The organism is Pseudomonas triclosanedens (genome assembly GCF_026686735.1).
GTDB lineage: Bacteria > Pseudomonadota > Gammaproteobacteria > Pseudomonadales > Pseudomonadaceae > Pseudomonas > Pseudomonas triclosanedens.
This window is the reverse complement of record NZ_CP113432.1, coordinates 2,401,483-2,456,956: the sequence shown is the minus strand read 5'-3', so window position 1 is coordinate 2,456,956 and position 55,474 is coordinate 2,401,483. Positions and strand designations below refer to the sequence as shown.

The following is a 55,474-nucleotide window of genomic DNA, read 5'->3' as shown; positions in this document are numbered from 1 at the left end:
CGGCCTGAGCCTTGAGCAATGCCTGGAAGGCACCGGGCTGGATATCGGCGTGCTCGCCGACCCCGGCGCGGAAGTCGGCGCGGAGCAGGAGCTGGATCTGGTGCGCAACCTCGCCCGCCATCTCGGCCACATTCCCGGCATCGGCCTGAAGGCCGGCCTGCGCTATCACCTCAACACCTATGGCATCTGGGGCTTCGCCCTGCTCAGCAGCGCCACTTTTCTCGGAGCTGCGCGCCTGGGCCTGCGCTACCTGGACCTGACCTACGCGTTCCACCGCATGACACTGGAGGAACACGAAGGCGAGGCGCACCTGGTGCTGGACGACCAGGCGGTCCCGGAAGACCTGCGGGAGTTTCTCATCGACCGCGACGGCGGTGGCGTGCTGCGCATTCAGCGCGACCTGACCAACCAGTCTCCGCCCATCCGCTACGCCAGCTTCCGCCGCGAGGCGCCAGCCGACCTGCAGCCGTACATCGACGAACTGGGCGTGCGGCCGCAGTTCGGCCAGCCCGAGAACCGCATCGTCTTCGACAGCCGCATCCTCGAATTGCCGCTGCCCGGTGCCAATCCAGAGGTGGCGCTGCGCTGCGAGGAACAGTGCCGTGCCCTGCTCGCCCGCCGCCAGGTACGCACCGGGCTGTCCGGGCGCATCCGCGACCGTCTGCTGAGTACCCCGGGGCAGCTTCCAGACATGGAGCAGGTCGCCCAGGCGATGCACATGACCTCACGCACGCTGCGCCGCCGGCTGGAGGCCGAAGGCAGCAGTTACCGGGCTCTGGTGGACGAGGTGCGCCAGGCCCTGGCCGAGGAGTTGCTGGCCACCGGGGCGATCCGGCTGGAAGAGATTGCCGAGCGGCTCGGCTATGGCGAGGTGTCGAACTTCATTCACGCTTTCCGCCGCTGGAAGGGCGTGGCGCCGGGGCGTTTTCGCCGCGGTTAGCCCAGACTGTCGGGGAAAGACTGGCGGAACGTGATTCAGAAGACCAGCTTGTAGCCGATCATCGCGAGCATCAGCGCCAGGCACGGGCGCAACACCCCGTCTGGGATGCGCCCGGCCAAGTGGCTGCCGACGTAGATACCCGGCAGCGAGCCGAGCAGCAGGTAGCCCAGCAGCCCCCAATCCATGTTGCCCATGCTGGCATGACCGAGACCGGCAACCAGTGTCAGCGGCACGGCATGCGCGATCTCGGTACCGACCAGGCGGCGAGTGGCCAGGAAGGGATAGAGCACGAACAGTGCAACGGTGCCCAGCGCACCGGCGCCAATGGAAGTGAGTGCAACCATCGCACCGAGGATGGCGCCGGTGGCGACGGTCAGGCCGTTGAGCTTCGGACCGCTGAAGTGGAAGCTGTCGCCAGCGTGACGCTGGGCGAAGGCCAGCACCTGCTTCTTGAACAGCACGGCCAGAGCGGTGAGCAGCAGCACGACGCCCAGGGCATTCTTGATGATGCTGTTCATGGCGGCGGTGTCGGCGTGCAGATTGTGCAGGAACAGCAGGGTCAGCCCCGCCGCCGGCACACTGCCCAGGGCGAGCCAGCCGGTGATGCGCCAGTCGATGTTGTCGTTCTTGCGGTGAACCAGGACGCCGCCGGACTTGGTGATGGCGGCATACAGCAGATCGGTGCCTACTGCGGCGGCGGGATTGATGCCGAACCAGAGCAGGATGGGGGTCATCAGCGATCCGCCACCCACCCCGGTCATACCAACGATGAAGCCAACGACAAGACCCGCGACTACGAAACCGATATTGCCAACATCCATCTACGCGTCCTGACTGGCGAAACTGATCACCTCGTGGTGTGCGCGGCAGGATAGCGATTTTTCATATAAGCCACTATATCGTTATGGTCTTACTTTATAACCGGAATAAGCGGAATAAGCGCCCTGCCGCGACAGCCGCGCGGCGACATGCATGCGCCACTTCGAAGGCAATGAAAAAGGGACCCGAAGGTCCCCTTTTCATTTATTGCCGGCCGGTCACTTGTTTTGCGGCTTGCTGTCCACCACGCCAGTGGTGTTGTCCAGCAGGCTCTTGGTAGCGGTCTGGATGAACGACTCCAGGCGGGCCTTCATCTCCGACTGCTCGGGGGTGTTCTCGATGCGAGTCACGCCGAAGTCCTTGCCCAGCTTGTAGTCGTAGACGCGAACATCGCCTTCCTTCTGCTTGATCAGGATGCGATTGCCGTATACCAGCGCCACGTCCTGGCCACTGCCTGAAGGCTTGATCATGCCGAAGCCCTTGTCGCCTTCGGGCAGGTTCAGCAGGTCGCGGCCCCAGCACTGATGGCGCGCAACGCCACCCAGGCGGCCCATGATGGTCGGCACGATGTCGATCTGGGTGCCGACGGTGTCGCGGGTCGCGCCGAACTTGTCCTGGATGCCGGGCGCGATGATCAGCAGCGGTACGTTGAAGCGGAACAGGTCCATCTCGGTCAGTTGCTCCGGCGTACCGAAGCCGTGGTCACCCACGACGACGAAGATGGTGTCCTTGTAGTACGGCGACTTCTTGGCCTTCTCGAAGAACTGGCCGAGCGACCAGTCGGAGTAGCGCATCGCGGTCAGGTGCTCGTCCAGGCTGCCGTAACCGGTTACCGGCTGCACCGGCAGGTCCTTGGGCAGTGCGTACGGCACGTGGTTGGAGAGGGTCTGCAACAGTGCGTAGAACGGCTTGCCGGTCGCGTGCAGCTTGTCCAGCTCCTCGTTGCCACGAGCGAACATGTCCTGGTCGGATACACCCCAGGTCGGGTCGGAGAACACCGGGTTCACGAAGTCGTTGCGGCCGATGAAGGTCGTCATGCCCTGATTGGCGAAGAAGCCGGACTGGTTGTCCCAGGCGAAGTCGCCGTTATAGACGTAGACATCCTCGAACTGGCGCGCGGACAACAGTTGCGGCAGGCCGGAGAACTTGTGGCCGCCTTCCGGCGTCTGCATCAGGTATTCGAAGCCCGGCAGGTTCGGGAAGCACGCCATCGTGGCGAACATGCCCTGGTGGGTGTGGGTGCCGTTGGAGAAGTACTGGGTGAACAGCAGACCTTCCTTCGACAGCTTGTCGAAGTACGGTGTGATGTTGCCCGGAGCACCCAGCGCGCCGACGTAATGGCCGGCGAAGCTTTCCATCAGGATCACCACGACGTTCTTCACCGGCAGGGTGCCATTGGCCGGCGGGGTGTAGTCGCGGCGCACGGCGGCCTCATCGGCATCGACCAGCTTGTCGTCAGGCATCACCAGCATCTGGCGCACGGTGTCGCGGGCCTGCTCGACGGGCAGCGTGGCCTTCCAGATGTTGTCGCGGTCCTCGGAGAAGCGGCTCTCGGCGGCTTTGATCAGGCTGAGGGATCCGTTCAGGCCGAGATGGTTGGCGAACATCGAATCGGTGGTGAAGGCATCGCCCCAGCGCAGCGGCGGGCCCTGGCGCAGAGTGCCACGGGCAGCGAGGACACAGGCGACCACCACCACCAGGAGCACGGCGACGCGGACGTACCAGGCAGCGGCCGTCGGGCCGTTGGCGCTCGGGCGGGTGGCGCGGTCGATACCCTTGAACAGCAGGTACAGCATCCAGGTGGCGACGGCCCAGGCCAACAGGTAGCGAACGACCGGGTAGCCGTACCAGATCATGCTCATGACGGTGCGCGGGTCTTCGGACATGTACTGGAACACCAGACTGTTCAGGCGCTGGTGGAACTCGCGGTAGAAGTCCATTTCCAGCACGCCGAGGAACATCGTCAGGCTGGCGGTGGCGGTCAGCCAGGCGCGCCACACGCCGCGCCAGCTCATGGCGCGCACGCTGACGACGGCGAAGACCAGCGGGGCGATGAGGTAGACCACCATGCGGATGTCGAAACGCATCCCGGTGATGAACGCCTCGACGAAGGTGGCCGCAGGTGTCGAGCCGATCAACTCGCGGTTATAGATGAATAGCGCAAGCCGTAGCAGGGAGAACATCACCATCAGCGCAACGACGCTGAGCAAGGTGAACGCCAGGTGACTGGATACGGTGGGCCGCGAGAGGCTGGCACCGAGCTGGCGACTATTCAGGACTTCTGATTGGCCCATTTCTTGGTTCCGTTGTGAACGTTCGGGTTCGAGGTGCGCCGCCAGGCCAGGCGAGAAACGCTACCTGGGAGGGCACGAAAAGGACTGCGGCATTACACCGCAAAAGCTCCGGCGGCGCATTTTATTTGGCGCCCCTTAATCAGGCATTAAGGTTGGACGGACAATCGTTTCCGGATGCTACGGCCCACCGGCAGGTCTTCCCAGCCGCCAGCGGGCGCATATCGTGCACCATCGACTGTGAAGAAAGCGTCGTGGCTGACAACGCCTCCTTCTCCAGATCGGCATCAGTCGTTGGCCGGCTTGCCGATGGCCTGCAGCACGTACTGCGGCAGGGCGAAGGCGCCCTGGTGGATCGCCGCGTTGTAGTAGCGGGTCTGCACGCCACTGGCGGCGAAACGCTGCTGCAGGGTGGCGACATCGACATGGCGCAGCGCCGGGTTGGTGGAGCCCCAGGCGAAGGTCATGGCGCCGCCGATATAGGTAGGTACCGCAGCCTGATAGAAGTGCCAGTCGGCGAACAGGCCGTTCATCCGTCCGGCGGTATTGCGCACGGTGTCCAACTGCATGAACGGCGTACCGTTCTGGGTGACCAGCACGCCGCCCTCGTTCAGGCAACGGTGGCAAGCCTGGTAGAAATTCTCCGAGAAAAGCACCTCGCCCGGACCGATCGGGTCGGTGGAGTCAGAGATGATCACATCGAACTTCTCTGCGGTGGTGGCGACGAAGCGCATGCCGTCGTCGATCACCAGGTTCAGGCGCGGATCGTCAAAGGCGCCCTGGGAGTGGTTGGGCAGGAACTCCCTGCACATGTCGACCACCGTGCCATCGATCTCGACCATCGTGATGTGCTCGACGCTGGCGTGCTTGGACACCTCGCGCAGCATGCCGCCGTCGCCACCGCCGATGATCAGCACGCGCCTGGCGGCGCCGTGGGCCAGGATCGGCACGTGGGTGAGCATCTCGTGGTAGATGAACTCGTCGGCCTCGGTGGTCTGGATCACACCATCGAGCGCCATCACCCGCCCCATGCGGGCATTCTCGAAGATCACCAGGTGCTGGTGTTCGGTACGCACCTCGTGGAGCATCCTGTCGACGCTGAATCGCTGGCCATAGCCGTCGTAGAGGGTTTCCTGGTAATCGTGCATGGGCGGGCTCCCGTCGGGACAAGACAATAGGAGGGGACGGCCACGCCGCCCCGAAAGAGGCGCGCATTCTACGTGCCCGAGGATGACAGGTCGAACCCCGTCGTCGCCCGGCGAATTAGAAAGTCAGCCCCGGGAGGACAGCGCCCCGCGCAACGGGTATGTTCGCCCCATGAACGACATGACCGCCCCACCCTTCGCTATCCGCCTGCCCTACCGCGCCCCGTGGGATTGGCAGCAGTTCCACGATCACTTCGCGCTGCGCAGCCTTGCGGGCGTCGAGTACCTGTCGCCGCGGCGCTATGCCCGCAGCGTGCGCATGGGCGGCGACACCGGCTGGTTCAGCGTGCAACCGCTGGAAGAGCGCGCCGAACTGGAACTGGAAATCCACCTCGCACCGCAACATGCTCCGGCCCTGGCGGAGCGGGTGCGCAAGATGTTCGACCTGGACAGCGACCCGCGCCTGATCGCCGAACACCTGGGTAACGACCCAACGCTCGGCCCGCTCATCCGGCAAGCGCCGGGGCTGCGCCTGCCTACCGCCTTCGATCCGTTCGAGCAGGCGGTGCGCGCCATCGTCGGCCAGCAAGTGACGGTGAAGGCTGCCGTCACCATCGTTGGTCGGCTGGTGCAACGCCTGGGCGAGGCGCTACCCGGCGCCGGCGAACAACAACCCGGCCGCCTGTTCCCCACGCCCGAGGCACTGGCCGGTGCGGACCTCGCCGGCATCGGCATGCCCGGCAAGCGCGTGGAAACCCTGCAACGCTTCGCGGCGGCCTGCGCCAGCGGCGCGCTGGCCCTGCATATCGATGACGGCGCGCAGGAGCTGGTCAGGCGCCTGTGCGCCCTGCCCGGCATCGGCCCGTGGACGGCGGAGTACGTCGCCCTGCGCGCGTTCGGCGACCCGGACGCCTTCCCCAGCGCAGACCTTGGGCTGCTCAAGTCACCGGTCTGGGGGAGCGAAGGCATCGCCGCCCGTGACCTGCAGCGCCGCGCCGAAGCCTGGCGTCCCTGGCGGGCCTACGCCGCCGTCTATCTCTGGCACGCCTATTCCCAGGGCGGCCGCACCGGAGGATGACCATGCACTACCGCTACCACGACAGCCCCACCGGCCGCCTGCTGCTCGCCGGCGATGAGAGCGGCTTGAGGATGCTCTACATGGACCTGGAACAACGGCACTACCCCGAGCCGGACTGGCATCGGGACCACCCGTTGCTGGATGACGTGGCACGCCAGCTCGACCAGTACTTCGCCGGCCAGCGCAAGCGCTTCGAGGTTCGCCTCAATACCGGCGGCACCGAATTCCAGCGCCAGGTCTGGCAGGCGCTGCTGGAAATCCCCTATGGCCGTACCACCTACTACGCCGAACTGGCGCAACGCATCGGGCGGCCCAAGGCCATCCGCGCGGTTGGTGCGGCCAACGGCGCCAACCCGATCAGCATCATCGTGCCCTGCCACCGGGTGCTCGGCCGCGACGGCAGCCTGACCGGTTACGCCGGCGGCCTGCCGCGCAAGGAGCAGTTGCTGCGCCTGGAGGGTGCCCTGGGGCTGGCTTAGAAATCGAAGGCGGTCTGCGCATCCTGCGGGTTCTGGAAGCCTTCCAGCGCCAGCATGCGCATCTTCGAGGCACTGCCGCCCGGCGCCGAGAAGCCACCGCTCCTGCCGCCACTGGCGAGCACACGATGGCACGGAATGATCAGCGGGATCGGATTGGAGCCCATCGCCTGCCCCACCGCGCGGGACAGACCGACGTCGCCCAGGCGCCGGGCGATATCGCCGTAGGTCGTGGTCTCGCCGCGACCAAGCCCGAGAATGTCGTCGTAGACACGGCGGTAAAACTCGCTGACGCCCGACAGATCCAGCGGCAGGCAGTCAAAGCACACCGGCTCGCCCCGCGCGTACCCCAGAATCAGTCGACGCGCCTCATCGATGAACGGCGGCCAGTGGGCGGTTTCGCAGCCGAATCTGTCGAAGCGCTCGCGCAAGCTGTGCACGGAATCGCCCGGCAGGTAGGCGCGGGTGATGCCGTTCGGGCTCCAGGCGAGCCCGAACCAGCCGAGTTCTGTTTCGATCAGGCAGTAATGCATCGAAAGAGTGTCTGCCGGCGACGGCCATACCGCAAGCTCAGATACGCACGTTCCCGCGCGGTCCGGCGATGGCCCAGATGATCAGCCCCAGCACCGGCAGGATGACGATCACCAGGATCCAGATGATCTTCATCGACATGTCGGCGCCGCTTCTCACCACGTTGATGATCGCCCAGATATCCAGGGCGAAGATGACCAGACTGATCAGACCGCTAAGGGTAGAGCCCATGAGGAGATTCTCTCTGCGCAAAGGAAGGTTTCCCTAGAATAGCCAGCCTGCGCCCAGCCAGACGTCAACATGGAAGAAAGTCAGCCGCACCGCTATCTGAGAACCCTCAGCCACGCGCTGCTGCCCCGGCGCGGGGGGTTGGGGCTTAGCCCTGCCGGCGCCCGATCTGGATCGGCCGGTAGCGCGTCAGACTCGCGCCGGGTCGATCACCGCGAAGCTGGCCACCGTATCGTGACCTTCCAGCACGCCGCCCTCGCGGGCCAGGCCGATGGTCTGCATACCGGCCAATTGTGCGGCATCCAGCTCCTGCACCACGTCGGAGAGGAAGAGGATTTCCTCGGCGGGCAGGCCGATGGCGGCGGCGATGCGGCGGTAAGAATCGGCCTCGCGCTTGGGACCGCTGGTGGTGTCGAAGTAGCCGCTGAACAGGGGGCTCAGGTCGCCGGCCTCCGAGCAACCGAAGATCAGCTTCTGCGCCTGGATCGAGCCGGACGAGTACACATACAGGCGGAAACCCTCGGCATGCCAGTGACGCAAGGCGTCGGCGGCGTCCGGGTAGATGTGCCCGCGGAGCTGGCCGGCGCGATAGCCCTGCTCCCAGACCATGCCCTGCAGAGCCTTGAGCGGCGTGGCCTTGCGGTCTTCGGCGATCCAGCCGAGGAGGATTTCGATGCAGCGCTCGGGATCGGCATCCATTTCACCGCTCTCGCGCTGCACGGCAGCAAGCTGCTCCGCCACACGGGCTTCGTCGATGTGCTCGCGGATGAAGTCCGGCAGGTGCGCGGCGGCATAGGGGAAGAGCACGTCGAACACGAAGCTGACCGCGCTGGTGGTGCCTTCGATGTCGGTGAGGATGGCTTTGATCGGCATGGAAAACTCCGGTGCGGCGATGACATTCATAGGAAGCGGACTGCGTCCGCGCACCCCGGCCACACCGGGGCAGCAGCGATGTTGCCGGTCAGTCTTCCAGCAACGGGAAACGCCTGGCGATCTCGTCGCCGGTGAACTTCGCAACCCAGCCTTCGGGGTTGTTGAACAGTCGGATGGCGACGAAATGCGGGCGCTCGCCCATATCGAACCAGTGACGAGTGCCGGCCGGCACCGAGATCAGATCGTTCTTCTCGCACAGCACGGCATAGACGTGATCCTCGATGTGCAGGGTGAACAGCCCGCGCCCGGCCACGAAGAAGCGCACTTCATCCTCGCCGTGGCGGTGCTCGTCGAGGAATTTGGCGCGCAGCTCATCCTTCTGCGGATGATCGGCGGTCAGGCTGACCACATCGACGGTGACGTATCCCTGCTCGTCCTTCAGTCGCTGGATTTCCGTGGCATAGGCGGCCAGCACCTCGTCCTGACTGGCGCCGGGCGCGATGGGCGCACTGGCCTGCCAGCGCTCGAAACGCACGCCAAGCTCCGCCAGCGTGGCGGCGATGTCCTCGGCGTGCGTCAGCAGCTTAAGCGGCTGCTCGGGGGCGGATTCCTGGTAGACAGTCAGGCTGCTCATGGTCGTTATCCTTGTGGGGTTTCTTCTCAAAGCGGCGTGGATGGGTCAACGCGCACCGCCGCGAAGGGTCATGACTTTCAGTTCGCACTCGAAGAGGAACTCGAATGCCTCCACCTGGCGCAGCGCGTCGCTCATGCGCAGCCCCCAAGTGTACAGACCGTGGCCGCGGATCAGATAACCCGGGCACTCCGGGTGTGCATCGAGCCAGGGCTGCACCCTGGCGGCCAGGCGGGCGATGTCCTGGTCGTTGTCGAAGATCGGCACGCTGACGCGGCCCTCGTGGGTAGTCACCCCGGCGAAGGCTTTCTGCAGCTCGTAGTCTTCCAGCTCCAGGCAATCGCCGGGCGTCAGGCGCGAGAGCACCGTGGCATTGACCGAGTGGGTGTGCAGCACCGCGCCGATCTCCGGGCGCCAGGCATAGAGCTGGGTGTGCAGCAAGGTTTCTGCGGAGGGCTTCTTTCCCGGCTCCAGGCTGTTGCCGGCGAGGTCGGTTTCCAGCACGTCATCGACGCCAAGCTGGCCCTTGTGCTTGCCGGACACGGTGAGCAGCGCCCGACCGGTCGACAGGCGCGCCGAGTAGTTGCTGCTGGTGGCCGGTGACCAGCCGCGGCCATAGAGGAAGCGGCCGGCATCGATGATCTGCCGGGTCAACTGTTCACGGGTGTCGTTCATGCGGGTCCTCGTTCAGACGGGTCCAGATGATGAAGGCAGCGGCCAGCGCAGCCATGCTGGCAATAGTGAAGGTCCAGCCCGGGCCAAGGCTACCCCAGCTGTAGCCGGAGTAAAGAGCACCCAGGGCGCCGCCGGTACCGGCCAGCGCCGCATAGAGCGCCTGGCCCTGCCCCTGCTGGCGCGCCTGGAAACTGCGCTGGACGAAATGAATGGCGGCGGCATGAAAGCTGCCGAAAGTCGCCGCGTGCAGCAATTGGGCGAACAACAGCACCGGAAGCTGCCCGGCCAGCGTGCCCAGCAGCAGCCAGCGCAGCGCTGCCAGCAGGAAGCTCGCCGCCAGCACCTGGCGCAGGGAAAAGCGCTTGAGCAGGCGCGGCATGACCAGAAACAACAGCACCTCGGCCACCACGCCCAGCGCCCAGAGCTGGCCGATCAACCCGCGAGCGTAGCCAAGCGCTTCCAGGTGCAGGGTCAGAAAGGTGTAGTACGGGCCGTGGGACAACTGCATCAGGCAGACGCACAGGTAGAACGCCAGTACGCCGGGACGCAGCAACTGCTGGCGGAAACCGCCGGCGCGAGCCTCGTCGTGGCGCGCTGGCGGCTGGGCATTGGGCACCCACCAACTGGCGCCAACGATGCCGAGCATGATCGCCAGCAGCGCCAGCGGATAGGCATCCAGGCTGGCGGACTCGAACAGCCAGCCCAGGCCGACCACCGTGCAGATGAAGCCGATGGAGCCCCACAGGCGGATGCGGCTGTAACTCTCGGTGCGCCCTTTCAGGTGTGCCAGGGTGATCACTTCGAACTGCGGCAGCACCGCGTGCCAGAAAAACGCGTGCCCGGCCATCACCAGTGCCAGCCAGGCATAACCGTGGCCGAGGAAAATGCCGGCGAAGCACAGCGCCGTGCAAACCGCGCCAAAGCGCACGATGGCCAGCCGCTGGCCGCTGCGGTCGCCCAGCCAGCCCCACAGGTTGGGAGCGACGCAACGCATCAGCATGGGAATGGCAACCAGCTCGCCGATGCGTGCGGCGGAGAACCCCAGGTGGTCGAAGTACAACGCCAGGAACGGAGCCGTTCCACCCAGCAGGCAGAAGTAGAAGAAGTAGAAACTGGACAGCCGCCAGTAGGGAACCTGTGCCATCAGCGGCGCGACTCGGGTGACACTCCCGCAAGCCGGGCGGCTCGCGGGAGGCCGGCGTCACTCAGAGCTGGCCCAGGACCGGCGTACCGACGCGCACGTCGGTGTTCTGCGCGCGATGGCGCAGCAGGTGGTCAAGCAGCACGATGGCCATCATCGCCTCGGCGATGGGCGTGGCGCGGATTCCCACGCACGGGTCGTGACGGCCCTTGGTAATCACATCCACCGGGTTGCCGTCCACGTCGATGGAACGGCCGGGCGTAGTGATGCTGGAAGTCGGCTTGAGCGCCAGGTGGGCGACGATCGGCTGGCCCGAGGAAATGCCGCCGAGGATGCCGCCGGCATTGTTCGACAGGAAGCCTTGTGGGGTCAGCTCGTCGCGGTGCTCGGTGCCGCGCTGGGCGACACTGGCGAAACCGGCGCCGATTTCCACGCCCTTCACCGCGTTGATGCTCATCAGCGCATGGGCGAGTTCGGCGTCCAGGCGGTCGAAGATCGGCTCGCCCAGCCCCGGAGGCACGCCTTCGGCAACCACCGTGATCTTCGCGCCCACCGAATCCTGGTCGCGGCGCAACTGGTCCATGTACGCCTCCAGCTCCGGCACCTTGTCCGGGTCGGGGCTGAAGAATGCGTTGTCTTCGACGCTGTCCCAGGTCCTGAACGGAATCTCGATCGGGCCGAGCTGGCTCATGTAACCGCGCACCGTGATGCCCATGCCCGCCAGGACTTTCTTGGCGATTGCGCCGGCGGCCACGCGCATGGCGGTCTCGCGCGCCGAGGAACGGCCGCCGCCGCGATAGTCGCGGATGCCGTACTTGTGGTGGTAGGTGTAGTCGGCGTGGGCCGGGCGGAACAGGTCCTTGATCGCCGAATAGTCCTTGGACTTCTGGTCAGTGTTGCGGATCAGCAGGCCGATCGGGGTGCCGGTGGTCTTGCCCTCGAACACGCCGGAAAGGATTTCCACCTCGTCGGCTTCCTGGCGCTGAGTGGTGTGGCGGCTGGTGCCGGGCTTGCGGCGGTCCAGGTCGCGCTGCAGGTCTTCCAGGGAAATTTCCAGACCGGGCGGGCAGCCGTCGACGATGGCGACCAGCGCCGGGCCGTGGCTCTCGCCAGCGGTGGTGACGGTGAACAGCTTGCCGTAGGTGTTGCCGGACATGCGAGGCTCCGCGGAAGACAGGAAATCGAAAAGGCCGAGCAGTATACCTGCGTCAATCCGCCCTGCGAACCTTCTGCGGCCGTGAGGATCAAACCGCCATCACCCCACCGCGAAGCCATCGATGCGCCGTCTCGCCCTCCTCTGCCTCTGCCTGTGCGCCGGCCTGCTCGGATCGTTCGCACAGGCCGCCCCCACCAGCATCCTGCAGCGTCCCTACGACCTCGACACCGGCCACGGCGTGCTGCGCGGCACCCTGCTGCTGCCACAGACCGCCACCCCGCCGCCGGTAGCCCTGCTGATCGCCGGTTCCGGCCCCACCGACCGCGACGGCAACAACCCCGAGGGCGGCAACAATGGCTACTTGCGCAAACTGGCCGAGGCGCTGGCCGAGAACGGCATTGCCAGCGTGCGCTATGACAAGCGCGGCGTGGCGCGCAGCCTGCCGGCGGCGCCGCGCGAAGAAGAACTCAGCGTGGACGGCTACGTCGCCGACGTGATCGCCTGGAGCGACAAGCTCTCCCGCGACCCGCGCTTCGGCCGCCAGGTGCTGATCGGCCACAGCGAAGGCGCGCTGATCGCCAGCCTTGCTGCCCCCGCGTCCCATGCCGACGAACTGGTGTCCATTTCCGGCAGCTCGCGCCCCATCGGCGAAGTCCTGCGCGACCAGTTGCAGGGCCGCCTGCCGCCCTCCCTGCTGGCCGAGGCCGAGCGCCTGATCGACGGTCTCAACGCCGGGCATCTGCAACGGCGCGTCCCGGAGCCGCTGCTCGCCCTGTTCCGACCCAGCGTGCAGCCCTACCTGATCTCGCTGTTCCGGCAAGACCCCGCGCAAGCCTTTCACGCCCTGAAGCTGCCAACCCTGATTCTGCAGGGGCGCCATGACATCCAGGTCGGCGAAGAAGACGCGCTGGGACTCAAGCAGGCCAAGCCCGACAGCGAGCTGTACCTGATCGACGGCATGAACCACATCCTGCGCATCGTTCCGGCCAGCGGCCCGCAGCAACTGGCTTCCTACAACAACCCCAACCTGCCGCTGGCGCGCGAGCTGGTGCAGCGCATCGTGGCCTTCGTGAAGAACGCCAGGACCCTCCCCGACGCCACCCTGGCGACATCTGGAGCGAACGTCTCAAGAAACGGCGCGATCCGTCGATAACCCTCGGGACAGCCCTGGCCGCGCCCGCCAGGCCCGAGGAACACCCCATGACCCAAGCCGAACAGACATCCTCCGTGGAAAGCCCTACCCAGCCGCATCCGTGGGCCGAGCTCAGCCCGGAGCACTACCGACTGCTGCGCCTGGCGCCGCTGCCTACCGACCGCACCACCGGCACGCGCCCGCTGCGCTTCGTCCAGTTCGGCCGCGTGGAGCGCCACAGCGGCGAGCAGAGCCTGCTGCGCCTGACCATCCAGTTGCCCGGCCAGGTCCTGCGCAAGGAAGTGAATCTGCTGGAGGTCTGGGCCGACCACCGCAACAAGGAAATCCGCTTCGGCGCCGACTCTGGCTTCTCCACCGAGCCGCTGAACCGCGGCCTGGGGCGCTTCCTGCTGGCCCAGGGGGTCAGTTGGGCAAAGAAGAAGTGGGCGCACTACCGCGTCGAAGGCGGCGCACTGGCGATGAAAGACGTGCCCAGCGAGGAAGCCCGGCAGCGCCGCGACCATTTCCTGCGCGCCCAGGGATTCGACGTGATCTACGAAGACTCGCGGATGCTCAAGGCGCGCTACAGTGTCGGCCGCGTCAGCGAACTGTATGACGACTGGCACAAGGAAAAGGTACAGATCCTGCCGCTGCTGGACGCCTCGGCGATGCTCGAACAGGCCGACCAGAACCTCGCCACCCAGGCCAGCGAGATACGCCGCCTGGAGCAACGCATCGAAACCTTCCGCCGCGACGACACCAGCCTGCGCTTCACCATCGCATGCCTGACGGTGTTCGCGGTGTTCCAGGCCGGCCTGCTGATCTGGATCGCCACGCACTGAGGCGTGGCGATCACCACCCGGTCACAGGCGTCAGCCTTTCACTCGCGACTTGAACAGCGCCTGGTGCTGACGGCACTGCTCGGCGGAGAGCAGGAACACGCCGTGACCACCGTGATCGAACTCCAGCCAGGTGAAATCCACTTCCGGGTATAGCCCCGCCACGTGCACCTGGCTGTTGCCGACCTCGACGACCAGGCTGCCACGCTCGCTCAGGTGATCGGCCGCCTCAGCCAGCATGCGCCGCACCAGGTCCAGCCCATCGTCACCGCAGGCCAGGCCCAGCGCGGGCTCATGGTGATACTCGGGAGGCATGTCGGCGAAATCTTCAGCATCGACATAAGGCGGGTTGGAGACGATCAGGTCGAAACGCTGCCCCGGCAGGCCACCGAAACCATCGCCCTGCACGGTGTAGACCCGCTCGCCCAGCTCGTGCCGCTCGATATTGATGTTGGCCACCTCCAGCGCATCGAACGACAGGTCGCCCAGCACCACCTCGGCCTCGGGGAAGGCATGGGCGCAGGCGATGCCGATGCAGCCCGAACCGGTGCACAGGTCGAGGATGCGTGCGGGATCGGCCGCCAGCCAGGGCTCGAAGCGGCGCTCGATCAGCTCGGCGATGGGCGAGCGCGGCACCAGCACACGCTCGTCTATCACGAACGGCAGGCCGCAGAACCAGGCCTCGCCCAGCAGGTAGGCAGTCGGCACGCGTTCCTCGATGCGGCGGCGCAGCAGGTGCATCAGGTACTCGCGCTCTTCGTCTTCAAGGTGGCAATCTAGGTACGCGTCGGCCATTTCCCAGGGCAGATGCAGCGCCCCAAGCACGAGTTGACGGGCCTCGTCCCAGGCATTGTCGGTACCGTGACCGAAGAACAGCTCTTCGGCGTGGAAACGGCTGACGGCCCAGCGGATGTAATCACGCAGGGTCAGCAAACGGGATTGAGTCACGGCGCAGTCCTCGCAGCTCGGCAAAAGGGGCGCATTCTAACGGAACACTCGCGCGCTGGCGCGCCTCTGGCCAGCTAACGTCATTCTTGCCAATACCACTTTGAGGCGAGTTCGCAAAGATTCACAGGGCGCGCGTAACAGCCCACAATGCAGATACATGGATTATCAGGAGTTGAGACATGTCCCATCCGCTCAGCATGCTGCAGATCAGTGGACGCGGTTATCCGCCGGCCACGCTGCGCCAGAGCACTCTGTTGATCATCGACGCACAGGAGGAGTACCGCAGCGGCGTGCTGGCGCTGCCGGGCCTGGATGCAGCGGTGGCGCAGATCAGCCTGCTGCTGGAGTCGGCCCGGGCCATGAATACGCCGATCGTTCACGTGCATCACCTCGGCGTACGGGGCGGCGTGCTGGATCCCCAGGGCCCGCGTGGCCAGTTCCTGCCTGAACTCGCACCGCTGCCGGGCGAGGTCGTGGTGGACAAGCGCCTGCCCAACGCCTTCGCCGGCACCGACCTGCATGACCGCCTGCAGGCCCACGGTCGTCTCGACCTGATCGTCTGCGGTTTCATGACCCACTCCAGCATCAGCACCACCGTGCGCGCCGCCAAGGACTACGGCTACCGCTGCACCCTGGTGGATGCCGCCTGCGCCACCCGCGACATTCCCACCCCGGAAGGTGGCGTGCTCGCCGCCCGTGACCTGCATCGCGCGGAGATCGCCGCCCTGGGCGACAACTTCGCCGCCGTAGTCGCCCAGGCCCAGGCGCTGGTCTGACGCCCCTCTGTCCCGACGGGCGGCAGCGACAATCGCCGGCAGTTGGGCTCAGCTTAGGCGCAGAGTCGGCGGCCCTGCCCGGAAGGCAGGGCCGCCGGGCCTCCAGACCTCAGGATTGGAACCCCTCCAGTCCTGACCGGTCATAGCCTCGTTCAATAGATGAGGATGCCGGGATGAAGTTGTCCGATAGTTTCGATCCACGCTCCCTGCGTCCCAAGCGCCCGGGACGCTGGCGCTGGCGCTTTGCCGCCGCCCTGGCCGCGGTGATCGCCGCCTTTGGCATTCTTGCCGCGATGGCAGGCGTCGCCGCCCTGCTCCATCGCCAACCGGCAGCGGGCGTCATGCACATCGAACCAGGCGCCGGCGGCATCCTGCTGGCCATCGGCCTGTTCGCCCTCTGGCTGGGCGTCATGTTCTGGCGCGCCGCCCGCCGCCGCGCACGCGGCCGCGATGGTCTGAGCCTGTCGCCAAGGCTGATGAAGAAGCGCGACTGAGCCCTCCGCAACGCGCGAACGATCCGCTAAACTGCGCGGCTCTTCGAGGAAGTGAGGTGCGCATGCAAGACGACGATTTTTCCCAGTTCGCCCGCGAGATGCGCGGCGTCAAGCGCATCTCCGTGGACCAGGCCGACACCGGAAAACCCAAGCCCGACCGCCAGCAGCTCAACGAACGTCGGCAGAACGCCACCGTGCGTAACGAAGCCATCAAGGTCGATGGCCTGTCGGATCAGTTCGTCATCGACGTGGGTGCGGAGGACGAGCTGCACTGGGCCCGCGACGGGGTTCAGGAAGGCCAGATGCGTAAGCTAAAGCTCGGCCAGATCGGCTTCGAAGGCAGCCTCGACCTGCACGGCATGAGCGTCGAGAAAGCCCGCGAAACCCTCTGGGACTTTCTCGCCGAAGCCACCCGTTTCGAGATCCGCTGTGTCCGCGTCACCCACGGCAAGGCCGCACGCATCGACGGCAAGCGTCCGCTGGTCAAGAGCCACGTGAACACCTGGCTGCGCCAGCACCCCCAGGTACTCGGCTTCACCTCCTGCCTGCCCCGCCACGGCGGTGCCGGCGCCGTCTACGTGATGCTGCGGCGCACCATGCTCGAAGGGCGCGACGAGTAATCGGCTGCCCAGGGAAGCGCCGTACGCCCGGCGACAACCCAGCGCCAACAGGCAGCGGGCGCTTGCCAGAGGGGACAGCGCGCCCTACCCTGCGCCACTGTTTTCACTTTTGTCATTGCCACAGGTAGATCCATGTCCCTGGAACAACACTACTCCGCGATCCTCGGCCAACTCGGAGAAGACGTCACCCGAGAAGGTCTGGTCGATACGCCCAAGCGTGCCGCCAAGGCCATGCAGTACCTTTGCCGCGGCTACCAGCAGACGCTTGAGGAGATCGTCAACGGCGCCCTGTTCAGCTCCGACAACAGCGAAATGGTGCTGGTCAAGGACATCGAACTCTACTCGCTGTGCGAACACCACCTGCTGCCCTTCATCGGCAAGGCGCACGTGGCCTACATCCCCAACGGCAAGGTCCTGGGTCTGTCCAAGGTCGCGCGCATCGTCGACATGTATGCCCGCCGCCTGCAGATCCAGGAGAACATGTCCCGGCAGATCGCCGAGGCCGTGCAACAGGTCACCGGCGCGCTGGGCGTGGCCGTGGTGATCGAGGCCAAGCACATGTGCATGATGATGCGCGGCGTCGAGAAGCAGAACTCCTCGATGGTCACCTCGGTGATGCTCGGCGAATTCCGCGAAAACGCCGCCACCCGCAGCGAATTCCTCAGCCTGATCCGCTGAAGCGAACTCCCGCCATGAAAAAACCGGCCCAAGGGCCGGTTTTTTCATGCCTGCCGATCAGCGTGTGTAGTAGCCAACCGCGACCAGGTAGTGCCCGGCCTTGCACAGGTATGCGTGCTTGTTCTCGACGCGCATCGTTACCGGGTTGCGCCACTGGTACTCGAACTCCCCTTCGCCCTGGGTCCGCGCCAGTTCCAGCATCGCGTGGCCGACCGGGTTGCCACCCGGATCCTTCAGCGAGGCGAAGTCGGTGCCGACCATGCGGCTGTTGAAGCCGTGGGCAACGAACCTGGAAGTATCGAGATCGACGACGAACACGTAGAGATCGTCCTCGATAAAACTGCCGTCCAGCGCATTGATCTTGCCGAAGGTGCCGTTCGGGTCGATTTCCACGGCCTTCACCGCCTTGTCCAGCATCGCCACCGCCCGCTCCGGCGTGGCGCGCGGCAGGTAGTAGCCAGTAGCGATGAAACGCTCGCCAACCCGCTGGTAGTACACGTGCTTGCGTTCAACCCGACCGTCGGCCCAGTTCTTCCAGCGGTAGTCGGCCTGCTGCACCTTGCTGCTCGCCGGAGACGCCAGCGCCTTGGTGAACTGTTCGCGCAGGGAAGGATCGAGCGTCGAGGAAACATCGCGGCCGATCAACACTACCGAAGGCCCGCCGCTGGCCAGCATGGTGCCCTTGCTGTCCACCACGAACACATAGAGATCGCCATCGACAAACTCACCCTGGCGGCTGAACGCGGCAAACGCCTTGTCACCCTCCTTCTTGTAGTAGGCAACGGCCTTGGCCAGCAGCGCCTGGGCGCGCTTGGCCTCGGCATTGTCGGCAGCCTGCGCGGCGAACAGCGAAGAAAGGGAAGTAGTCAGAAGGGAAACCAGCAACAGCGATTTCAACAGCGTTTTCATACCGATGAACCCCCAGGGCATGTCTTGTCGTTGTGCACTGAGCATAGATAGCCCTGGAGGATTCGCGTCGCAAAAAGGCCGTTCCCCCCGTCGATTCAGCCGAAGAAGCGTTTCATCGAACGCGACAGCCAGCCGCTATGGCTCTGATCGCGGGTCAGCTCCTGCATGCTGGCCTTCACCGACTCCACATAGTTGGCGTCGTCGTTACGGATGTGGTTGAACAGCCATCGGCCCAGCAGCCCCTTCAGCTCTTCCGCCACGTCCTCGCCGGAATCGAAGCGCATGCGATAGTCGGAAACTCGCTTGATGAAGAGTTCATGCACCTTTTTGTGGGCGCGGGTGAACTGGTAGCCGGAATCCTCCAGCAGGGTCTCTTCGAAGGCGAAATGCGAAATGGTGTAGTCGACGAGCTCTTCGATCACGTTGCCCAGCAAGGCACGGTCGTGCTGCGCCTGGGCGTCGTGCAACTGATTGATCATCTCGACGATGCGCTTGTGCTGTGTATCGATCACCTGAATCCCGGTGTCGAGATCCGCCTGCCAGACCAGATAGGCCATCTTCCCCTCACTTGCCGGGCTGCGACACTGCCTTGAAGTCTCGCCCGGCCACATCGATACGACCGCGTGGCAGTTCGGCAAGGTTAGGGAGAGCGACTAAACGTCGCCATGATGCCGGTCAAGCGTCAGGCTATGAAGAAGATCGAGATAGAGAGCTTTTCAGAAAATTCCGATAGAAAAAAGAGAAAACCCGCCTGGAGGGCGGGTTCTCAAAGAGCAGGTCGCGTCGATCAATCCTGCATCGTCACATGCCGGGGATGTTCGGCAACGCGCGCCAGCCAGGCATTGATCGCCGGGAAGTTCGACAGGTCGAAACCACCCTGGTGCGCCACGTGGGTATAGGCGTACAGAGTGATATCGGCAATGGAGTAGCTATCGCCCACCAGGTACGGCGTCTGTTCCAGTTGCTTTTCCATCACCTTCAGTGCCTTGTAGCCGCGCTTGTGGCAAACGTTGTATTCCTCGCGGCGCTCCTCCGGCAGGCCCTGGTAGAACTCGATGAAGCGCGCCACCGCCACATACGGCTCGTGGCTGTACTGCTCGAAGAACTGCCACTGCAGGACCTGGGTGCGCAGGCGCGGCTCGGCCGGCAACAGGTCGCTGCCGTCAGCCAGGAAATTGAGGATCGCGTTCGACTCCCACAGGCAGGTTCCGTCCTCAAGCTCCAGCACTGGGACCTTGCCATTGGGGTTCTTCGCCAGGAACTCGGGTGTCTGCGTCTCGCCCTTGAGGATATCGATGTCGCGCCACTGGTAAGGCAGGCCGAGCAGGTGCAGGGCCAGCTTGACCTTGTAGCAGTTGCCGGAAAGTTGATCGCCGTAGACGGTATACATAATCGCTCCTCAACAGGCCTGTGCTTCACGAATGACAGCGGCCAGGCGGCGCAAGCCCTCGCCTGCGCGTTCGGGGGCCACGTGGCTGAAGTTCAGCCGCAGATGGCCGGGGTGGGCGTCCGGGTCGGTGAAGAACGGCTCGCCGGGCATGAACGCTACATTCTGCTTCAACGCCGCGTCGAGCAGCGTGCGGGTATCCAGTGGCTGCTTGAGCGTGAGCCAGAAGAACAGTCCGCCCTGGGGCACGTTCCATTCGGCCAGGTCGGCGAAATGCTCTTGCAGTTGCGCCTGCATGGCATCGCGGCGGATGCGGTAGAAATCACGCAGCTCCGCCAGATGGCCGCGATAGGCTTCGCTGCCGAACCACTGCAGCGCCTGCCACTGACCGATGCGGTTGGTGTGCAGGTCGGCGGACTGTTTCAGGCGCAGCAGGTGCGGGAACAGATCGGGCGTGGCGATCAGGAAACCCACGCGCAAGCCCGGCAGCAACGTCTTGGACGCTGTGCCGGTGTAGATCCAGCTCGACTTTTTCAGGCGGCTCACCAATGGCGTGGCAGCGCCCTCGTCGAACACCAGCTCGCGGTACGGTTCGTCCTCGATCAAGGTCACCCCGAACTCGTCGAGCACGGCGGCGACTTCGTCGCGGCGCTGCTCGGTGTAACGCACGCCGGAGGGATTCTGGAACGTTGGAATCAGGTAGGCAAAGGCCGGTTTGTGCTGCTCCAGGCGCTGGCGCAGGACAGCCACGTCCGGCCCCTCGGCGCCCAGCGGAACAGTCACGCAATTCGCGCCGAACAACTGGAATGCCTGCAACGCCGCAAGATAGGTCGGCGCTTCAAGCAGCACCTCGGTACCCGGGTCGACGAACAGCTTGGCAGCCAGGTCCAGCGTCTGCTGCGAGCCACTGACTACCAGTACCTGGCTCGCTTCACAGGGCACGCCCTGACGGCGCGCTTGCTCTGCAATGGCCTCGCGCAGGGCCGGCTCGCCCTCGCTCATGCCGTACTGGCCCATGCTCGCAGGCATGTCTGCCCAATCGACCTTCGGCAGCATCGGCTCCGCCGGCAGGCCGCCGGCGAAGGACATCACCTCCGGACGCTGCGCCGCAGCCAGGATTTCGCGAATCAGGGAGCTTTTCAGACGGGCAATGCGTTCGGAGAAGGCCATGAGGTCACCGGGTAGCGTGCGCACGGAAGAATGAGTCAAACTGCTTGACCGAAGCTACGACGCCCACCACGGATACGTCAATATGCCTGACCTAATAAAAAACAGCCTTCAGCTCCAGGCCATGCAAGCGTTCTTCTACAGCTACCGGGCCTTCACCGCAAAACCCGACGAAATGCTCGCCCGCCGCGGGCTGAGCCGCGTCCATCACCGCATCCTGTTCTTCATCGCGCGCAATCCGGGCCTGAGCGTCAGCCAGTTGCTCGGCGCCCTGGGTGTGACCAAGCAGGCGCTGAACACCCCGTTGCGCCAATTGACGGAAATGCACCTGATCCGCAGCGAAGCCGCCGATAGCGACAAGCGCAAGCGGCTGCTGGAACTCACAGCCGAAGGCAACAGGCTGGAGAAGGCCCTGCGCCGCGAACAGGATCTGCTGCTACAGCGCGCCTTCAACGAAGCCGGCGAAGAGGCGGTAAAGGGCTGGCTGGCGGTGAACCAGGCGATAGCCCATCCGCGGCAGCACGACTAGGCCGTGGCGCTATCCAGCTCCCGCGCCCCGCGCAGGAACATCAGCGCCAGCGGCAGCAGGCTCATCACCGCCAGCAGGGTACCGGGCAGGAACAGCAGGACGCTGAGCAGGCACACGCCCGAAGCCACCTCCAGCCAGCCCATGATCTTCACCGACGGATACGGCAGGCCGATCTTCAGCAGGCGGATGCCGTACCACAGAGTAACGACGCCGCTGGGCACGAACATCCCCATGAAGCCCATCAGCGCGCCGTTGAATTCGCCGCTGAGCTGGGCATCGAAGAGCACCCCGTAGACCTGCATCGCCACCGCCAGGATGATCGACAACACCACCGGCCAGGCCAGGCCGCGCGCGGCGAAGCGGTCTTCCAGGAATACCTTGCTGCGCCACAGCAGGAAGCTGCCCAGCAGCGTGCACAGCGCCCCCAGCCACAACTCGTAGCTCTGCAGGGATGGCGCGCCGTCCAGCGGCGCGGCGAACGAGAGGCCGAACAACACCAGGTCGCACAACAGCAGCGCCACGCTCAGACCGGCGAGCAGGCGCAGGCGACCGGGGTTCCAGCGCCCATTGAGCAAGTCCCCGGGAGCAGGCTGATCCACCAGCTCGACCTTGGGGGCGGCATAAGGATTGTGTTTCATACAAGCCTTTCCATCGTTGTACAGCGTACCTGCACCATAGCGGGGCACTTCCGGTCACGCCATTACAATCCCGACTGTACGGGCGACTCGGCGCCTGTCTGTTACGGGACAGCCCGCCAGCGGCGGATTAGTCTGCGGAAACAACAAGACTCATGTGCCGCCACCATGCCCATCGAACTCCTCGGCGCCTTCGTGCTGTTCGCCTTCGTCACCTCCATCACGCCCGGCCCCAACAACATGATGCTGCTGGCCTCGGGCGTGAACTTCGGGGTCCGCCGCACCATCCCCCACATGCTCGGCATCAGCATCGGCTTCCTGCTGCTGGTCGTCGCCGTCGGCCTTGGCCTGCACCAGTTGTTCGAACGCATCCCTGCCACCTACCAGGCGCTGCGCTATGCCGGTGGGGCATACCTGCTATATCTCGCCTGGAAGATCGCACGCGCCGGAGCCCCCGAAGCGGCGGGCGAAGACAGTGCCCGTCCCATGACCTTCCTGCAAGCCGCCGCGTTCCAATGGGTCAATCCCAAGGCCTGGGTGATGGCAGTGGGTGCCATCGCCACCTACCTGCCGCCCGACAGCGTGATCGGCAACGTCATCCTCATCGCCACCCTGTTCGCCGTGGTCAACCTGCCCAGCGTGGGCGTCTGGACTATCATCGGCAGCCTGCTGCGCCGCTGGCTGGAAGACCCGCTGCGCCTGCGACTGTTCAACCTGGGCATGGCCATCCTGCTGGTCGCCTCGCTCTACCCGCTGCTCACCAGCGCCTGACGGAAATCCGCGCATGACCGAACTCACCCCCACCCCGTCCCCGGATCGCCTGCGCCCGCTCGCCGACTCCTCCCCCGCCGCGGTAGTCGCCGGCTTCGTCGCCATGCTCACCGGCTACACCAGCTCGCTGGTACTAATGTTCCAGGCCGGTCAGGCTGCGGGCCTCTCCAGCGCGCAGATATCCTCATGGATCTGGGCACTGTCCATCGGCATGGCCGTCACCACCATCGGCCTGACCCTGCGCTATCGCACGCCTATCGTCATCGCCTGGTCCACCCCTGGCGCCGCCCTGTTGATCAGCAGCCTGCCCGGCGTGCCCTACGGCGAGGCCATTGGTGCCTTCATCGTCTGTGCCGGCCTGATCACCCTGTGCGGCGTGACCGGCAGCTTCGAGCGCCTGATGCGCCAGGTGCCCGGCTCGCTCGCCGCCGCCCTGCTGGCCGGCGTACTGTTCCGCATCTGCATCGAAATCTGCCGCGCCGCCGAACAGCAAACCCTGCTGGTGGTAGCCATGTTCCTCAGCTACCTGTTCGCCAAGCGCCTGTCGCCACGCTACGCAGTGTTTGCCGCGCTTCTGGTGGGCATCGCCCTGGCTGGCGGCCTTGGCCTGCTCAACTTCAGCCACTTCCAACTGGAAGTCGCGCGCCCGGTATGGACCACCCCCAGCTTCTCCCTGGCCGCCACCATCAGCATCGGAATTCCGCTGTTTATCGTCGCGATGGCCTCGCAGAACATGCCGGGCCTGGCGGTACTGCGCGCCGACGGCTATCAGGTGCAAGCCTCCCCGCTGATCTCCACCACCGGTATCGCCTCGCTGCTGCTGGCCCCGTTCGGCTCCCACGGTATCAACCTCGCCGCGATCAGCGCCGCCATCTGCACCGGCCCGGAAGCCCACGAAAACCCGCACAAGCGCTACACCGCCGCGCTCTGGTGCGGCCTGTTCTATGGCGTGGCCGGCATCTTCGGCGCCACCCTGGCGGCGTTGTTCGCCGCATTGCCCAAGGCCCTCGTGCTATCCATCGCCGCGCTCGCGCTGCTCGGCTCGATCACCAACGGCCTGACCAACGCCATGAGCGATGCCCGCCAGCGCGAAGCGGCGATGGTCACATTCCTCGTGACCGCCTCCGGCTTCACCCTGTTCTCCGTGGGCTCGGCCTTCTGGGGCCTGGTGGCCGGACTGCTGACGCAACTGGTACTGAACTGGCGCCGCGCCCCGTAAGGGGACACTGGCGCCACTTCGGCGAATCGGCGCATTGCTCAGCCGTTCACAGGCCGGCAGCCGTTGCTGGAGGCGAGCGACAAGGCAAATTGGTCGTCCGCTGCCGGAATGTCGGTGGTGAAACCCATGATCGACTCCCCGGCGGCGCGCGCATGAGCGCGCAGATGCTCGCCACGTTGCCTGGGCCGAGCCAAGCAACCGCCAGGCGATACGCCGCGGGCTCCAGGCGGCATGAAACCGTGGAACCGCGGCCCAGCCTCAGGCCGGTGCCCGTTCCGCCGCCGACTTCATCACGCCACGGCTCACCCACCAGCCAAAGATGGCGGCGGTGAAGAACATCAGCACGCCGTAGATGGCCGCCGGAATCGCCATTGTCTTGTTGTTCAGCAGCATGGGGCTCAGCGCCAGGGCGATGGCCAGGGTACCGTTGTGGATACCGATCTCCATGCCGATAGCAATGGCCTGCGGCTTGGGCAGCTTGAGCAGGCGCGGCACCCAGTAACCCACGGCGAGGCTGAGCAGGTTGAAGCTCAGGGCCGCCGCGCCGACGATCGGGGCGTAGGCAACGAAGGTTTGCCAGTCCTTGGTCACGGCAACGCCGATGATCACCGCCAGCAGCAGCGCGGAGAGAATCTTCACCGGCTTGTGCAGCTTTTCCGCCACACCCGGCAGTTGGCGGCGGATGAGCATGCCGATGGCGACCGGGCCCAGAACGATGATGAACACCTGCACGACCTTGGCAAATTGCAACGGGATGGTCTGGCCGTCGCTCATGAAGTACCACAGCGACAGGTTGACGATCAGCGGCATGGTGAGAATGGCGATCACCGAGTTCACTGCAGTGAGGGTGATGTTCAGTGCCACGTCGCCGTGGGCCAGGTGGCTGTACAGGTTGGCGGTGGTGCCGCCGGGGGACGCGGCCAGCAGCATCATGCCAACGGCCAGCGCGGCTTCGAGGGCGAAGCCGATGGTGATCAGGAAGCAGGCCAGCGGCAGCAGGACGATCTGGCACACCAGGCCGATGAGCACGGGCCTGGGATAGCGCACGACGCGGGCGAAATCGGCGATGGTCAGGGACAGGCCCAGACCGAGCATGATGATGCCCAGGGCGATAGGCATGAAGAGTGTCAGCAAGGGATCGTTGGTCATTGTCGTTATTCTCCAACTCGGGAAGGCGGATTCTTTGGGCCGCTCCAGCGCTTGTAACTGTCCCTGCGTGCCAAAACCACTTCTTCCTGTAACAGAATGCAAAACTTTGTTGCAGCCCTTTTCGCCGTGTCTGTCATGGGTCAAGCCGGGTTGGCGGCAGGGTCGCCATCCTGCTTGCATAACGTGGTCCCACACGACAGGAGCCTCCCATGACCCAACGCCGCGCCCCGCGCACCGCCGGACGGGTGCCGCCACCGTGGCACACGCTCTCCACCGAGCAGGTCCGGCAGCAACTGGGCGACGATCCCGGCGGCCTGAGCGACGCCCAGGTACAGCAGCGCCTGACCGAATACGGCGAGAACCGCCTGGCGCCGCCCAAACGGCGCGGCCCCTGGATGCGCCTGCTGTTGCAGTTCCACAACATTCTGCTCTACGTGATGATGGCCGCCGCGCTGGTCACCGCCCTGCTCGGCCACTGGATCGATACGGGCGTGCTGATGGGCGCGGTGGTGATCAACGCGCTGATCGGTTTCGTACAGGAGGGCAAGGCGGAGTCGGCGCTGGATGCCATCCGCGACATGCTGTCGTCCACCGCGATGGTGCTGCGCGACGGCAAGCGCCAGCAGATCGACGCTGCCCAACTGGTGCCCGGAGACCGTGTCCTGCTGGCCTCCGGCGACCGGGTGCCGGCCGATTTGCGCCTGATCAACAGCAAGGAATTGCGCATCGAGGAGGCGGCGCTGACGGGTGAGTCGCTGCCGGTGGAGAAATCCACCGACGCGGTGGCGGCGGACGCGCCGCTGGGCGACCGCCACGGCATGGCCTACTCCGGCACGCTGGTGGTGTACGGCCAGGCGTGCGGCCTGGTGGTAGCCACCGGGGCCGATACCGAGCTGGGCAAGATCAACCAGATGCTCAGCAGCGTAGACAGCATGACCACGCCGCTGCTGCGGCAGATCGACCGCTTCGGCCGGCTGCTGGCCGTCGCCATCCTCGGCCTCGGCGCGCTGGTGTTCCTGCTCGGCACGCTGTGGCGCGGCGAAACGCCGGCAGAGATGTTCATGATGGTGGTGGCGCTGGTGGCCTCGGCGATTCCCGAGGGGCTGCCGGCGATCATGACCGTCACCCTCGCCCTCGGAGTACAGCGCATGGCACGCCAGCAGGCCATCGTCCGCCGACTGCCGGCGGTGGAAACCCTCGGATCGGTGACGGTGATCTGCTCGGACAAGACCGGCACGCTGACCCGCAACGAGATGACGGTGCAGCGAGTTGTCTGCGCCGGCCACGTGTTCGAGGTGGGGGGCGTGGGTTATGCCCCGGTCGGGGACTTTTCCCTGGACGGGCGGATCATCGATCTCACCCACTACCCGGCATTGCAGCAGGCGATCCAGGCCGGCGTGCTGTGCAACGACGCCTCCCTGCATGTGAACGCCGACAGCCAGTGGCACGTCGACGGCGACCCCACCGAAGGCGCGCTGCTGGTGCTGGGCGCCAAGGCTGGCCAGACGCAGGACGCCAGCAATGCCCAATGGCCCCGCCGCGACAGCATTCCCTTCGAGTCCCAGCATCGCTTCATGGCCAGCCACCATGTGGACCCGGCGGGCGAGTCGTGGCTGCTGGTCAAGGGCGCACCGGAGCGTTTGCTGGAAATGTGCTCACGGCAGCGCAGCGCCCACGGCGAGGAGCCGCTGGACCCGGACTACTGGCGGCGCATGGCCACCGATACCGCCGCCCAGGGGCTGCGCCTGCTGGCCCTGGCCGCCAGGCGTGCGGCACCGGCGGGCGAGATGCTGGGCTTCGAGGATGTGGCGGAAGGTTTCACCATGCTGGCGCTGGTGGGAATCATCGATCCGCCGCGCAGCGAGGCCATCGATGCGGTGGCGGAATGCCATGCGGCCGGCATCCGGGTAAAGATGATCACCGGCGACCACGGCGAAACCGCCCGAGCCATCGGTGCGCAGTTGGGCATCGGTGTCGGCAAGCCGGCGGTGACAGGTGCGGAAGTGGCGTTGATGGACGACGCAGCGCTGCGCCGGGTGGCGATGGAAGTGGATGTGTTCGCCCGCGCCAGCCCCGAGCACAAGCTGCGTCTGGTGCAGGCGCTGCAGGACGACGGCCAGGTGGTGTCGATGACTGGCGACGGGGTGAACGATGCTCCGGCACTCAAGCGCGCAGACGTTGGTGTGGCGATGGGCAACAAGGGCACCGAAGCGGCGAAGGAAGCGGCGGACGTAGTGCTGGCCGACGACAACTTCGCCAGCATCGCCAGCGCGGTGCGTGAGGGCCGCGCGGTCTACGACAACCTGAAGAAGTTCATCTTGTTCATGCTGCCCACCAACGGCGGCGAGGCACTGGTGGTGATCGCCGCGCTGATGCTCGGCCTGGGCCTGCCGCTGACGCCGGCACAGGTGCTGTGGATCAACATGGTCACCTCCGGCACCCTGGGCCTGGCGCTGGCCTTCGAACCCGCCGAAGACGGCATCATGCGGCGCCGCCCTCGCCCGCCGGGCAGCGCGCTGCTGTCGGGTTTTTTCATCTGGCGGGTGCTGATGGTCTCGGTGCTGATGATGATCGGCGCGTTCGGGCTGTTCGTCTGGGAGTTGCAGAGCGGTACGGGCATCGAGGCCGCACGGACGATGGCGGTCAACGCGGTGGTGATGGCGGAGATGTTCTACCTGATCAACAGCCGCTCGATCTTCGCGTCGGTGCTCAACCGCGAAGGGCTGCTGGGCAACCGCTATGCGCTGGCGGCCATCGCGGTGTGCATTGCACTGCAACTGGCATTCACCTATGCGCCGTGGATGCAGAACCTGTTCGGCTCGGCTGGCCTGAGCCCGCTGGAATGGTCGAAGGTGCTGGGCGCGGGGCTGCTGGTGTTCCTGGTGGCGGAACTGGAGAAATGGGTGATCCGCCGCACCGGGCTGGCAACGCGGCTGGCGGAACGCGGCTGAGGGGCTGCCGGGCGAATCGGCGGCTGCGCCGGATTCGCCCGGCGCGCGGTCAGATGGCCGTCGCGCCGCCGTCCACCGGCAGTGCTATGCCGGTGGTGAAGCCGGCGTTGTCGCTGCACAGGTAGAGCACGGCGCCAGCGATTTCCTCGACCTTGCCGACTCGGCCGACCGGGTGCATGGCGGCGGCGAACTCGGCCTTCTTCGGGTCGGCTTCGTAGGCGCGGCGGAACATGTCGGTGTCGATCACCGCCGGGCAGACGGCGTTGATGCGGATTTTCTTCTTCGCGTACTCGATGGCTGCGGATTTGGTCAAGCCGATCACAGCATGCTTGGAGGCGGCGTAGATGCTCATTTTCGGTGCGGCGCCGAGACCGGCCACGGAAGCGGTATTGACGATGGCGCCGCCGCCCTGGGCGAGCATCAGCGGAATCTGGTGCTTCATGCACAGCCAGACGCCCTTGACGTTGACGCCCATGATGGCGTCGAACTCACTTTCCTCGCCATCGGCAAGCTTGCCCTTCTCGATCTCGATGCCGGCGTTGTTGAAGGCGTAGTCGAGGCGGCCATAGGCGGCTACGGTACCTTCCACCAGCGCCTTGACCTCGGCGTCGCGGGTGACGTCGCAGCGGATGAAGGTGGCTTCGCCGCCCGCCGCGCGAATCAGCTCGACAGTCGCCTCACCGCCCTTGGCGTCGACATCGGATACCACGACCTTGACGCCTTCGCGGGCGAACGCCTGGGCGGTGGCGCGACCAATGCCGTTACCGGCGCCAGTGACCAGGGCAACCTGGCCGGAAAGCAACTGACTCATGAGCGGACCTCGAAGCAGTGTGGAGAGAACCGTCGCAGTCTAGCCAGCGCTCCGCCGGCGCGAAGCACTATCAGGCGGCGCGTAGGCGGTGCATCCATCCCGATGATGATGCGTACAAGCCGGCATCACTCACAGCGATGGGCGAACATTCCCCTGGCGGACGGAACTTGCCGCCACCGGCGGCGCGGACTATCACCTAGGCTTTCCCCTTGACGAGGCCACTGCCATGCCTGCCCAACTCAACCGCCAGTTCCAGCTCGCCCAGCGCCCTGTCGGCGCAGCCACCCGCGATACCTTCGCCTATGTCGAGACGCCGGTTGGCGAACCGGGGCCGGGGCAAATCCTGGTGCAGAACCAGTACCTGTCGCTGGACCCGGCCATGCGCGGCTGGATGAACGATGCCAAGTCGTATATCGCGCCGGTGGCCATCGGCGAGGTGATGCGCGCCCTGGGCGTAGGCAAGGTGATCGCCTCGCAGCACCCGGACTTCAAGGTCGGCGACGAGGTGAACGGCGCGCTCGGCGTGCAGGACTACTTCCTCGGCGAGCCCAAGGGCTTCTACAAGGTGGACAGCCAGCGCGCGCCACTGCCGCTGTACCTGTCGGCGCTGGGCATGACCGGGATGACGGCCTACTTCGGCTTCCTCGATGTCGGCAAGCCGCAGGCCGGCGATACCGTGGTGGTTTCCGGCGCCGCCGGCGCGGTGGGCAGCGTGGTCGGACAGATCGCGAAGATCAAGGGTTGCCGCGTGGTGGGCATCGCCGGCGGCGCCGACAAATGCCGCTATCTGATAGACGAGCTGGGCTTCGACGGCGCCATCGACTACAAGGCCGAAGACGTCAACGCCGGCCTCAAGCGCGAGTGTCCCAAGGGTGTGAACGTGTTCTTCGACAATGTGGGCGGCGACATCCTCGATGCGGTGCTGGCCCGCCTGGCCCCCAAGGCGCGGGTGGTGATCTGCGGTGCGATCAGCCAGTACAACAACAAGGAGTCGGTGCGCGGCCCGGCCAACTACCTGTCGCTGCTGGTGAACCGTGCGCGCATGGAGGGCATGGTGGTAATGGACTACGCCCAGCGCTTCCCGGAAGGCTTCAAGGACATGGCGGGCTGGATCGCCACGGGCGAGCTGAAATCGAAGGAAGACATCGTCGAGGGACTGGAAACCTTCCCCGAAACGCTGGCGAAGCTGTTCAGCGGCGAGAACTTCGGCAAGCTGGTGCTGAAAGTCTGATCCGCAGCGCGATACCCATACAGGCGGTGCGCCAGGACCTGCCCTCCGCCGCCGGGTATCGCGGCATTCCACACAGGAAGTGAGAGAGCGTAGGCATACGGCACTTCGCTCGCTATCTCGATGATTTCCGACAAGCCGTAGGCAGGCTTTCCATCTAAGATTTCCCTTGGTCGATTCCAAGGAAGATTCCGCATGCCCCTAGCCCGCTGGCTGCCCGGCCTGGACAGTCTGCTGCACTACCGTCGTGACTGGCTGCCTCGCGATATCCAGGCGGGCCTGTCGGTGGCCGCCGTGCAGATTCCTACCGCCATCGCCTATTCGCAGATCATCGGCTTTCCGCCCCAGGTCGGGCTGTATGCCTGCATCCTGCCGATGCTGATCTACGCGCTGGTGGGCAGCTCGCGACAACTGATGGTAGGCCCGGACGCTGCCACCGCGGCGATGGTCGCCGCTGCCATCACGCCACTGGCGGCGGGCGATCCGCAGCGCCTGCTGCAGTTGTCGATGATCGTCGCGGTGCTGGTTGGCGCGCTGTCGATCGCTGCCGGTTTCGCCCGCGCCGGCTTCGTCGCCAGCTTCCTTTCGCGGCCAACCCTGGTGGGCTACCTGAACGGTATCGGCCTGAGCCTGATCGCCGGCCAGCTCGGCAAGCTGCTGGGCTACCACAGCGAAACCAGCGGATTCGTGCGGGGCTTGATCGCATTGCTGCGCAACCTCTCCAACACGCACCTGCCAACGCTGACGCTGGGGGTTTCCACACTGCTGTTGATGGTTGTGCTGCCGCGTTTCTACCCGAAGGTTCCAGGCGCGCTGGTGGGCGTGCTGTTCGCCACGCTGGCGGCGGCGCTGCTGGGGCTGGACCAGTACGGCATCAAGCTGCTGGGTGAAGTGCCGCAGGGGTTGCCGACGCTGATGTTCCCGCACACCACCTACGAGGAGCTGGGCAGCCTGTTCCGCGACGCGATGGGGATCACCATCATCAGCTTCTGCAGCGCGATGCTCACCGCGCGCAGCTTTGCCGCGCGCCACGGCTACAGCGTGGACGCCAACCACGAGTTCATGGCGCTGGGCATGGCCAATATCGGCGCGGGGATTTCCCAGGGTTTCGTGATCAGCGGCGCGGATTCGCGCACCGCCGTGAACGATATGGTCGGCGGCAAGAGCCAGATGGTCGGCATCGTCGCCGCGCTGGTGATCGGACTGGTCCTGCTGCTGTTCAGCAAGCCGTTGGGCTGGGTGCCGATGCCGGCGCTGGGCGCGGTGCTGCTGATGGCCGGCTGGGGGCTGATCGATTTCCGCGCGCTGCGCGGTTTCTGGCGCCTTAGCCGGTTCGAATTCGCGCTGTGCGTGCTGACCACCGTGGGCGTGCTGAGCGTTGGCGTGCTGCCGGGGATCTTCGTGGCGATCATGCTCGCGCTGCTGCGCCTGCTCTATCTCACTTATCGGCCGCACGATGCGGTGATGGGCTGGGTGCATGGCATCGACGGGCAGGTGGAACTGGAGCAGTACCCCAACGCACGCACCCTGCCGGGCCTTGTGATCTACCGCTTCGACGCGCCCCTGCTGTTCTTCAACGCCGACTACTTCAAGCAGCGCCTGCTGGAAGTGGTGGCCAAGGCTCACCAGCCGCGCGCGGTGCTGCTCAACGCCGAAGGTATCCTCAACCTGGACATCAGCGGCCTGACCACCCTGCGCGAGGTGCAGCAGACTCTGGAGGCCAAGGGTGTTCACCTGTCCCTGGCACGGGTGACGGGAGAGACGCTGGCGATGCTCAAGCGTTCCGGCCTGCTCGGTGAAGTGAAGCCGCCGCTGGTATTCAGCTCGGTGCGCGCCGGGGTCAACGCCTATCGCCGCTGGCACCAGCAACGCAAGGCGGAGCACGCCTGGGACCAGCCCTCAGAGTCGAAACTGACCGACCAGCCCCTGTAGTTCGCGGCTCAACTGCGCCAGCTCGACACTCGACGAGGCGGTGGACTCCATCGCCTGTGACGACTCGTCGGCGATGCCACGGATACTGGTGACGCTGCGGCTGATTTCCTCGGCCACCGCGCTCTGCTGTTCGGATGCGGCGGCGATCTGCTGGTTCATCTGGTGAATCACCGCCACCGCCGATGCGATGGTGCCCAGCGCGGCCTCGGTCTGTACGGCATCGCTGACGGTCATTTCCACCAGCGCATGGCTGTGCTGCATACGCTGTACCGAGGTGCTGGCGCCATTCTGCAGGGCGGCGATCAGCCCTTCGATCTCGGCGGTGGATTGCTGGGTACGCCGCGCCAGCGCCCGCACCTCGTCGGCGACCACGGCGAAACCGCGCCCCTGTTCGCCGGCCCGCGCCGCCTCGATGGCGGCATTGAGCGCCAACAGGTTGGTCTGCTCGGCAACATTCTTGATCACGTCCAGCACGCTGCCGATGCTCTGGCTCTCGCGCCCCAGTTGTTCGATGCTCTGGGTGGCTGCGCGCACCGCGTCGGCCAATTGCTCGATGCGGCCGAGCGTCTGGCGCACCACTTCCTGCCCGCTGGCCACCTTGCCGTCAGCCTGTTCGGCGGAGTTGGCGGCCTCCTCGGCATTGCGCGCCACGTCATGGACGGTGGAGGCCATCTGGTTCATCGCCGTGGCCACCTGATCGGTCTCGGCCTTCTGGTTGTTGACACCGAGCTGCGTACGCTCGGTAACGCCGGACAGCGCCTGCGCCGAGGCGGTGATCTGGCCCACGCCGTCACGCAACCGGCTGACGATACTGCGCAGGCTGTCGGCCATGCTCGCCACGGCACTCATCAGTTGCCCCACTTCGTCCTTGCGGCTCACCTCGATACTGGCGCTCAGATCACCCTCGGCGATCCGGCTGGCCAGGGCGATCACCTGGCGCAACGGGCGCACGATCATCCAGGTGATCAGCAGCGAGGCCAGCGCTCCCACCAGCAGCGCCAGCGCGGCGGAACCGAGGATCAGCGCGGCGTTGGTGCGCAGGCCGGCGAGCATGGCCGACTGCTGCGCGGCGTAGGCGTCGTCCACCAGCTGCATGACTTCGGCGGCGCGCTCGCTCATCTGCGCATGTACCTGTTTTTCCTGGTCGAGGGCGGAGGTGTACTCGTCGAGCTTCTCGACGAAGGCGTTGATATTGGTGATCACATCCTTGAGCACCGACACGTAGGTCGGGTCGGTGATGCTCGCCTGGAGCTGGCTGGACAGTTGCAGCGCCTCGCCGGCGGACTTGATGCGGCCATCCGCGGGTTTGTCCGCGCCGCCGCTCTCCACCCGCGAGCGGGCTTCATTCAGGCCCTGCAACACCAGGCGATACAACTGGCTGACCTGCGCCGCCTGTTGCAGCAGCTCCTCGCCCTTCTGTCCCTGGGATTCCTTCAGTTCGTAGGCGCCGTCGTCGGCCAGGCTCGATTGCAGGATGTCGAGGCTGTTGGAGGCGCCGCTGACCGACCAGGTCGCCGCATCCAGCGACAGCCGCCGGCTCTTGCTGGATTTCTCAAAGCTCTCGAAGGCGGCCAGGTAGCCGGCGATGCCCTGCTCCACCCGATCCATGGTCGCTGCCTGCTCCGGCAGGGCCTTGAGCCGCGCGACCCGTTCGCTCAAATCCCCGGCATGCTGCCGCAGCGCCTGGGCCGCAGCGGGATTGGCGTCCAGTACGAAATCCTTTTCGCTCTGGCGCATCTCCAGCACGATGCGGTTGATCGCCGACATGTCGTTGAGCACATCGAAGCGCTGGGAAATCGAGCGCAACGAGGTGACACCGATCACCGCCACCAGCGCCGTCAACAGCAGCACCAAGCCGAATCCGATGGCCAGTTTCCTTGCCGTTCCCATGTCGGCCAGACGTCGTTGCATGAAGGCAACCATGCCATCCTCCCCGCGTGCAGGCGATCCTTCGATGCGAAGGTCTCCTGATCGTTGTCGTCGCTTTTGCGGGGAACATTAGGAGCGCCGTCGGATGCCGAACAAGAGCCGATGGCGGTGATGGCACTCTGATGCTGCGCACGGATATGCAGAGGTCGCATCCAGAACAGTCACAGCGAGTTCCCACCACCAAAGCAGAGCCTTCCGACAGCCAATCCTCGCCTTGTCAGGCACAGTCCGTCGCCCACATCAATCAGGAGGCGACATGCAAGCCCGTTATCGACTGGTCCTTAAACATCCCGCACCAGGCTTCGGCACTCGCCTGGAGTTCCCGGCGCTGTACCGCCAGACCGCACTCATCGAACGCATGTTCGCCGAACGCGGGCTGGCGCCGCTGCGGCAGTTCGTCTGCCCGCCGGGCCCCGCCAGCGACTGGTTCCGCGCCGACGACGGCCGCCGGCTGGCCCATGAGCTGATCTGCTGCGTCCACCGCGACCCGCAGCGCTTCGACAACGCCACGACGCTGCTCGACGAACTGTTCATGTTCAGCGAACAGTTGGAAGTGGCGTACCTGAGCGGCAACCGCTGGCACTTCGAGGAGGCCGCCGGCCCTTGCGCTACTTCGGGCGAATCATGTTGAAGGTGTCACGAGTGTAGCTGTACTGGGTACCGCCCAGGCGCCCCACCAGGTCGAGCTTCGCCGGGTCGACATGGCGTTCGTCGCGCATGACGCCGTCGTCCACGTGCGCCAGCAGCACGCGGGCGAAGATGAGGTAGCTGCTGGGCTTGTCCGCCGGGTACGGGATGATTTCCGCCAGTTGGCACTCGAATGCCACCGGCGCGCCCAGTACCCGTGGCGGCGTGACCCGCTCGCTGGGTACGGTGGCGAGATCGGCGTGCTCGATCTCGCTGACGCCGTGGGGCAGCCAGGCGGCGGTGGCGTTCATGGCGTCGGCCTGGGCCGCGCTGACCAGGTGGATAACCAGCTCGCCGGTTTCGCGCACGTTGCGCAGGGTGTCCTTGACGCTGCCGTCGTCACGCACGCTGGTGTTCACCATGAGGGTCGGCGGCTCGTCGCTGATGACCTGGAAGAAGCTGAACGGCGCCAGGTTGCTCTTGCCGTCGGCGGACAGCGTGCAGACCCAGGCGATCGGGCGTGGAGTGACGGTGGAGGCCAGCCAGCGATAGGCATCGGCTGGCGCGAGTGTGCTGAAATCGAGCTGCATGCGTGTTCCCCTGACTGCCGGACGGATCAAAATGTCCGTCCGGCGATTATGCCCGCGCCAGAGCCTCCGGGCGACGCTCGTATCAGCGCCCGGCCCGCGACTCCTTGATGTAGAAGCGCGCCTTGCTGGCCTGATCCAGGCAGCCGCCGTAGGACTCGACCTGTTGTTCGGTCTTGGCGGCAGTGATCAGGGTCAGGGCCTTGGAATAGCTGACGGTACCGGCGAAACCCTCGGCCTTGGCCAGGTCCAGCTCCTTCCAGGCGGCGTTCAGTTCGTTGGCGCAGCTATCGCGGTTGACCGTGGTGCCGGAGCAGCCGGCCAGCAGCAGGCTGGCCGCCAGTACTGCATAGAGTGCCTTCATATCGATCTCCGTGGTGTTGTGCAGGCGATTTCCAGCTTAGACGGCCTCCGCCGCACATGCCGGCTACACTGGCTGTTCGTCCACTCTACGAGGAGAGCGATCATGCGCTATCAGGGAAGCTGCCATTGTGGCGGCATCGCTTTCGAGGTGCAGGGCGAGGTCGGCGAGGTCATCGAGTGCAACTGTTCGATTTGCAGCCGGCGAGGCTCGCTGCTGTGGTTCGTGCCCAGGGACAAGCTGCAACTGAGCACGCCCGAAAGCGCCATGAGCAGCTACACCTTCAACACCCACCGCATCCAGCACCGCTTCTGCCCCACCTGCGGTTGCGCGCCACTGGCGTTCGCCAGCGCGCCCGACGGCAAGCCGATGGCCGCCATCAACGTGCGCTGCCTGCCGGAAGTCGACATCTCGACGCTGACGGTGCGGCATCACGACGGCAAGAGCCTGTAGCGGGAAGACCGCGAAACAGCGGACCGGTTGGCGCATGGACACTCCCCCAGCGCAGCGATGCCCATCGGGTATCACGCGGCTCCGCTGATGGGGATCGCAAGCTCTCCCAAGCTTCGTTTCTGGCGTTCGATGCCCTGGCGGAACCCTGGGCGCTGGCCGCGGGCCAAAATCCGCCGGCACAAAAAAGCCACCCCGAAGAGTGGCTTTTCATTCTCACCGATGATGGATCACTCCGGCATCTTCATCACGACACGACCACCGCCAGGGCAGGTTTCCATGTAGCAGTTCGCGTCGTGGTACTGGGCGAAGTCGAACACGCGGTCGATGCTCGGTTTGAGCAACTGGTCGGCGGTCATCTGGTTGATCGCGGTCAGCGCCCGCTGCACGGCCTCATCGTTGCGAACCAGGCCGATATCGGGCTGGCCGGTGAAGTCCAGCACGCAGTGACGATAGAACTGCAGGTGCTTCTTGAACGCCGCGCAGGCCGGGAAGGCTGCGTCGTTGCCGCCGTTGATGCCATAGAGGATCAGCTTGCCGCGCGGGGCCGCAACATCACCCAGCAGCTTCATCTGCGGACCGGCGCACTGGTCGAGAACGATCTCGACGCCCTGGCCCTTGGTGAAGCGCTCGACTTCCAGCACCAGGTCCTGTTCCTCGGTATAGATGATCTTGTCCGCCCCCAGGCCCTTGAGGAACTCGCGGGTTTCCTCATGGCTGGTGGTGGCGATCACCTGCGCGCCAAGCGCCTTGGCCAGTTGTACCGCCTGGGGTGCCAGGCAATGGCCGGCCTCGGTGATCAGCACGCGCTGGCCGGGTTTGATCTGCGCCAGCTCGACCAGCGCGAAATAGGAATACAGCAGGCCGGTGTAGTGCACGGCGGCTTCGACCGGGGTGAGTACTTCCGGGTAGCGAGTCAGCGACGTGCGCGGCAGGACGACGTGGTCGCCCCAGGCCGGGTACAGATTCGGCGAATTCGCCGGAAAGCTGGCAACCGCAACGCCGGGCTCGAGGTCATCGACCCCGTCGCCCACGGCTTCGACGATGCCGGACAATTCATAACCGATGCCCGCCGGCAGCTTGGCCTGATCCGGGGCGAGGTTCTGCCGCCAGAGCACGTCGCGCCAACTGACGCCCAGCGCCTGGGTACGGATCAGCACTTCACCCGGCCCCGGTTGCGGGGTCGGCATTTCCTCGATCTTCAGGACCGAGGCATCACCGAACTGGTGGAAACGGATCATGCGGGACATCACATACCTCGCGTTCTATTGCTTCATAGCCACGGACTCTATCCGGGCTTTCGGGGTGACGCCACCGTCCACCATTGATAATTGACATAAATGGCGATGATTCGGCGTCCGCCTCCAACCCTTGCCTGGCGCGGCCCGGGCGCTCTGCGCCGGGTTTGCGCGCGGCATCGCGCAGCAGTCTGGACGCCCGAATCGACCGACTGGGCCGGGGCGTGATTCTCGATAAAAAAGTGGAAATTGATCAAGGACTTATCTGACAGACTTGACTCAAGGCACGGTCGGCCTCACTTTTCCCCCATCGTCAGGGAGTCCCCATGAATCGCAACGACCTACGCAAGGTTGACCTCAACCTGTTGATCGTTTTCGAAACACTCATGCACGAGCGCAGCGTGACCCGCGCAGCCGAGAAGCTGTTCCTCGGCCAGCCGGCGATCAGCGCAGCCCTGGCGCGCCTGCGCGGTCTGTTCGACGACCCGCTGTTCGTTCGTACCGGGCGCAGCATGGAACCCACCGCGCGCGCCCAGGAAATCTTCGGGCACCTGTCCCCTGCACTGGACTCCATCTCCACCGCGCTGAGCCGCGCCGCTGACTTCGACCCGGCCACCAGCAAGGCGGTGTTCCGCATCGGCCTGTCCGATGACGTGGAATTCGGCCTGCTGCCCGCGCTGTTGCGCCGCCTGCGCTCCGAGGCGCCAGGGATCGTCCTGGTGGTGCGCCGCGCCAACTACCTGCTGATGCCACAGCTGCTGGCCTCCGGGGAAATCTCCGTGGGCGTGAGCTACACCGACGAACTGCCGGCCAACGCCAAGCGCAAGACCCTGCGCCGCAGCACCTGGAAAGTCCTGCGCGCCGACTCGATTCCCGGCACGCTGACGCTGGACGACTACTGCGCGCGCCCGCACGCCCTGGTTTCCTATGCCGGTGACCTGGACGGCTTCGTCGACCAGACGCTCGCCGAGATGGACCGCAAACGCCAGGTGGTGCTGGCCGTACCGCAGTTCGTTGGCCTCGCCCAGTTGCTGGCAGGCACCGACATCATTGCCACCGTGCCGGAATACGTGGCGGCGGCGCTCACCGCCGCCGGCGGCCTGCGTGCCGAAGAACCGCCCTTCCCCACCCGCCTGGCCGAGCTGTCGATGGTATGGCGCGGCGCCCAGGACAACGACCCCGCCGAGCGCTGGCTGCGCTCGCGCATCACCATGTTCGTGGGCGACCCGGACAGCCTCTGAGGCACCGCTCCCCTGGCGTGAAGCGCGTCGGCGCTTCGCCCCCCGCAGGCGTCTGTCGCCTGCGGGAGCGCTCTATCCCGGCAATTCCCGTGCCCAGCCTCACTATCTATTCCTGCGCATGGCGCAAAGGCATTTATCACTCCACGTGATAATCAAAATTCGCTCGTTCGATTAGTTACTTGGCGCGCCCGAAAGCAGACTCCGCCCCATCAGAAGTCCCATAACTAATTAGAACGCTGGAGTCTTTCCATGGAGCGAAATCTCAACACCTTGCGTATTCCGCTGGCGTTAGCCGCCGCACTGGTGCTCAGTGCCTGCGGCAAGGCCCAGGATGCGGCGCAGAACATGCCCGCACCCAAGGTCAGCGTGGCGGAAGTCATCGAGCAGCCGATCAACGAGTGGGACGAATTCACAGGCCGCCTGGAAGCCCCGGAGTCCGTCGAACTGCGACCCCGCGTCTCGGGCTACATCGACCGGGTGACCTTCCGCGAAGGCGCGCTGGTGAAGAAAGGCGACCTGCTGTTCCAGATCGACCCGCGCCCGTTCCAGGCCGAAGTGCATCGCCTGGAAGCCCAACTGCAGCAGGCCCGCGCCAACCAGACCCGCACCGCCAACGAAGACGCCCGCGGTGTGCGCCTGCGCGCCACCAACGCCATCTCCGCGGAACTGGCCGACGCCCGCAGCGCAGCCGCCGCCGAAGCCAAGGCGGTGGTCGCGGCGACCCAGGCGGAACTGGACAACGCCCGCCTCAACCTGTCCTTCACCCAGGTCACCGCGCCCATCGACGGCCGCGTTTCCCGCGCCGAAGTTACCGCCGGCAACCTGGTCAACAGCGGCCAGAGTCTGCTCACCACCCTGGTTTCCACCGACAAGGTCTACGCCTACTTCGACGCCGACGAGCGCGTCTACCTCAAGTACGTCGACCTGGCCCGCAAGGGTGGCCCGGACGCTCGCGGCAGCAGCCCGGTGTACCTCGGCCTGACTGGCGAGGACGGCTTCCCCCACGAGGGCCGGCTGGATTTCCTGGACAACCAGGTCAACCCCAAGACCGGCACCATCCGTGGCCGCGCGGTGTTCGACAACGCCGCCAACCAGTTCACCCCCGGCCTGTATGCGCGCATCAAGCTGGTCGGCAGCGGCACTTACCCCGCAGCGCTGATCAAAGACGAAGCGGTCGGCACCGACCTGGGCAAGAAATTCGTGCTGGTGGTCGACAAGGACAGCAAGGTGCAATACCGCGGCATCGAAATCGGTCCGAAGCTGGAAGGCCTGCGCATCGTGCGCAACGGCCTGGCCAGGGGCGACCGCATCGTGGTCAACGGCCTGCAGCGGGTTCGTCCCGGAGCCCAGGTCGATGCCCAGGGTGTCGAGATGGCCAGCCAGTCGACCCTCGCCACCCTCGCCCGGCAACGCCAGGCGCTGGAGCAGAGCGAAGCGCCGAAGGTCGCCGAGAAGACCGCCAAGCCAGGCGCACCGCGTAGCTGATTGATTCATCCGACCTGAAATTATCGAGGCGCAAGCCTCGGCAAGCACAGGCGGACCATCGGCGAGATCACCAAAGGATCGATGTACCAGGCCCTGTCCCACCAGGGCCTTGGGTGAACTTTGTCCCGGGTTTGGCGAACCGCAGCGTTCGCGACAGGAACCAGCCATGAACTTTTCGCAATTTTTCATCCAGCGGCCGATCTTCGCCGCCGTGCTCTCGCTGATCATCCTGATCGGCGGGGCCATCTCGCTGTTCCAGCTACCGATCAGCGAATACCCCGAAGTGGTGCCGCCAACCGTGGTGGTGCGCGCCAACTTCCCCGGCGCCAACCCCAAGGTGATCGGCGAGACCGTTGCCGCACCGCTGGAGCAGGCCATCACCGGCGTCGAGAACATGCTCTACATGTCCTCGCAGTCCACCGCCGACGGCAAGATGACCCTGACCATCACCTTCGCCCTGGGCACCGACCTGGACAACGCGCAGGTGCAGGTGCAGAACCGCGTGACCCGTACCGAGCCCAAGCTGCCGGAAGAAGTCACCCGCATCGGCATCACCGTCGACAAGGCATCGCCGGACCTGACGATGGTGGTTCACCTGACCTCGCCGGACAACCGCTACGACATGCTCTACCTGTCCAACTACGCCATCCTCAACATCAAGGATGAGCTGGCGCGCCTGGAGGGCGTGGGCGACGTCCAACTGTTCGGCATGGGCGACTACTCGCTGCGCGTGTGGCTCGATCCGAACAAGGTGGCCTCGCGCAACCTGACTGCCAGCGACGTGGTGGCGGCGATCCGCGAGCAGAACCGCCAGGTCGCCGCCGGCGCCCTCGGCGCACCGCCCTCGCCGAGCGCCACCAGCTTCCAGCTGTCAATCAACACCCAGGGTCGTCTGGTCAACGAGGAAGAGTTCGAGAACATCATCATCCGCAGCGGTCCGGACGGCGAAATCACTCGCCTGAAGGACATCGCCCGCGTGGAGCTGGGCTCCAACCAGTACGCCCTGCGCTCGCTGCTGGACAACCAGCCTGCCGTGGCCCTGCCGATCTTCCAGCGCCCCGGTTCCAACGCCATCGCCATCTCCAACGAGGTGCGCGAGAAGATGGCCGAGCTGAAGAAGAACTTCCCGCAGGGGGTGGACTATTCCATCGTCTACGACCCGACCATCTTCGTCCGCGGCTCCATCGAGGCGGTGGTGCATACGCTGTTCGAAGCCCTGGTGCTGGTGGTGCTGGTGGTCGTGCTGTTCCTGCAGACCTGGCGCGCCTCGATCATCCCGCTGGCCGCCGTGCCGGTATCGCTGATCGGCACCTTCGCGGTGATGCACTTCTTCGGCTTCTCGCTCAACGCGCTCTCGCTGTTCGGCCTGGTGCTGGCGATCGGCATCGTAGTGGACGACGCCATCGTGGTGGTGGAGAACGTCGAACGGAACATCGGGCTGGGCCTCACACCGATCGAAGCGACCAAGCGTGCCATGCGCGAAGTGACCGGGCCGATCATCGCCACCGCACTGGTGCTGTGCGCGGTGTTCATCCCAACTGCATTCATCTCTGGCCTCACCGGGCAGTTCTACCGGCAGTTCGCGCTGACCATCGCGATTTCCACAGTGATCTCGGCGATCAATTCGCTGACCCTGTCGCCTGCGCTGTCCGCCGTGCTGCTCAAGGGACACCACGAGCCGAAGGACCGCTTCTCGGTGCTGCTGGACAAGCTGCTGGGCGGCTGGCTGTTCCGCCCGTTCAACCGCTTCTTCGACCGCGCCAGCCACGGCTACGTCGGCACCGTTACCCGCGTTCTGCGTGGCAGTTCCATCGCACTTCTGCTGTATGCGGGGCTGATCGGCCTGACCTGGCTGGGCTTCTCCAGCACCCCCACCGGCTTCGTGCCGCAGCAGGACAAGCAGTACCTGGTGGCCTTCGCCCAGTTGCCCGACGCGGCCACGCTGGATCGCAGCGAAGCGGTGATCAAGCGCATGTCGGAGATTGCCGGCAAGCACCCCGGCATCGAGAACACCGTGGCCTTCCCCGGCCTGTCGATCAACGGTTTCACCAACAGCCCCAACAGCGGCATCGTCTTCACCACGCTCAAGGACTTCGACCAGCGCAAGGGGCCGGGCATGTCCGCCGGTGAAATCGCCGCCGAGCTGAACAAGCAGTTCGCCGATATCCAGGACGCCTACATCGCCATCTTCCCGCCGCCGCCGGTACAGGGCCTGGGCACCATCGGCGGCTTCCGCCTGCAGGTGGAAGACCGTGGCAACCTGGGTTACGAGGAGCTGTACAGCCAGACCCAGAACATCCTGGCCAAGGCCCGCGCGCTGCCGGAGCTGGACCCGATGTCGCTGTTCACCAGCTACCAGGTGAACGTGCCGCAGGTCGACGCCGCCATCGACCGCGAAAAGGCCAAGACCCACGGTGTGGCGATCAGCGACATCTTCGACACCCTGCAGGTCTACCTCGGCTCGCTGTACACCAACGACTTCAACCGCTTCGGCCGCACCTACCAGGTGAACGTCCAGGCCGACCAGAGCTTCCGCCTGGAACCTGAGCAGATCGGTCAGTTGAAGGTGCGCAACAACCTCGGCGAGATGGTGCCGCTGGCCACCTTCATCAGGATCAGCGACACCTCCGGCCCCGACCGGGTGATGCACTACAACGGCTTCATCACCGCCGAGATCAACGGTGCCGCCGCGCCGGGCTACAGCTCCGGCCAGGCCGAAGCCGCCATCGAACGCCTGCTCAAGCAGGAGCTGCCCAACGGCATGACCTTCGAGTGGACCGACCTGACCTACCAGCAGATCCTCGCCGGCAACTCGGCGATCTACGTATTCCCGCTCTGCGTGTTGCTCGCCTTCCTGGTGCTGGCCGCGCTGTACGAGAGCTGGGGGCTGCCGCTGGCGGTGATCCTGATCGTGCCGATGACCCTGCTGTCGGCCATCGCGGGCGTGATCCTGTCCGGTGGCGACAACAACATCTTCACCCAGATCGGCCTGATCGTACTGGTGGGCCTGGCGTGCAAGAACGCGATCCTGATCGTCGAGTTCGCCAAGGACAAGCAGGACGAAGGCATGGACCGCATCAGCGCGGTGCTGGAAGCCTGCCGCCTGCGTCTGCGCCCGATCCTGATGACCTCCATCGCCTTCATCATGGGCGTGGTGCCCCTGGTGCTGTCGTCCGGCGCTGGCGCGGAAATGCGCCACGCAATGGGTGTCGCGGTGTTCTCCGGGATGCTCGGCGTGACCTTCTTCGGCCTGCTGCTGACGCCTGTTTTCTATGTGCTGATCCGCCGCTTCATGGAAGCCCGCGAAGCGAAGAAACAACAGCGCCTGAGCCACCAGGCCAACAGCGAGGCCCACACTGCATGAAGTCCGTGAAACTCTTCGCCCCGGCCCTGCTGGCGCTGTCGCTCAGCGCCTGCATGGTCGGCCCCGACTACCAGAAGCCCGACACCGCGCCGGCCCGGGTCGCCACCGACGACCAGGCGCCGGGCTACGACCGCACGCGGTTCGAGGACGCCTGGTGGAAGCAGTTCGATGACCCGGTGCTGAGCCAACTGGTCGACCAGGCGCTGAAGGAAAACCGCGAGCTGCGCGTGGCCTATGCCCGCGTGCTGGCCTCGCGGGCGATCCGCGACGACGTGGCCAACGACCGCTTCCCGACGGTCACCAGCCGTGCCGAGGGCCAGGTCGGCAAGGGCCAGGTGCCCGGCCAGACCGAGGACCGGGTCAACCAGGAACGCTACGACCTGGGCCTGGACATGATCTGGGAAGTCGACCTGTTCGGCCGCGTGCGCCGCCAACTGGAATCCAGCGATGCGTTGAGCGCCGCCACGGTCGCCGATCTCCAGCAACTGCAGGTCAGCCTGGTCGCCGAGCTCGCCGATGCCTACGGGCAACTGCGCGGCGCGCAACTGCGCGAGAGCATTGCCAGGAGCAACCTGGACAATCAGCGTGAATCCCGCGACCTGACCATCCAGCTACGCGACGCCGGTGTCGGCAGCGAGCTGGACGTGCAGCGTGCCGAAGCTCGCCTGGCCGCAACCGAAGCCAGCGTGCCGCAATTGCAGGCCGAGGAAGTACGCCAGCGCAACCGCATCGCCACCCTCCTCGGCCAGCGCCCGGACGCGTTGAGCGTGGATCTCTCGCCGAAGAAGCTGCCGGCCATCGCCAAGGCCCTGCCCATCGGCGACCCGGGTGAGCTGCTGCGGCGCCGCCCGGACGTGGCTTCCGCCGAACGCCGCCTGGCCGCCGCCACCGCCGACGTGGGCGTGGCCACCGCCGATCTGTTCCCGAAAGTCAGCCTCGGCGGCTTCCTCGGCTACACCGCCGGGCGCGGCTCGCAGATCGGCTCGTCCGCCGCCAGCGCCTGGGGCGTCGCGCCAAGCATCACCTGGGCAGCCTTTGACCTGGGCAGCGTGCGGGCCCGCCTGCGCGCGGCCAAGGCCGATGCCGACGGCGCCCTGGCGACCTACGAACAGCAGGTACTGCTGGCTCTGGAAGAGTCTTCCAACGCCTTCAGCGACTACGGCAAGCGCCAGCAGCGCCTGGTTTCCCTGGTGCGCCAGTCCGAAGCCAGCCGCAACGCGGCGCAGCAGGCCGGCCTGCAATACCGCGAGGGCACCGTGGACTTCCTCAACCTGCTGGACGCCGAGCGCGAACAACTGGCCGCCGAAGACGCCCAGGCACTGGCGGAAGTGGATGTCTATCGCGGCATCGTCGCCATCTACAAGGCCCTGGGTGGCGGCTGGCAGCCGTCCGCCTGACCCGTTCCTCCCCCGGTCGAGATGTCGTCGACCTTCTGGCCCTGCGGTCTGCGCTCCTGACCGCGGGGCTTTTTTATGGCCGACGCCAGCATCGATTACGCACCGCCTGGAGCACATGCCCGACACCCCATGATTCGCCGGTTTGCGCGGCCTGCAGGCGGCCAGGGCAGGCAGGCCTGCGGCGCAAGGTGCGCGCCAGAGCCTTGGGCTATGCGCTCCATGCCGCTATGATCCAGACCGGCTTGCCAGGGATCAAACGTGTTCGGACTCGCCCTGGCCTAAGATTCATGAACCGGACACTTCAGACAAGGATTCGCCGTGGACGCCACCGCTCATTTCATCCCCCTGGATTCCACATCCCTCTTCATCACCCTGGCGATCATCGTCTTCGGGATGTTCATGCTGGGGATCGGCTTCACCATTCGCCACCGCGGCATCGGGGTGTTCCTCATGTGGGTCGGCGTGCTGAGCATGCTGTCGATCATCACCTACCGCATCTATCTCGCCACCTCGGTGTAGCGCGCTCCTCCGGCGCGCGGCTAGCGCGCCATCGCCCGGGTATAGCCCTTGGGCGAGAAGCGCACCGTCACTCCCAGCATCATCACCACCGATACCGCCAGCAGCACCCAGGACGCCTGGAAGCTGCCGGTGCTGTCGCGCAGCCAGCCGGTCACGTAGGGCACGACGCCGGTGATGATGAAGCCGATGCCCTGGACGAAGGCTGCCAGCCGCCCCGCCGCGCCGGCATCGGGCAGATGGTCGAGGGTCAGCGTCAGGCTCAGGGCGAAGCACGAGCCCAGCCCGTAGCCGATCAGCGCCACCCAGACGCCCGAGAGGTTCAGCGGCGCGCAAATCAGCCCGACAAACCCGGCCAACTGGATCAGCAGGCACACGCACAGCCAGCCGCGGCGGTCCGGCGAGCGGCGGATCAGCAAGGGGATGGTGAGCGCGGCGATCACCTGGAAGATGGTCATCAGACCGATCAGCCGGCCGCTGCCCTGGGCACTCCAGCCGAGCTGGCGGTAGTACACCGGCAGCCACGCGACCATGCTGGTGTAGCCGCCATTGATCAGCCCGAAATAGGTCGCCAGCAGCCAGGCGCGGCGGCTGCCGAAGTAGTGCTGCACAGCCTGCCGCGCGGGTGCCGCAACCGGCGTCTCGCGCGGCCGCGCCACGGCCCACAGCAGCAGGCCGACGAGCGCCAGCAGCAGCCAGGCGCCCAGCCCGTCCTGCCAGCGCTGGAAATGCTCGGAGACCACCGGCGCCAGCACCGCCGCACTGCCGCCACCGGCCATCAGCGAAGCCGAGTAAAGGCCCATCGCGGACGGCACCTTGTGCGGGAACCAGCGCTTGATCACTCCGGGAATCAGCGCCTGGATGATCGCAACGCCAGTGCCGGCCAGCACCGCGCTGGCGATCAGCGCCATGCCGCTGTCCAGCAGCAGACGCCAGAAGCAGGCAGCGCCGATGGCCAGCAGGCCGCCCACCATGCCACGGCTTTCGCCCAGGCGCGGGCCGATCCAGGGCAGCGCCAGGGCAAACAGCCCCATGCACAGCACCGGCAGCACAGTGAGCATCGATGCGCCCTGGAAGCCCAGGCCGGTGGCCTCGCGGATGTCGGTGAGCAGCGGGCCGATGGAGGTAAGGATGGGTCGCAGGTTGATGCCCAGGGCAACGATCACCAGCAGGCCGACCCACCCCGTGCGGGCCGCCCCCTCGGCCTCGGCAGCCAGGCTGTGGCTCATGGGCGGCGCTCCTGCCAGCGGGCGTACAGGCCCTCCTCTCCCGCCGGGCGCAATGGCCGCAACGGCAGTGCCTGCCACTGCGGCGGCTGGGTCATCTGCTGGTAGACCGCCGCCGTGGACAGCCCGAACGGCTCGCCGTCGTCATTGGAATAGGCGAAATACGCGGCCTCGACGCCACACAGGTGCATGGCCGCCAGGCACATCGGGCAGGGATGGCCGCTGGCATAGATCACGCAGCCGTCCAGACGCGGCATACCCAGTACGGCGGCGGCGCGGCGGATGGCTAGCAGCTCGGCGTGAGCGGTCGGGTCGTGGTCCAGGTGAATGGAGTTGGCGGCACGAGCGATGATCTCGCCGTCCTTCACCAGAACGGCGCCGAACGGGCGGCCGCCGGCCTCGATATTGTCGCGGGCCAGTTGCAGGGCCTCGCGCATGAAGTCGTCATGTTGCATGGCAGTATCCAGTCAATGCGCGCCAGCGGCTTCCAGCATCCTGGCAATGGTGGTCTGGTTGCGCTGGCGGGCGTGTTGCAGCGGCGTAACGCCGTCGTTGTCGGCCAGGTCGAGGTTCGCCCCGGCATCTATCAGTCGTTGCACGACGGCCTGGTGACGCGGGCCGCCATCGCTGAGCAGGATGGCTTCGAGCAGCCCGGTCCAGCCGAGCCTGTTGACGTGGTCGGGATCGACGCCGGCCTCGAGCAGCGTCTCGACCACCTCCACGTGGCCACGTTCGCAGGCCGGGATCAGCGCCGTGCCGCCGTAGCGGTTGGTGCTGCGCAGGTCGGCGCCGTTGGCCAGGGTCAGCCTGAGTATCTCCAGGCGGCCTGACGCTCCGGCCAGCAGGTAGGCGCTGTCGTGGATGCGGTTCTGCCGGTTGACGTCGGCGCCGGCGGCAAGCAGCACGCGGGCCACTTCCACGCGGTCATGCGCGGTGGCCAGCAGCAGCGGCGTGTTGCCCTGCCCGTCGCTGACATCCACCGGCACGCCACGCTTGAGCAGCGCGGCGACCTCGCTCGCGCGGCCATCGCTGGCGGCGCCGAGCAGCGCATCGGCGGCGGCGCGGCTGTGTACGTCCTCGGTCTGGATGGTTGGCATGTCCATGTGGCGCTCCCCCATGTTGGCTGTCGTGCCTCGACTGAGCGCTCGCAGTATGACGAAGGCGTTTTCTATGTTGAAATTAAATAGAATCATGCCTTTCAGTGGAAATCAGAATGCTAGACCCCAACCTCCTGCGCAGCTTCGTGATGGTGGTGGATGCCGGCAACTTCACCCGCGCCGCCGAACTGCTGCATCTCACCCAGTCCACCGTCAGCCAGCAGATCCTGCGCCTGGAACAGAGCCTGGATTGCCGCCTGCTCGACCGCAGCCAGCGCCAGGTGCTGCCCACCGAACAGGGTGAGCAGTTGCTCGGCTACGCGCGGCGCATTCTCCAGCTCGGCAGCGAGGCCCGCGAAGCGCTCAGCAGCGAGCACAGCGAAGGCGTCCTGCGCCTGGGCATGCCCGAGGACTTCGCCGGCGAACGGATGATGCCGCTGCTGGCGGCGTTCAGCGCACAGCGCCCACGCCTGCGCCTGGAGGTTTCCAGCGGGTTGAGCCAGGAGCTGCTGCGCCAGTACCGCAGCGGCGAGCTGGACCTGGCGCTGGTCAAGCAATGGGGCGCCGACAGCGACTGCCTGGCGCACTGGCCCGAGCCCCTGGCCTGGCTGGACAGCGAGCAGAGCCCGGCGGCGGCCCGCGATCCCTTGCCGCTGGTGGTGTTCCCGCTTGGCGCGCTGTATCGCCAGGAGATGATCCATGCGCTGGAAGCCAGCGGCCGGCGCTGGCGCATCAGCTACAGCAGCGGCAGCCTGGCCAGCCTGTCGGCGGCGGTCGCCGCGGGAATGGGCGTCAGCCTGTTGCCGCTGCGCGGGCGCCACGGCGGCCATCGTGTGCTGGGCGTCGAGCAGGGTTTCGCACCGATCGGTGGGCTGGAGCTCGCGCTCTATGCCCGACCGGAGCTGGGCAGCGCCGGCCGCAGCCTGTGCGAGCAGTTGCGCAGCCTGTGCGCGCAGCTCGCCGAGGTCACGCCGTCGCGCTGAGGCAGTCGAGGAACTGCTCGGCGGGGATTGGCCGGCCGAGCAGAAAGCCTTGCAGCGAATCGCAGCCCAGGCGGGTGAGGAAGTCCTGCTGGCCGGAGGTTTCCACCCCCTCGGCGACGATCCGCAGGTCCAGCGCCTGGCCCAGGGCGACAATGGCCGAAACGATGGCCGCGTCGTCGCTGTCCTGCTCCAGGTCGCGGACGAAGCCACGGTCGATCTTCAGCTCGTTGGCCGGCAGGCGCTTGAGGTACAGCAGGCTGGAATAGCCTGTGCCGAAATCGTCGATGGACAGGTCCACCCCCATGCCCGAAAGCCGCCCGAGTATCTCCAGGCTGGAGTCGGCATCGCGCATGGCCGTGGTCTCGGTGATTTCCAGCGTCAGGCAGCGCGCCGGCAACTGGTGGCGCTCCAGCGCGGCAGCCACCGAGTCGACCAGGCCGGCATGGCAGAACTGCAAGGCCGAGAGATTCACCGCCACGCGCCAGCTCTCCCGCCCATGCAGGTACCACAGGCGCATCTGCCGGCATGCCTCGTCCAGCACCCAGTCGCCGATGGGAATGATCAGCCCGGTGCGCTCGGCCAGGGCAATGAAGGTGTCGGGCATCAGCAGGCCGCGCTGCGGATGCTGCCAGCGCAGCAGCGCCTCGGCGCCGATCGGCTCGCCGCTGGCGGCGAACTTGGGCTGGTAGTGCAGGACAAACTCGCCCCGAGCCAGTGCCGCCCGCAGGTCATGGAGCAGCTGCAGATGATTGCGCGCATTGGTGTTCATCGACTGCTCGAAGAAGCTGTAGCCGTTCTTGCCGTTACCCTTGGCGTGGTACATCGCCGCGTCGGCGTTGCGCAGCAGCTCCTGCTGGCTGGCGCCATCGCCGGGATACAGCGCGATACCGATGCTGGCGGCGATGCGCAGCTCCTGGCCGGCCACCTGGAACGGCTGCGCCAGCAGGCTGATCTGCTGGCTGGCCAATGTCACCGCGTCTTCCGGCTCGGCCAGTTCCACCAGCAGCACGAACTCGTCGCCGCCGATGCGCGCCACGGTATCTTCGCTGCGCAGGTTGTCACGCAGGCGCCGGGCCACTTCCTTGAGCAGCAGGTCGCCCAGGTGATGACCGAAGGCATCGTTGACCGGCTTGAAGCCGTCCAGGTCTAGGAACATCAGCGCGAAGTTGCCGCCGTTGCGCTGGACCTTGCCGATCAGTTGCTCGATGCGGTCTTCCAGCAACACACGGTTGGGCAGGCGCGTCAGGTTGTCGTGCAGCGCCAGTTGGGTGAGCTCCTGGTTGGCCTGCGCGAGGGACGAACTGAGCAGCGCGGTGCGCGACTCCAGGCGGGCATCGAGCACCGAGGTCAGCAGCGCGATGCCGATCACCGCCAGGGTGACCACGATGATCAGCAGCGCCAGCCAATCATTGCCCAGGCCGCTCGGCGCAGCGCCACAGAAGCTGCCATCGGGGAAGCGCGCGGCCGCCATGCCGGTGTAGTGCATGCCCACGATCGCCACGCCCATCACCAGCGCCGCGCCGCCGCGCACCAGGCGCACGTAAGGGGTGTTCTGGCGTAGACGGAAGGCGATCCACAGGGCGGCGCCGGACGCCAGCACGGCGATCAGCAGGGACAGACCGAACAGCAGCGGGTCGTATTCGATGCCCGGCTGCATGAGCATGGCGTACATGCCCAGGTAGTGCATGCAGCTGATCCCCGTGCCCATCGCCAGCGCACCGAGTAAAAGCTGCCAGAACGGCAGGCGCTCCTGGCTCACCAGCGCCAGGGCGAACCCCGAACTGAGCATCGCGATGGCCAGGGACAGCAGCGTGAGGTCGAGGTCGTAGCCCAGCGGGATGGGCAGGCTGAAGGCGAGCATGCCGATGAAGTGCATCGACCACACGCCGATGCCCATCGCCACCCCGCCGCCGCCGATCCACAGCAGTACCGGCCAGCCCTTGGCGGTTGCGATGCGTCCGGCAAGATCGAGGGCGGTGTAGGACGCCAGAATCGCCACGCAGAGCGAAATCAGGACCAGGGCGGGATCGTAACTACCTACTAGCATGGGGACTCTCTGGGCGCGCAAATCCGGAGCGCGCAAAAGGTCCGGATTCTAGCTAAAACCCCGGCAGTACAACCACTGGCGCGGGCATCAGTTCGTCGTCACCGCCACGTCGTCCCGCCGCAGGCAACCCTGGGCCATCCACGGGCAGGCCCGCGCCCAGAGGAAGCGCTGCTCCTTGCGGCCATCCTCGTCGTAATACGCGAGCTGCAGGCGCTCCGGGGTGAAGGCCAGGCGGGCGAACCCCGGACGCGACGCGGCGAACGGCGTGTCCGGCGTCGGCTCGACGGGCTTGAGCGGGTCGATGGTCTGCCCGCCGCCGCCGGAAATCAGCCAGGCCGGCTCACCGGGCCGCAGGATCACCTGCTGGTTGTGCTCGTGCCCGGCGAGGTAGATGTCCACGCCGCTGCGCTGCATGGCCGGCAGCAACTGTTCCATCAGCTTCTGGTCGTCGCCGTGCTTGCCGCCGCTGCTGCGAATGGCATGGTGCGCCACCACCATCTTCCACATCGGCGCGGGGCCGGGCCGGGCGAAGGCTTCCTGCAGGAAGCCTGCCTGGCGCTCACGCCCGGCGCTGTCCTGGGAGGTATCGAGGAATACCACGCGCAGCAGCGGGCGCCCCTCGGCCTCGCCGAAGTCGCGCACATAGGTGCGGTCGGGCATCTGCCAGCGGCCGGAACCGCTGCCCTGGCGCCCGTAGTCCAGCTCCACGGCGGCGGAGTCCGGGTAGTCGTGGTTGCCCAGTACCGCATAGAACGGCACATGGCTCAGCCAGCGGCCGTGGTACACGCGCTCGAACTTCAGTTGCCAGGCCGGATCGTCGATGCCGCTCAGGGCCTTGCCGTAGAAGTTGTCGCCCAGCAGCAGGACCATGTTCACCCCGCCTTCGTCCTCGGCGACGCGCTCCATGCCCTCCGCCACGCGCCACTGCTGGAGGTCGCCGCTCCCCTGGTCGCCCAGCGCCAGCAGCGTTACACGGGAAGCCGGCTGACCCGCCAGCGGGGTGTAGTGCGGCGGCGGCACCAGCACCATGAACCCGGCCAGGCTGCCCGCCACCAGCAGCAGGGAAACCAGAGCCAGCAACACGATGCCCAGGCGACGCCGACGGGGCTGTCTCGAAGCGATGGTTAGCGGATGACTGGCGGACATGGCGACCTCGTGGGGGCATACCGATAGACAGTCACGGCAGTGGAGCACGGCGAACGTTAATGCCGCGTTAACGCGTCATCGCCTATACCTGCCCTACCGTCGACCGACACCGGACCCGTCATGCCCTCCAACCGTCACCTTGTCATGCTGCTCCTGCTGGGCGGCCTGCTGTTCTTCACCGCGCTGGGCAATCACGAACTGCAAGGCTCCACCGAACCGCGAGTGGCCGGTATCGCGATGGAGATGTACCTCGACCACGACTGGGTGACACCGCGCCTGAATGGCCTGCCGTTCCTGGAAAAACCGCCGCTGAGCCTGTGGCTGGACGTCACCGCCATGCACCTGTTCGGCCCGACAGCGCTGGCGGTGCGCCTGGCCTCGGCATTCGCCGGCCTGCTCTGCACGCTGCTGCTCTACGGCGCGCTCAAACGTATTGGCCGACCATCGGCACTCGCCCTGCTCGCCGCCGTGCTGCTGATGACCACGGCCAGCTTCTGGAGCAACGCCCGCCAGGTCGGCGAGGACGCCCTGCTGGCCCTCGGCGTTACGCTGGCGCTGCTGTCCTTCCTGCAAGCCTGGCTGGCACCGCCAGGAAGGCCCGCGCATTGGCTGGCATTCGCCGTCGGCATCGCCATCGCCACCCTGAGCAAGGGCGTGCTGGGTCTGGCGTTGCCGGGCGTGGTGATCTTCGCCTGCCTGCTGTGGGACAGCCTTACCCATCGCCGACTGGCGATCGGAGCCTGGCTCAGACCCCTGCTATGGACGCTGCTCGGCCTGGTGCCGCTGGTCGTCTGGCTGTTGTTCCTGTATCGCGCTGGCGGCAGCGCGGCGTTGCAGGAGATCCTCTGGACCAACAGCGTGGGGCGCTTCAATGGCTCGTTCAGCGAAGCCGGCCACTTCGAGCCGTTCTACTACTACCTCATGCGGCTGCCGCAAGCCTTCCTGCCGTGGAACCTGCTGCTCTATCTCGGCCTCTGGCACTTCCGCAAGCGCCTGGTTCGCGACCGCCACCTGCTGTTCTTCTGCCTCTGGCTGGCGGCGCAGTTCACCCTGCTGACCCTGGCGTCGAGCAAGCGCATGGTCTACCTGATGTCGCTCGCTCCGGCCGCCGCGGTGATCGCGGCCGAATACGCCGACGTGCTGCTGCGCGGCTGGCGCACCAGCCAGTCCATCGCGGCGCGGCGCGCAAGGGCTGCGGCACTCGCCCTGGCGGTGCTGGTGCCCTGTTTCTACCTGGGCTATGCCCTGCTGATCGAACCGCGCGCCGACCGCCAGGAATCGTTCCTGCCGCTGACCGAGTGGATTCGCCAGTTGGAGGCTGACGGCCAGCAGGTCGCACTGTTCCAGCCCAGCGAGCGGCTGGCCGGGGCGGGAGTGTTCTACAGCCGCAGCCGCTTGCCGGTACTGGAAACCCGCGAGCAGTTGCTGGCCTTCCTGAGCCAGCCGGGCAGGCATGTCGCCGTCATGGAAAGCGTGGAAACACCGCAGCCACCCCTGGCAGTGCTGCAGCGCTTCCGCGTCGGCCAGCGCGACTACTACTTCATCGGCCCGTCGACAAGCGGGAATTGACCCGCCGCCATGCCTCCCGCCCGGGGAACGGCTAACCTTGCAGCAGCGCCGCCGCCCGCACAGGAGCCGTTTCCCTTGGCGAACCACCCGTCGATCCTCACCCTGCCGTTCCGCCGCCTGGCCAACCCCTACACCCGCTACCGCTACGCCGCCTGGATCCACTGCATCCGTGTCGGCCTGGCGCTGCTCGCCTCGATGCTGCTGACCAGCGCGCTCAGTCTTCCCCACGGCCTGTGGGCGTCGGTAACGGTGCTGGTGGTGATGGGCGGGCTGGTGCACCAGGGCACCATTCGCGGCAAATCCTACGAGCGGGTGCTGGGCACGTTGGTCGGCGCGGCGCTGGGTCTGTGCGTGATCGCCGTCTACGACCATACCCGCTCGCTGGCCATCACCTACACGCTGATGTCGGTACTCGGCGCGGCCTCGGCGTTCTATGCGATACGCCGCCCCGGCTACGTCGCCTTGCTCGCCGGGATCACCCTGTGCATCGTCGCGGGGCCTGGTGAGACCGGCTTCACCGAGGGCCTGTGGCGCTCGGCCAACGTGCTGATCGGCGTGGCGGTGGCCCTGCTGTTCTCGCAGATCTATCCGTTGCGGGCGGTCTACGTGTGGCGCTACCTCCTATCGGACAACCTGCGGGCCTGCGCGCAGATGTATGGGCAGTTGTCGTCGAATCACGATTTCAGCGCCGAGCACTTCGCCCGGCAACTGGAAGAACTCGACCACCGCCTGGTGGCCGCCCGCGCCCACCTGGGGCCGGTGGCGCGGGAAACCGGGATGCCGCTGCGCGACCTGGAGATCATCCAGCGCATTCACCGCGCGGTGATGGGCACTCTGGAATCGCTGATCGCCTCGCGCCAGTTCGCCGCCGAGGCCGGGGAAATCGAACCGGTGCCGGAGAGCCTGGACGCCCATCGGCAGCTGATCGGCCGCCTGCTGCTGCAATCGGCCCATGCGCTGAAATTCAGCCGCACCAGCAAGCTGGTACAGGCCCGCCAGGGCCTGGAAAGCCTGCCGCCCAGGCCGCACAACCTCACCGATTCCTTCGAGAAACAGGGCTTTTACTGGCTGACCCTGCGCCTCTATGAGCAGGTGGAAATGCTCTCGGAGAAGCTCGCCGCAACGGCCAGACACTGGAACATCCAGAGCAGGGATAGAGCCTGACTGCAGGGGCCGGAACAGAGCACGGCGGCGCCCCCGGAGCTTGAACCGCGAATGGAAATGCCCTGGGCGCGGAGAGCAAACTCCGCGCCCAGGGCATTTTTCAACGCTGCTTGCCGCCCCGCCGCCAATCAGGCTGCGAAACCGCCGTCGATGGTCAGGCTGGCGCCGGTGATATAGCCGGCTTCCGGGCCCGCCAGGTAGGCGACGAAAGCGGCGACTTCCTCCGCACGGCCATAACGGCCGACCGCCATAAGGCCCATCAGCGATTCTGCGAAGTCGCTGTCAGCCGGGTTCATGTCGGTATCCACCGGGCCTGGCTGCACGTTGTTCACCGTGATGCCGCGCGGACCGAGATCGCGGGCGAGGCCACGGGTCAGGCCGACGATGGCCGACTTGCTCATGGCGTAGACGGCGCCGCCGCCGAAGGGCATGCGATCGGCATTGGTGCTGCCGATGGTGATGATCCGGCCGCCCTCGCCCATGTGCCGGGCGGCGGCCTGGGCGCCCACGAAGACGCTGCGCACGTTCACCGCCAGGGTGCGATCGAAGTCTTCCAGGCTGAACTCCTCCACCGGGGCGATGGCCAGCACGCCGGCGTTGTTCACCAGGATGTCGATCCGGCCGAAGCGCTGCGCGGCGCTATCGATGGCAGCCTGGACGGACGCCGCGTCGGAGCTGTCGGCATTGATCGCCAGGGCGCGCCCGCCGGCAGCCTCGATGCTGGCGGCGAGGTCTTCGGCCTTCTGCGCCGAACTGACGTAGGTGAAGGCAACTGCGGCGCCTTCGCTGGTCAGGCGCTGCACGATAGCGGCACCGATGCCGCGGGAACCGCCCTGGACGAAGGCGACCTTGCCGCTGAGGGATTGGATAGTGCTCATGTGGGACTCC

Annotated in this window: 53 protein-coding genes (1 of these 53 cut by a window edge); 25 read left to right on the top strand and 28 right to left on the bottom strand. The window is 66.0% G+C overall.

What is annotated here, in order from left to right:
• Positions 1 to 940 carry the 3' portion of an AraC family transcriptional regulator gene (locus tag OU419_RS11595; RefSeq protein ID WP_254473247.1) on the top strand. It extends 77 nt beyond the left edge of the window, so only the last 940 of its 1,017 coding nucleotides appear in the window; the start codon falls outside the window, past its left edge; its stop codon occupies positions 938 to 940.
• Between the two features lie 35 nt (positions 941 to 975).
• Here the strand turns inward: OU419_RS11595 and OU419_RS11590 are convergent, their stop codons facing one another.
• The 3 genes from OU419_RS11590 to speE all read right to left on the bottom strand — a co-directional run bounded on the left by OU419_RS11590 (position 976) and on the right by speE (position 5,198).
• The gene (locus OU419_RS11590; protein WP_254473249.1) at positions 976 to 1,761 is read right to left on the bottom strand and encodes a sulfite exporter TauE/SafE family protein; all 786 of its coding nucleotides are present in this window, start codon (positions 1,759 to 1,761) and stop codon (positions 976 to 978) included.
• A gap of 216 nt (positions 1,762 to 1,977) precedes the next feature.
• Entirely contained in the window at positions 1,978 to 4,053 is a 2,076-nt protein-coding gene (locus tag OU419_RS11585; RefSeq protein WP_254473251.1) for an LTA synthase family protein, read from the bottom strand.
• 284 nt (positions 4,054 to 4,337) lie between these two features.
• On the bottom strand, positions 4,338 to 5,198 hold the full coding sequence (gene speE / locus OU419_RS11580; RefSeq protein WP_254473253.1) for a polyamine aminopropyltransferase: 861 nt from the start codon (positions 5,196 to 5,198) through the stop codon (positions 4,338 to 4,340).
• Between the two features lie 178 nt (positions 5,199 to 5,376).
• Here speE and OU419_RS11575 point away from each other — a divergent pair, with 178 nt between their 5' ends.
• Both OU419_RS11575 and OU419_RS11570 read left to right on the top strand, forming a co-directional pair.
• On the top strand, positions 5,377 to 6,273 hold the full coding sequence (locus OU419_RS11575; RefSeq protein ID WP_254473504.1) for a DNA-3-methyladenine glycosylase family protein: 897 nt from the start codon (positions 5,377 to 5,379) through the stop codon (positions 6,271 to 6,273).
• A 2-nt stretch (positions 6,274 to 6,275) separates the two neighbouring features.
• A complete protein-coding gene (locus OU419_RS11570) occupies positions 6,276 to 6,752 on the top strand; it encodes a methylated-DNA--[protein]-cysteine S-methyltransferase (RefSeq protein WP_254473254.1) in 477 nt (158 codons plus the stop codon).
• Here OU419_RS11570 and OU419_RS11565 read toward each other — a convergent pair.
• The 7 genes from OU419_RS11565 to aroC form a co-directional block, all read right to left on the bottom strand.
• The gene (locus tag OU419_RS11565; protein WP_254473256.1) at positions 6,749 to 7,282 is read right to left on the bottom strand and encodes a methylated-DNA--[protein]-cysteine S-methyltransferase; all 534 of its coding nucleotides are present in this window, start codon (positions 7,280 to 7,282) and stop codon (positions 6,749 to 6,751) included. The two genes, OU419_RS11570 and OU419_RS11565, sit on opposite strands and share 4 nt — an antisense overlap.
• Before the next feature lie 37 nt (positions 7,283 to 7,319).
• The gene (locus tag OU419_RS11560; RefSeq protein WP_254473257.1) at positions 7,320 to 7,511 is read right to left on the bottom strand and encodes a PLDc N-terminal domain-containing protein; all 192 of its coding nucleotides are present in this window, start codon (positions 7,509 to 7,511) and stop codon (positions 7,320 to 7,322) included.
• Positions 7,512 to 7,697: 186 nt separating this feature from the next.
• Positions 7,698 to 8,381, bottom strand: coding sequence for an acireductone synthase (gene mtnC, locus OU419_RS11555; protein ID WP_254473259.1), 684 nt, complete (start codon positions 8,379 to 8,381; stop codon positions 7,698 to 7,700).
• 88 nt (positions 8,382 to 8,469) lie between these two features.
• Entirely contained in the window at positions 8,470 to 9,015 is a 546-nt protein-coding gene (locus OU419_RS11550) for a 1,2-dihydroxy-3-keto-5-methylthiopentene dioxygenase (RefSeq protein ID WP_254473261.1), read from the bottom strand.
• A 45-nt stretch (positions 9,016 to 9,060) separates the two neighbouring features.
• Positions 9,061 to 9,687 carry a methylthioribulose 1-phosphate dehydratase gene (locus OU419_RS11545; RefSeq protein WP_254473264.1) on the bottom strand — a complete coding sequence of 209 codons (627 nt, stop codon included), beginning with the start codon at positions 9,685 to 9,687 and terminating at the stop codon, positions 9,061 to 9,063.
• Entirely contained in the window at positions 9,671 to 10,834 is a 1,164-nt protein-coding gene (locus tag OU419_RS11540; RefSeq protein WP_254473506.1) for an MFS transporter, read from the bottom strand. Before OU419_RS11540 ends, OU419_RS11545 begins: the two co-directional genes overlap by 17 nt.
• 58 nt (positions 10,835 to 10,892) lie before the next feature.
• The gene (gene aroC, locus OU419_RS11535; protein ID WP_254473266.1) at positions 10,893 to 11,984 is read right to left on the bottom strand and encodes a chorismate synthase; all 1,092 of its coding nucleotides are present in this window, start codon (positions 11,982 to 11,984) and stop codon (positions 10,893 to 10,895) included.
• Between the two features lie 121 nt (positions 11,985 to 12,105).
• Here aroC and OU419_RS11530 point away from each other — a divergent pair, with 121 nt between their 5' ends.
• A complete protein-coding gene (locus OU419_RS11530) occupies positions 12,106 to 13,137 on the top strand; it encodes an alpha/beta hydrolase (RefSeq protein ID WP_254473268.1) in 1,032 nt (343 codons plus the stop codon).
• Between the two features lie 47 nt (positions 13,138 to 13,184).
• Positions 13,185 to 13,958: a hypothetical protein gene (locus OU419_RS11525; RefSeq protein WP_254473270.1), complete on the top strand. Its 774-nt coding sequence runs from the start codon at positions 13,185 to 13,187 to the stop codon at positions 13,956 to 13,958.
• 30 nt (positions 13,959 to 13,988) lie between these two features.
• On the opposite strand, the gene prmB is transcribed toward OU419_RS11525, so the two are convergent.
• Positions 13,989 to 14,903 (bottom strand): 50S ribosomal protein L3 N(5)-glutamine methyltransferase, encoded by a 915-nt coding sequence (gene prmB / locus OU419_RS11520; RefSeq protein ID WP_254473272.1) that lies wholly within the window; start codon positions 14,901 to 14,903, stop codon positions 13,989 to 13,991.
• Positions 14,904 to 15,082: 179 nt separating this feature from the next.
• On the opposite strand from prmB, the gene OU419_RS11515 reads away from it, so the two are divergent.
• The 4 genes from OU419_RS11515 to folE all read left to right on the top strand — a co-directional run bounded on the left by OU419_RS11515 (position 15,083) and on the right by folE (position 17,471).
• Complete coding sequence (locus OU419_RS11515) at positions 15,083 to 15,679, top strand: cysteine hydrolase family protein (RefSeq protein WP_254473275.1); 597 nt, start codon at positions 15,083 to 15,085, stop codon at positions 15,677 to 15,679.
• A 173-nt stretch (positions 15,680 to 15,852) separates the two neighbouring features.
• Entirely contained in the window at positions 15,853 to 16,173 is a 321-nt protein-coding gene (locus tag OU419_RS11510; protein WP_254473276.1) for a hypothetical protein, read from the top strand.
• A gap of 62 nt (positions 16,174 to 16,235) precedes the next feature.
• Positions 16,236 to 16,793, top strand: a complete 558-nt coding sequence (locus OU419_RS11505) for a Smr/MutS family protein (RefSeq protein WP_254473278.1) — start codon at positions 16,236 to 16,238, stop codon at positions 16,791 to 16,793.
• Positions 16,794 to 16,925: 132 nt separating this feature from the next.
• Entirely contained in the window at positions 16,926 to 17,471 is a 546-nt protein-coding gene (gene folE / locus OU419_RS11500) for a GTP cyclohydrolase I FolE (protein ID WP_254473280.1), read from the top strand.
• A gap of 57 nt (positions 17,472 to 17,528) precedes the next feature.
• Here folE and OU419_RS11495 read toward each other — a convergent pair whose 3' ends face one another.
• The 4 genes from OU419_RS11495 to OU419_RS11480 form a co-directional block, all read right to left on the bottom strand.
• Entirely contained in the window at positions 17,529 to 18,380 is an 852-nt protein-coding gene (locus OU419_RS11495) for a cache domain-containing protein (RefSeq protein ID WP_254473282.1), read from the bottom strand.
• Between the two features lie 95 nt (positions 18,381 to 18,475).
• Positions 18,476 to 18,937 carry a bacteriohemerythrin gene (locus OU419_RS11490; protein ID WP_254473284.1) on the bottom strand — a complete coding sequence of 154 codons (462 nt, stop codon included), beginning with the start codon at positions 18,935 to 18,937 and terminating at the stop codon, positions 18,476 to 18,478.
• Between the two features lie 230 nt (positions 18,938 to 19,167).
• Positions 19,168 to 19,770, bottom strand: a complete 603-nt coding sequence (locus OU419_RS11485; RefSeq protein WP_254473286.1) for a glutathione S-transferase family protein — start codon at positions 19,768 to 19,770, stop codon at positions 19,168 to 19,170.
• Between the two features lie 9 nt (positions 19,771 to 19,779).
• A complete protein-coding gene (locus OU419_RS11480) occupies positions 19,780 to 20,937 on the bottom strand; it encodes an aminotransferase-like domain-containing protein (protein ID WP_254473288.1) in 1,158 nt (385 codons plus the stop codon).
• Positions 20,938 to 21,019: 82 nt separating this feature from the next.
• Here OU419_RS11480 and OU419_RS11475 point away from each other — a divergent pair, with 82 nt between their 5' ends.
• On the top strand, positions 21,020 to 21,463 hold the full coding sequence (locus tag OU419_RS11475; protein ID WP_254473291.1) for a MarR family winged helix-turn-helix transcriptional regulator: 444 nt from the start codon (positions 21,020 to 21,022) through the stop codon (positions 21,461 to 21,463).
• On the opposite strand, the gene OU419_RS11470 is transcribed toward OU419_RS11475, so the two are convergent.
• The gene (locus OU419_RS11470; protein WP_254473293.1) at positions 21,460 to 22,101 is read right to left on the bottom strand and encodes a hypothetical protein; all 642 of its coding nucleotides are present in this window, start codon (positions 22,099 to 22,101) and stop codon (positions 21,460 to 21,462) included. The genes OU419_RS11475 and OU419_RS11470 overlap by 4 nt on opposite strands.
• 165 nt (positions 22,102 to 22,266) lie before the next feature.
• On the opposite strand from OU419_RS11470, the gene OU419_RS11465 reads away from it, so the two are divergent.
• Both OU419_RS11465 and OU419_RS11460 read left to right on the top strand, forming a co-directional pair.
• Positions 22,267 to 22,869, top strand: a complete 603-nt coding sequence (locus OU419_RS11465) for a LysE family translocator (protein ID WP_254473294.1) — start codon at positions 22,267 to 22,269, stop codon at positions 22,867 to 22,869.
• Positions 22,870 to 22,882: 13 nt separating this feature from the next.
• Positions 22,883 to 24,088, top strand: coding sequence for a benzoate/H(+) symporter BenE family transporter (locus tag OU419_RS11460; protein WP_254473296.1), 1,206 nt, complete (start codon positions 22,883 to 22,885; stop codon positions 24,086 to 24,088).
• A gap of 258 nt (positions 24,089 to 24,346) precedes the next feature.
• Here OU419_RS11460 and OU419_RS11455 read toward each other — a convergent pair whose 3' ends face one another.
• Positions 24,347 to 25,237, bottom strand: a complete 891-nt coding sequence (locus OU419_RS11455; protein ID WP_254473298.1) for a bile acid:sodium symporter family protein — start codon at positions 25,235 to 25,237, stop codon at positions 24,347 to 24,349.
• A 209-nt stretch (positions 25,238 to 25,446) separates the two neighbouring features.
• Between OU419_RS11455 and OU419_RS11450 the strand changes: the two genes are divergently transcribed.
• A complete protein-coding gene (locus OU419_RS11450) occupies positions 25,447 to 28,188 on the top strand; it encodes a cation-transporting P-type ATPase (protein WP_254473300.1) in 2,742 nt (913 codons plus the stop codon).
• 49 nt (positions 28,189 to 28,237) lie between these two features.
• On the opposite strand, the gene OU419_RS11445 is transcribed toward OU419_RS11450, so the two are convergent.
• Entirely contained in the window at positions 28,238 to 28,999 is a 762-nt protein-coding gene (locus OU419_RS11445) for an SDR family oxidoreductase (protein ID WP_254473302.1), read from the bottom strand.
• 226 nt (positions 29,000 to 29,225) lie between these two features.
• On the opposite strand from OU419_RS11445, the gene OU419_RS11440 reads away from it, so the two are divergent.
• Together OU419_RS11440 and OU419_RS11435 are read left to right on the top strand one after the other, a co-directional pair.
• Complete coding sequence (locus tag OU419_RS11440) at positions 29,226 to 30,230, top strand: NADP-dependent oxidoreductase (protein ID WP_254473304.1); 1,005 nt, start codon at positions 29,226 to 29,228, stop codon at positions 30,228 to 30,230.
• A gap of 192 nt (positions 30,231 to 30,422) precedes the next feature.
• Positions 30,423 to 32,159, top strand: a complete 1,737-nt coding sequence (locus tag OU419_RS11435; protein WP_254473306.1) for a SulP family inorganic anion transporter — start codon at positions 30,423 to 30,425, stop codon at positions 32,157 to 32,159.
• On the opposite strand, the gene OU419_RS11430 is transcribed toward OU419_RS11435, so the two are convergent.
• Positions 32,127 to 34,082 (bottom strand): methyl-accepting chemotaxis protein, encoded by a 1,956-nt coding sequence (locus OU419_RS11430; RefSeq protein WP_254473308.1) that lies wholly within the window; start codon positions 34,080 to 34,082, stop codon positions 32,127 to 32,129. The genes OU419_RS11435 and OU419_RS11430 overlap by 33 nt on opposite strands.
• A 262-nt stretch (positions 34,083 to 34,344) precedes the next feature.
• Between OU419_RS11430 and OU419_RS11425 the strand changes: the two genes are divergently transcribed.
• Complete coding sequence (locus OU419_RS11425; protein WP_254473310.1) at positions 34,345 to 34,719, top strand: hypothetical protein; 375 nt, start codon at positions 34,345 to 34,347, stop codon at positions 34,717 to 34,719.
• Here OU419_RS11425 and OU419_RS11420 read toward each other — a convergent pair.
• Both OU419_RS11420 and OU419_RS11415 read right to left on the bottom strand, forming a co-directional pair.
• Positions 34,697 to 35,305, bottom strand: a complete 609-nt coding sequence (locus tag OU419_RS11420; protein ID WP_254473312.1) for a flavin reductase family protein — start codon at positions 35,303 to 35,305, stop codon at positions 34,697 to 34,699. The two genes, OU419_RS11425 and OU419_RS11420, sit on opposite strands and share 23 nt — an antisense overlap.
• An 82-nt stretch (positions 35,306 to 35,387) precedes the next feature.
• Complete coding sequence (locus tag OU419_RS11415) at positions 35,388 to 35,666, bottom strand: hypothetical protein (protein WP_254473314.1); 279 nt, start codon at positions 35,664 to 35,666, stop codon at positions 35,388 to 35,390.
• Positions 35,667 to 35,768: 102 nt separating this feature from the next.
• On the opposite strand from OU419_RS11415, the gene OU419_RS11410 reads away from it, so the two are divergent.
• Positions 35,769 to 36,116, top strand: a complete 348-nt coding sequence (locus tag OU419_RS11410) for a GFA family protein (RefSeq protein ID WP_254473316.1) — start codon at positions 35,769 to 35,771, stop codon at positions 36,114 to 36,116.
• A gap of 227 nt (positions 36,117 to 36,343) precedes the next feature.
• Here the strand turns inward: OU419_RS11410 and OU419_RS11405 are convergent, their stop codons facing one another.
• Positions 36,344 to 37,363 (bottom strand): zinc-dependent alcohol dehydrogenase family protein, encoded by a 1,020-nt coding sequence (locus tag OU419_RS11405; protein ID WP_254473318.1) that lies wholly within the window; start codon positions 37,361 to 37,363, stop codon positions 36,344 to 36,346.
• Positions 37,364 to 37,677: 314 nt separating this feature from the next.
• Here OU419_RS11405 and OU419_RS11400 point away from each other — a divergent pair, with 314 nt between their 5' ends.
• The 5 genes from OU419_RS11400 to OU419_RS11380 all read left to right on the top strand — a co-directional run bounded on the left by OU419_RS11400 (position 37,678) and on the right by OU419_RS11380 (position 45,357).
• Positions 37,678 to 38,592, top strand: a complete 915-nt coding sequence (locus tag OU419_RS11400; RefSeq protein ID WP_254473320.1) for a LysR family transcriptional regulator — start codon at positions 37,678 to 37,680, stop codon at positions 38,590 to 38,592.
• A gap of 249 nt (positions 38,593 to 38,841) precedes the next feature.
• The gene (mexE, locus tag OU419_RS11395) at positions 38,842 to 40,077 is read left to right on the top strand and encodes a multidrug efflux RND transporter periplasmic adaptor subunit MexE (protein ID WP_254473322.1); all 1,236 of its coding nucleotides are present in this window, start codon (positions 38,842 to 38,844) and stop codon (positions 40,075 to 40,077) included.
• 166 nt (positions 40,078 to 40,243) lie between these two features.
• Positions 40,244 to 43,441: an efflux RND transporter permease subunit gene (locus tag OU419_RS11390; protein WP_254473324.1), complete on the top strand. Its 3,198-nt coding sequence runs from the start codon at positions 40,244 to 40,246 to the stop codon at positions 43,439 to 43,441.
• Positions 43,438 to 44,838 (top strand): efflux transporter outer membrane subunit, encoded by a 1,401-nt coding sequence (locus OU419_RS11385; RefSeq protein WP_254473326.1) that lies wholly within the window; start codon positions 43,438 to 43,440, stop codon positions 44,836 to 44,838. The genes OU419_RS11390 and OU419_RS11385 overlap by 4 nt, the downstream gene beginning before the upstream one ends.
• Positions 44,839 to 45,156: 318 nt before the next feature.
• The gene (locus OU419_RS11380) at positions 45,157 to 45,357 is read left to right on the top strand and encodes a hypothetical protein (protein ID WP_254473328.1); all 201 of its coding nucleotides are present in this window, start codon (positions 45,157 to 45,159) and stop codon (positions 45,355 to 45,357) included.
• A gap of 20 nt (positions 45,358 to 45,377) precedes the next feature.
• Here OU419_RS11380 and OU419_RS11375 read toward each other — a convergent pair whose 3' ends face one another.
• The 3 genes from OU419_RS11375 to OU419_RS11365 are packed head-to-tail and all read right to left on the bottom strand — an operon-like array spanning position 45,378 to position 47,683.
• The gene (locus OU419_RS11375) at positions 45,378 to 46,583 is read right to left on the bottom strand and encodes a CynX/NimT family MFS transporter (RefSeq protein ID WP_254473330.1); all 1,206 of its coding nucleotides are present in this window, start codon (positions 46,581 to 46,583) and stop codon (positions 45,378 to 45,380) included.
• Positions 46,580 to 47,035, bottom strand: coding sequence for a nucleoside deaminase (locus OU419_RS11370; RefSeq protein ID WP_254473332.1), 456 nt, complete (start codon positions 47,033 to 47,035; stop codon positions 46,580 to 46,582). Before OU419_RS11370 ends, OU419_RS11375 begins: the two co-directional genes overlap by 4 nt.
• A gap of 12 nt (positions 47,036 to 47,047) precedes the next feature.
• Positions 47,048 to 47,683, bottom strand: coding sequence for an ankyrin repeat domain-containing protein (locus OU419_RS11365; protein WP_254473334.1), 636 nt, complete (start codon positions 47,681 to 47,683; stop codon positions 47,048 to 47,050).
• A gap of 110 nt (positions 47,684 to 47,793) precedes the next feature.
• Here OU419_RS11365 and OU419_RS11360 point away from each other — a divergent pair, with 110 nt between their 5' ends.
• A complete protein-coding gene (locus tag OU419_RS11360; RefSeq protein WP_254473336.1) occupies positions 47,794 to 48,660 on the top strand; it encodes a LysR family transcriptional regulator in 867 nt (288 codons plus the stop codon).
• Here the strand turns inward: OU419_RS11360 and OU419_RS11355 are convergent.
• Both OU419_RS11355 and OU419_RS11350 read right to left on the bottom strand, forming a co-directional pair.
• Entirely contained in the window at positions 48,644 to 50,707 is a 2,064-nt protein-coding gene (locus OU419_RS11355) for a putative bifunctional diguanylate cyclase/phosphodiesterase (protein ID WP_254473338.1), read from the bottom strand. The genes OU419_RS11360 and OU419_RS11355 overlap by 17 nt on opposite strands.
• A gap of 87 nt (positions 50,708 to 50,794) precedes the next feature.
• Positions 50,795 to 51,853: a metallophosphoesterase gene (locus OU419_RS11350; protein ID WP_254473340.1), complete on the bottom strand. Its 1,059-nt coding sequence runs from the start codon at positions 51,851 to 51,853 to the stop codon at positions 50,795 to 50,797.
• A 120-nt stretch (positions 51,854 to 51,973) separates the two neighbouring features.
• Here OU419_RS11350 and OU419_RS11345 point away from each other — a divergent pair, with 120 nt between their 5' ends.
• Both OU419_RS11345 and OU419_RS11340 read left to right on the top strand, forming a co-directional pair.
• Positions 51,974 to 53,422, top strand: coding sequence for an ArnT family glycosyltransferase (locus OU419_RS11345; RefSeq protein ID WP_254473342.1), 1,449 nt, complete (start codon positions 51,974 to 51,976; stop codon positions 53,420 to 53,422).
• A 75-nt stretch (positions 53,423 to 53,497) separates the two neighbouring features.
• Positions 53,498 to 54,586: an FUSC family protein gene (locus tag OU419_RS11340; protein ID WP_254473344.1), complete on the top strand. Its 1,089-nt coding sequence runs from the start codon at positions 53,498 to 53,500 to the stop codon at positions 54,584 to 54,586.
• Between the two features lie 128 nt (positions 54,587 to 54,714).
• On the opposite strand, the gene OU419_RS11335 is transcribed toward OU419_RS11340, so the two are convergent.
• Positions 54,715 to 55,464, bottom strand: coding sequence for a 3-oxoacyl-ACP reductase family protein (locus OU419_RS11335; protein ID WP_254473346.1), 750 nt, complete (start codon positions 55,462 to 55,464; stop codon positions 54,715 to 54,717).
• Positions 55,465 to 55,474: the final 10 nt, after the last annotated feature.

Excerpts from the sequence above, each read along its gene's own strand:
- OU419_RS11590 (WP_254473249.1), bottom strand. The coding sequence starts at position 1,761 with ATGGATGTTGGCAATATCGGTTTCGTAGTCGCGGGTCTTGTCGTTGGC.
- OU419_RS11585 (WP_254473251.1), bottom strand. The coding sequence starts at position 4,053 with ATGGGCCAATCAGAAGTCCTGAATAGTCGCCAGCTCGGTGCCAGCCTC.
- speE (WP_254473253.1), bottom strand. The coding sequence starts at position 5,198 with ATGCACGATTACCAGGAAACCCTCTACGACGGCTATGGCCAGCGATTC.
- OU419_RS11575 (WP_254473504.1), top strand. The coding sequence starts at position 5,377 with ATGACCGCCCCACCCTTCGCTATCCGCCTGCCCTACCGCGCCCCGTGG.
- OU419_RS11570 (WP_254473254.1), top strand. The coding sequence starts at position 6,276 with ATGCACTACCGCTACCACGACAGCCCCACCGGCCGCCTGCTGCTCGCC.
- OU419_RS11565 (WP_254473256.1), bottom strand. The coding sequence starts at position 7,282 with ATGCATTACTGCCTGATCGAAACAGAACTCGGCTGGTTCGGGCTCGCC.
- OU419_RS11560 (WP_254473257.1), bottom strand. The coding sequence starts at position 7,511 with ATGGGCTCTACCCTTAGCGGTCTGATCAGTCTGGTCATCTTCGCCCTG.
- mtnC (WP_254473259.1), bottom strand. The coding sequence starts at position 8,381 with ATGCCGATCAAAGCCATCCTCACCGACATCGAAGGCACCACCAGCGCG.
- OU419_RS11550 (WP_254473261.1), bottom strand. The coding sequence starts at position 9,015 with ATGAGCAGCCTGACTGTCTACCAGGAATCCGCCCCCGAGCAGCCGCTT.
- OU419_RS11545 (WP_254473264.1), bottom strand. The coding sequence starts at position 9,687 with ATGAACGACACCCGTGAACAGTTGACCCGGCAGATCATCGATGCCGGC.
- aroC (WP_254473266.1), bottom strand. The coding sequence starts at position 11,984 with ATGTCCGGCAACACCTACGGCAAGCTGTTCACCGTCACCACCGCTGGC.
- OU419_RS11530 (WP_254473268.1), top strand. The coding sequence starts at position 12,106 with ATGCGCCGTCTCGCCCTCCTCTGCCTCTGCCTGTGCGCCGGCCTGCTC.
- OU419_RS11525 (WP_254473270.1), top strand. The coding sequence starts at position 13,185 with ATGACCCAAGCCGAACAGACATCCTCCGTGGAAAGCCCTACCCAGCCG.
- OU419_RS11515 (WP_254473275.1), top strand. The coding sequence starts at position 15,083 with ATGTCCCATCCGCTCAGCATGCTGCAGATCAGTGGACGCGGTTATCCG.
- OU419_RS11510 (WP_254473276.1), top strand. The coding sequence starts at position 15,853 with ATGAAGTTGTCCGATAGTTTCGATCCACGCTCCCTGCGTCCCAAGCGC.
- OU419_RS11505 (WP_254473278.1), top strand. The coding sequence starts at position 16,236 with ATGCAAGACGACGATTTTTCCCAGTTCGCCCGCGAGATGCGCGGCGTC.
- folE (WP_254473280.1), top strand. The coding sequence starts at position 16,926 with ATGTCCCTGGAACAACACTACTCCGCGATCCTCGGCCAACTCGGAGAA.
- OU419_RS11495 (WP_254473282.1), bottom strand. The coding sequence starts at position 18,380 with ATGAAAACGCTGTTGAAATCGCTGTTGCTGGTTTCCCTTCTGACTACT.
- OU419_RS11490 (WP_254473284.1), bottom strand. The coding sequence starts at position 18,937 with ATGGCCTATCTGGTCTGGCAGGCGGATCTCGACACCGGGATTCAGGTG.
- OU419_RS11485 (WP_254473286.1), bottom strand. The coding sequence starts at position 19,770 with ATGTATACCGTCTACGGCGATCAACTTTCCGGCAACTGCTACAAGGTC.
- OU419_RS11480 (WP_254473288.1), bottom strand. The coding sequence starts at position 20,937 with ATGGCCTTCTCCGAACGCATTGCCCGTCTGAAAAGCTCCCTGATTCGC.
- OU419_RS11475 (WP_254473291.1), top strand. The coding sequence starts at position 21,020 with ATGCCTGACCTAATAAAAAACAGCCTTCAGCTCCAGGCCATGCAAGCG.
- OU419_RS11470 (WP_254473293.1), bottom strand. The coding sequence starts at position 22,101 with ATGAAACACAATCCTTATGCCGCCCCCAAGGTCGAGCTGGTGGATCAG.
- OU419_RS11465 (WP_254473294.1), top strand. The coding sequence starts at position 22,267 with ATGCCCATCGAACTCCTCGGCGCCTTCGTGCTGTTCGCCTTCGTCACC.
- OU419_RS11460 (WP_254473296.1), top strand. The coding sequence starts at position 22,883 with ATGACCGAACTCACCCCCACCCCGTCCCCGGATCGCCTGCGCCCGCTC.
- OU419_RS11455 (WP_254473298.1), bottom strand. The coding sequence starts at position 25,237 with ATGACCAACGATCCCTTGCTGACACTCTTCATGCCTATCGCCCTGGGC.
- OU419_RS11450 (WP_254473300.1), top strand. The coding sequence starts at position 25,447 with ATGACCCAACGCCGCGCCCCGCGCACCGCCGGACGGGTGCCGCCACCG.
- OU419_RS11445 (WP_254473302.1), bottom strand. The coding sequence starts at position 28,999 with ATGAGTCAGTTGCTTTCCGGCCAGGTTGCCCTGGTCACTGGCGCCGGT.
- OU419_RS11440 (WP_254473304.1), top strand. The coding sequence starts at position 29,226 with ATGCCTGCCCAACTCAACCGCCAGTTCCAGCTCGCCCAGCGCCCTGTC.
- OU419_RS11435 (WP_254473306.1), top strand. The coding sequence starts at position 30,423 with ATGCCCCTAGCCCGCTGGCTGCCCGGCCTGGACAGTCTGCTGCACTAC.
- OU419_RS11430 (WP_254473308.1), bottom strand. The coding sequence starts at position 34,082 with ATGGTTGCCTTCATGCAACGACGTCTGGCCGACATGGGAACGGCAAGG.
- OU419_RS11425 (WP_254473310.1), top strand. The coding sequence starts at position 34,345 with ATGCAAGCCCGTTATCGACTGGTCCTTAAACATCCCGCACCAGGCTTC.
- OU419_RS11420 (WP_254473312.1), bottom strand. The coding sequence starts at position 35,305 with ATGCAGCTCGATTTCAGCACACTCGCGCCAGCCGATGCCTATCGCTGG.
- OU419_RS11415 (WP_254473314.1), bottom strand. The coding sequence starts at position 35,666 with ATGAAGGCACTCTATGCAGTACTGGCGGCCAGCCTGCTGCTGGCCGGC.
- OU419_RS11410 (WP_254473316.1), top strand. The coding sequence starts at position 35,769 with ATGCGCTATCAGGGAAGCTGCCATTGTGGCGGCATCGCTTTCGAGGTG.
- OU419_RS11405 (WP_254473318.1), bottom strand. The coding sequence starts at position 37,363 with ATGTCCCGCATGATCCGTTTCCACCAGTTCGGTGATGCCTCGGTCCTG.
- OU419_RS11400 (WP_254473320.1), top strand. The coding sequence starts at position 37,678 with ATGAATCGCAACGACCTACGCAAGGTTGACCTCAACCTGTTGATCGTT.
- mexE (WP_254473322.1), top strand. The coding sequence starts at position 38,842 with ATGGAGCGAAATCTCAACACCTTGCGTATTCCGCTGGCGTTAGCCGCC.
- OU419_RS11390 (WP_254473324.1), top strand. The coding sequence starts at position 40,244 with ATGAACTTTTCGCAATTTTTCATCCAGCGGCCGATCTTCGCCGCCGTG.
- OU419_RS11385 (WP_254473326.1), top strand. The coding sequence starts at position 43,438 with ATGAAGTCCGTGAAACTCTTCGCCCCGGCCCTGCTGGCGCTGTCGCTC.
- OU419_RS11375 (WP_254473330.1), bottom strand. The coding sequence starts at position 46,583 with ATGAGCCACAGCCTGGCTGCCGAGGCCGAGGGGGCGGCCCGCACGGGG.
- OU419_RS11370 (WP_254473332.1), bottom strand. The coding sequence starts at position 47,035 with ATGCAACATGACGACTTCATGCGCGAGGCCCTGCAACTGGCCCGCGAC.
- OU419_RS11365 (WP_254473334.1), bottom strand. The coding sequence starts at position 47,683 with ATGGACATGCCAACCATCCAGACCGAGGACGTACACAGCCGCGCCGCC.
- OU419_RS11360 (WP_254473336.1), top strand. The coding sequence starts at position 47,794 with ATGCTAGACCCCAACCTCCTGCGCAGCTTCGTGATGGTGGTGGATGCC.
- OU419_RS11355 (WP_254473338.1), bottom strand. The coding sequence starts at position 50,707 with ATGCTAGTAGGTAGTTACGATCCCGCCCTGGTCCTGATTTCGCTCTGC.
- OU419_RS11350 (WP_254473340.1), bottom strand. The coding sequence starts at position 51,853 with ATGTCCGCCAGTCATCCGCTAACCATCGCTTCGAGACAGCCCCGTCGG.
- OU419_RS11345 (WP_254473342.1), top strand. The coding sequence starts at position 51,974 with ATGCCCTCCAACCGTCACCTTGTCATGCTGCTCCTGCTGGGCGGCCTG.
- OU419_RS11335 (WP_254473346.1), bottom strand. The coding sequence starts at position 55,464 with ATGAGCACTATCCAATCCCTCAGCGGCAAGGTCGCCTTCGTCCAGGGC.